Here is a 57671-nt window from a genome sequence, read left to right on the forward strand (position 1 = left end):
ACCCACCCCAGGCCCACGACGCGCCGGGCGTCTCAAGAATTCAACTCGCCGCAATACCGCCACACCGGGCGCCTCAAGAACTCACTCTCGAGCAAAAACGCGGCACTGGTCGCCTCAAGAACTCACTCTCGAGCAATAACGCGGCACTGGTCGTCTCAAGAACTCACCCTGCGGCAATACCCATAAAGCATCATCAAGCCGCCCGAACCCCAATCGCCACCACCCTCGCAGTAAACCCCTTCAACAACTCCTCCCGCATCGCCTCAGCCCGCACCATCGACGCCTCCTTCACGTGCCCATACCCGCGAATCTCCTCGGGTACGCTAGCCAACGCCACCGCCTTATCCAGATTCCCGCGATTCAACTTCCCCAGAATCGCCGTCATCGTCTCCCGATACTCCCGGATCAACTCCCGCTCCGCCCGCCGCTCCTTCGTATACCCGAACGGATCAAACCGAGACCCCCGCAAGAACCGCATCCTTGCCAGCACCCGAAACACCTTCAGCATCCCCGGCCCATAAGACCGCTTCACCAGATGCCCATCCTTATCCCGCCGCGCCAACACCGGCGGCGCCAGATGAAAGCGCAGCTTCCAGTCCCCCTCGAACTGCTCACCCACCCGCTTTAAAAACTCCCCATCCGAATACAACCGAGCCACCTCGTACTCGTCCTTGTAAGCCATCAGCTTGAAGTAATACCGCGCCACCGCCACCGTCAGCCGGTTCGTGCCCGTAGCCTCCCGCTCCGCGTGCGTCACCTTGTCCACCAGATCCGTGTACTGCTTGGCATAGTCAGCGTTCTGATACTGCGTCAGGAACGCCTTGCGCACCGCCACCATCTGCGCCAATTCACCCGCCGGCTTCTTTAGATCCACCACTGGACTCGCCACCCGCGGCCGCGTGATTTCGATGATGTCTTCCGGCTGCGCGGCCGGCACCCCGCCATTGGCCATCAAGCGCGCCACCGCCGCCGGCTCGTGCGCCGCGCGCCGTCCCCACGCAAAGGCCGCAAGATTGTTCGGCACCTGCTGGCCGTTCAGCTCGATCGCCCGCAACAGCGCCGCGCGCGACAGCGGTATCCAGCCCTTTTGAAACGCGTAGCCCATCATCAGCGGATTCGAATAGATCGCATCGCCCAGCAGCACCACCGCCATCGCCGCCGCATCCACCGCGTCCAGGTTGTCCTTGCCGCACGCGCTCTGCAGATCCGCCGTCAGGTTGGCGCCCGGCAATGTCCAGCCCGGGTTCGACACGAACGCCGCGGTCGGCGCCGTGTCGCTGTTCAGCAGCACGTGCGTGCGCCCCGGACTCACGCGAGCCATCGCCTCCGCGCTCGTCGCCACCACCAAGTCGCCCGCCAGCAGCAGATCTGCCTCGCCCATCGCCACCCGCGTGTTCAGCAGATGATCCGGCGTGCCCGCCAGCACCACGTGCGAAAACACCGCGCCGCCCTTTTGCGCCAGGCCCGCCATGTCCAGCACCGAACAGCCCTTGCCCTCCAGATGCGCCGCCATGCCCAGCAACTGCCCGATCGTCACTACGCCCGTGCCGCCCACCCCCGCGATGAAGACACCATAAGGCACATCCAGACTACGCACACGGGGCGCCGGCACATCCTCGTCCGGCGCGCCGCCCGATTGCGCCAGCGCAGGCGGCTTCTTCAGCTTGCCGCCCTCTACCGTCACCAGACTCGGGCAAAAGCCCTTCAGACAGGAGAAGTCCTTGTTGCAGCTCGACTGGTTGATCTTGCGCTTGCGCCCGAACTCCGTTTCCAGCGGTTCGACCGACAGACAGTTCGACTTCGACGAGCAATCGCCGCAGCCCTCGCACACGCGTTCATTGATGACCACGCGACGCGCCGGGTCCGGATAGGCGTTGCGTTTGCGGCGGCGGCGCTTCTCGGTCGCGCAGGTCTGGTCGTAGATCAGCACCGACACGCCGGGATGCTCGCGCAGCTCGCGCATCACGGCGTCCAGCTCGTCGCGATGCCGAACCGGCACGCCCGGCGCCAGGTCGGACACGTCCACGTACTTGCCGGGATCGTCCGTCACCACCACGATCTTCTCGATGCCCTCGGCCGCCACCTGGCGAGTGATCATCGGCACGCTGATGGGGCCGTCCACCGGCTGCCCGCCCGTCATCGCCACCGCGTCGTTGAACAGGATCTTGTACGTGATGGGCGCCTTGGCGGCCACGGCCGCGCGGATCGCCAGCAGCCCCGAATGAAAGTAGGTCCCGTCGCCCAGGTTCGCGAAGACGTGTTTTTCCTCGGTGAACGGCGCCTGCCCCAGCCACGGCACGCCCTCGCCGCCCATCTGCGTGAAGACGTCGGTGCTGCGGTCCATCCAGCGCACCATGTAATGGCAGCCGATGCCCGCCATGCCGCGCGAACCTTCCGGCAGGCGTGTCGACGTATTGTGCGGACAGCCCGAACAGAACCAGGGCTTGCGTTCTTCGATGACGCGCGGGCGCGCCAGCGCCGCTTCGCGCGCGCGGATGAACTCCACCCGCGCCTCGATGCCGGCGCGCACGTCGTCCGGCAACGCGAAACGCAACAGGCGCGCCGCGATGGCCTTGGCGACCATCGCGGGCGAGAACTCGTAGTGCGCCGGCAGCAGCCAGTTGCCTTGCGGCACGGACCACTCGCCGCCGTCCTTGTCGTCGAACTTGCCCACCACGCGCGGAATCTTCTTGCCGCTGCCGATCCAGCTGAACAGCTCCTCCTTCAGCTGATACTCCAGCACCTGGCGCTTTTCCTCCACGACCAGGATCTCGTCCAGCCCTTCGGCGAACCGCTGCGTCCCGGCGGACTCCAGCGGCCACACCAGGCCCACCTTGAATAGGCGCAGGCCGATACGCCGGCACACGTCTTCGGACAGGCCCAGGTCCGACAACGCCTGGCGTGTGTCCAGATACGCCTTGCCGGACGTCATGATGCCGAAGCGCGCATCGCGCTGCGGCACCTCCCAGAGCTCGCGGTTCAGCCCGTTGGCGCGCGCATAGGCCAGCGCGGCGTACAGCTTGTAGTCCAGCAGCCGCGCCTCCTGCTGCAACGGCGTGTCGGGCAGCCGGATGTTCAGGCCGTCCGGCGGCAGTTGGAAATCCTCGGGCAGCACGATGCGCACGCGATGGGGGTCCACGTCGACCGACGCCGACACCTCCACGATGTCGGTGATGCACTTCATGCCCACCCACACGCCCGCGTAGCGGCTCATCGCCCAGCCATGCAGGCCGTAATCCAGCACTTCCTGCACGCTGGCGGGAAACAGCGCCGGAATCATGCAGGCCTTCAGGATGTGATCGCTCTGGTGCGGCAGGGTCGAGGACTTGGCGGGGTGGTCGTCGCCCGCCACCACCAGCACGCCGCCGTGGCGCGCGGTTCCGGCCGCGTTGGCATGCTTGAAGACGTCCCCGCAGCGGTCCACGCCCGGTCCCTTGCCGTACCACATGCCGAACACGCCGTCGTACTTCGCGCCCGGAAAGAGGTTCACCTGCTGCGAGCCCCACACCGCCGTGGCGGCCAGGTCTTCGTTGATGCCGGGTTGGAATTCGACGTGATGCGCCTTCAGATGGGCGACGGCCTTCCACATGTTCTGGTCGACGCCGCCCAGCGGCGAGCCCCGATACCCCGACACGAATCCCGCCGTGTTCAGCCCCGCCTGCGCATCGCGCACGCGCTGCATCACGGGCAGCCTCACCAGCGCATGGATGCCGCTCATCCACGCGCGGCCGGATTGCAGGGTGTATTTGTCGTCGAGCTGGACGGACTCAAGCGCCGCGCGGACGGCGGGCGTAAGGGGGGCATTCATGTCTACTCCAACATCGGATGCCCCCACCAGCTTCGCGCGCCTCTAGCCAGAACGCACGCGGGCCAACAAGGGCCGTGAAAGTGAAGTCCTGATGCGTTCGCGCCTCTGCGGGCGGAATCGCGCTTGCCGCGCCCGCCGCCCGAAAAAACGGGGCCGGCTGGCGTTAGTCCTTTCGGTTGTAACTCCTGGCTCCCAGGCGGGCAATAGGGCGATGCGATAATTGCCGGCATGGACTTCGCCCCTCGCATCGTCGCCTGGCAGCGCCAGCATGGCCGCCACGATCTCCCCTGGCAGAACACCCGGGATCCCTACCGGATCTGGCTTTCTGAAATCATGCTGCAGCAGACGCAGGTGGCGACCGTCATCCCCTATTACGAGCGTTTCCTGCAACGCTTTCCGGACGTCGCGGCACTGGCCGCCGCCTCGCAGGAAGACGTGATGCCGTTCTGGGCCGGCCTGGGCTACTACGCCCGCGCCCGCAACCTGCACCGCTGCGCACAGGAAATCGTGCGCGACTGGGACGGCCGCTTTCCGCCCACCGCCGAGGCCATCGCCACGCTGCCGGGTATCGGCCGGTCGACCGCCGCGGCCATTGCCGCGTTCTCGAACGGCGAGCGCTCGCCGATTCTGGACGGCAACGTCAAGCGCGTATTCACACGCCACTTCGGCATTGCGGGCGACCCCGCCAAGCGTGAAGTCGAGCAGCGTCTCTGGGCGCTGGCGCATGCGCAGGTGGATGCCGCGCCCGGACTGGACATGGCGGCCTACACGCAGGGGTTGATGGACCTGGGCGCCACGCTTTGCACGCGCGGCAAGCCCGCCTGCGACAGATGCCCGGTGGCAGAGACCTGCGTCGCCCGCCGCGAGGGGCGTCAGGCAGAGCTGCCCACGCCCAAGGTGCGCAAGGCGATTCCCGAGCGCGAGACCTGTATGTTGGTGCTACGGCACAAGGGCGCTTTCCTGCTGCAGCAGCGTCCCGAACCGGGCATCTGGGGCGGGCTGTGGAGCCTGCCGGAGTTCGACGTGGCAGGCGACCCCGACAGCGCATCACGCGCTTTGGGGCTGGAGCCGGAGCAGCGCTTCGAACTGGCTGCCTTCGCCCACACATTCACGCATTACCGCCTGCACATCCGCCCGTGGCTGGTGCCGGTACGCGCGGTCGCCCTGCGCGAACCGGCACTCCCGGAGCGCTGGGTGCCGGCGGACAAGCTGGGGACGATGGCGCTGCCTGCGCCGGTCAAGAAGCTGCTGCAAGGGCTGGTGGATGCCGGGATGCAGGACAGCCTGTTCGGCGAGGAAAACGCGGCGTAGCGTTTGGGGCAGGTCTGACCGGTGTCAGACACCCGCCCCGCTCAGCAGCATCACCAGTTTCAGATCCGGGTGCGTCGCCAGGCGGAACGTGATCTGCTGGTACGCCAGCTTGCCGCGTTGCGGGTGCTGGAATTCGCGCAGGCCGCCTTCGCGTTCGACCACCGCGTGCCGCGTCCACCAGTGCGAGAAGACCACGCTTTGCCGGCTAAGGCTGTCGAGCAGTGCCAGCACCGCGGGTTCGTCCAGGTGCGCGCCGGCGTCGGCGCGGAATTCGGCCACCACGCGGCGGGCGCGTTGGTCCCAGTCGACCACCAGCTCGCGCGCGGCGGGGTCCAGGAAGATGTAGCGCAGAAGGTTGGGCTCGGGGTCGCGTTCGGGCCAGTGGTCGAACAGGTCGACAAGCGGCGCGTTACAGGCCAGCACGTTCCAGGCGCGGTCCAGCACATAGGCCGGCGCATTGATCGCGTTCACGCATTCCTGCAGTGGGCCCGGCGTGCCGCCGGCGTCGTCGCGGGCGTGCTGCGGGTCGGCGCAATCGGCAAGGTCGAAGAGGTATGCGCGTTCCGCCCGCGCCAGTTGCAGCACGCCCGCGATGCGCGACCACACCGATGGCGACACCGAGACCTCGCGCCCCTGCTCGATCCACGTGTACCAGGTGACGCTGATGCCGCAAAGCTGCGCCACCTCTTCACGCCGCAGGCCGGGCGTGCGGCGGCGCGATCCCTCGGGCAGGCCAGCCATCTGCGGCGTGATGCGCGACCGCGCGCTGCGCACGAATTCGCCCAACGCGTGGCGGCGTAGATGAGAGCCTTCGTGGCCGGAGGTGACTGGCTGGGGGGAAGTGGTCATACCAGGATGAGTAATGGGCTTGTACGTGTATACGGGCCCGCCTATCTTAGCGCCTGCATCCTTTCGCAATCCCGAAAGGATGCCCGGCAACAAACCCCGCAGCAATTCCGGCCGCATCCAACAGCCTTCCCGACACAAGGACCCCTCATGACCGCCAGCTCTCACGACGCCGCCGTCGACCGCCAATTCAGCCCCCGCGCCGCCGCCTACCTGACCAGCGCCGTCCACGCCCAGGGCGAAGACCTGCTGCAGATGGCCGCCATCGCCAGCCAGCATTCGGACGCGCGCGTGCTGGACCTGGGCTGTGGCGGCGGGCACGTGAGCTTTCACGTGGCGCCGAAGGCCGCGCATGTGACCGCTTACGACCTGTCGCAGCAGATGCTGGACGTGGTCGCCGCCGAAGCCGCCAAGCGCGGGCTCGCCAATCTGGTCACCTGTCAGGGCAAGGCTGAATACCTGCCGTTCGGCGACGGCGAATTCGACCTGGTGATGTCGCGCTATTCCACGCACCACTGGCAAGACGCCGGACGCGGCCTGCGCGAAGCCTTCCGCGTGCTCAAGCCGGGCGGCATCGCCGTGTTCGCCGACGTGGTGTCGCCGGGTGAACCGCTGCTCGACACCTGGTTGCAGACCATCGAAGTGCTCCGCGACACCTCGCACGTGCGCGATTACTCGGTGGCCGAATGGACCCGCATGCTGACCGAGGCCGGCTTCACGCTGCAGGAACTGGCCCCGCGCCGCCTGCCGCTGGAATTCCAGTCGTGGGTCACGCGGATGCGCACGCCCGACACGCTGGTCGCGGCGCTGCGCCATATGTTCGGTATCGCGCCGGACGTCGTGCGCGCGCATTTCGAGGTGCGCGAGGATGCCTCCTTCACGAGCGACACAGCGACGATCGTGGTGAAAAAGCCGGGCTGAATCAGCCCGCCGACGCCCGATACATCGCGGACAAGGCGCCCGCCACACCCAGGCTGCGCAACAGCTGCGCAGCCACGCCCACCACCCGCACGAACCGCGGCTCCTGACCCAGGTCACCGAACACCGGCTCAAACCCCGTCATGACGCCTGCCCACGCCAGCATCGCGGCGGGTCCCTCGCCCGCCTGCCGCGCCGCCTGTTCGGCCTGTTCATACCGATGCGCCAGCGCGTCGGCCATCGGATCCTGAATCTCGTAGACGCGCCCGGCCTCATCCTGACCACGCAGGAAAAGAAGCCACCCAGCCACCGCCAACGCAAGACCTGGGATCGGCGCACCCGCCGCCAGCCGGTCGCGCACGGTGTCCAGCAGCCGCTGCGGCAGCTTCTGCGAGCCATCCATCGCGATCTGCCGCGTCTGGTGCCTGAGCGCCGGATTGGCGAATCGCAGCAATAGCCCCTGCCGGTACTTCTCAACATCCAGGCCCGGCAGCGGCGGCAGCGTCGGTTCGATCTCCTGACGCATCAGCTCGCCCAGGAACCGCCGCATGCCGGACTGCGCCATCGCCTCGTCGACGGTGGACCACCCCGCCAACACCGACAGATACGCCAGCGCGGAATGCGCGCCGTTGACCATGCGCAGCTTCAGCGTCTCGAACGGCGCGGCGTCCGCCACGAAGCGCGCGCCGCCCGCCGTCCAGTCCGGCCGGCCCGCCGCGAACCGGTCATCGACGACCCATTCCAGATAGGGCTCGGCCACCACCGGCCAGGCATCCCGCACGCCCAGCGCCGCAGCGATCTCCTGCCGATCGGCGTCCGTCGTGCGGGGCACGATGCGATCGACCATCGAGCAGGGAAACGTGCACGCCGACGCGATCCAGTCCGCCAGCGCGGGATCGACGCGCGCCGCGAACGTAAGCACCAGCGCCCGCAGCAGGCGGCCATTGGCCGGCAGGTTATCCAGCGACATGACGGTGACTGCCGGCAGGCCCGCCGCGCGGCGGCGCTGCAACCCGTGCACCACGAACCCGATGACGCCGCGCGGCGCCGCCGGGTTTGCAAGGTCATGCACGATATCGGGATGATCCAGATTCAGCCTGCCGCTGGCGGGATCGTGGCAATAGCCCTTCTCGGTGACCGTGATGCTGACGATACGAGTGCCGGGCGTGGCGATACGCGCCAGCACGGCTTGCGGATCCTCGGGCGCTACCCGCGTTTCAAGCAGGCTGCCGATGACCCGCAAGCGTTGCCGCGACGCCCCGCTGCCATCGGCATCGCGCAGGGCCAACGCATACAGGCCGTCCTGCGGCGCCAACGCATCGCGCGTGTCGGCATGGCGCAGCGAGACGCCGCAAATGCCCCAGTCCGGCCCGGCCCCGGCGCGCAACGCCGCGTCGTTCACCGCCGCCAGATGCGCGCGCACGAAGGCGCCCAGGCCCAGATGCACGATGCCGATGCCGAGCGCGTCCCGGTCATAACCCGGACGCGCCACCTGCGCGGGCAGGCCGTCCAGCGAGGCCGCGTTCAGCCGGCCGCCATCGGCTACCAGTTCCATAGCGTGCCGTCGTGCTGCAGCCGGTTCACGGGCAGATAGGCGCGCTGATACGGATATCGCGCCGCCAGTTTCTCGTCGATGTCGACGCCGTGGCCCGGCGCTTCGCCCGGATACAGCATGCCCTGCTCGAACGTATAGGCGTGCGGGAAGACGGCGTCGGTTTCATCGGTGTGCCGCATGTATTCCTGGATGCCGAAATTCGGCACCCATAGGTCAAAGTGCAGCGCAGCGCCCATGCAGACCGGCGACAGGTCCGTGGCGCCATGGCAGCCGGTGCGCACCTGATAGAGCGACGCCATGTCGGCAATGCGCCGCAGGTGCGTGATGCCGCCCGCGTGAACAACCGTGGTGCGGATGTAGTCGATGAGCTGGTTCTGCACCAGGTCTTTGCAGTCCCAGATGGTGTTGAAGACTTCGCCCACCGCCAGCGGCGTGGTGGTGTGCTGGCGGATCAGCCGAAAGGCCTCCTGGTTCTCGGCGGGCGTGGCGTCTTCCATCCAGAAGAGGCTGTAGGGCTCCAGCGACTTGCCCAGCCGCGCGGCCTCGATGGGCGTCAGCCGGTGGTGCACGTCGTGCAGCAGATGGTGTTCGAAGCCCAGCTTGTCGCGGATGCGGTCGAACAATTGCGGCGCGTGGCGCAGGTATTTTTCGGTGGACCAGTCGTGCTCGCTGGGCAGGTCCGCGTCGGCGGGCTCGTAGAACAACGTGCCGCGCCCCACGCCGTACACCTTTTCCAATCCCGGCACGCCGCTTTGCGCGCGGATGGCGCGATAGCCCATGTCGGCGTAGCGCAGCACCTCGTCCACGGTCTGCTCGATGTCCGAGCCGTTGGCGTGGCCGTAGACCATCACGCCGCTGCGGCTCTTGCCGCCAAGCAGCTGGTATAGAGGCAGGCCGGCGGCCTTGGCCTTCAGGTCCCACAGCGCGGTGTCCACGCCGGCGATGGCGGTCATCGTGACCGGCCCGCGCCGCCAGTAAGCGCCCTTGTACAGGTACTGCCAGATATCCTCGATCTGATGCGCATCGCGCCCGATCAGGCAGGGGATGACGTGCTCGGTCAGATAGGCGGCCACCGCCAGCTCGCGCCCGTTCAGCGTCGCATCGCCAATGCCGGTCAGGCCCTGGTCGGTTTCGATCTTCAGGGTCACGAAGTTGCGGCCCGGAGAACAGACAATCACGCGTGCATTCGTAATCTTCATCTTGGACTTCCGGCTACAGGAAAGGGACGGCCGCACGAGGCGGCCGCAGGATCAGAACATCACCATCACTTTCATCGCCTGGTTGCGATCACCCGCCAGCGCAAAGGCGTCGTGCACACGCGCGACGGGCACCGCGGCCGTCAGCAGCGGCGACACGTCCACCAGGCCGCGGGCCAGGCAATCGACGGCCATCGCGTATTCGTCCACGAAGCGGAAGCTGCCGATGCACGACAGGCTCTTGACCATGATCTGGTTGAAGGGGCAGTCCGCGCTGCTGCCGGACAGCGTTCCCACCGTCACGACGACGCCCCGCGGACGCGCCGCGCGCAGGCAGCTCGCCAGTCCCGTATAACTGCCCGACGCCTCGAAGCACACGTCCACCGTGCCCTTGCCCGCGGCCAGCGCGTCCAGCGCGGCCGGATCTGCGGCCGCATTGATGGTTTGCGACGCGCCCACCCGCGCGCACGCCGCCAGCGTCTGGTCCACGATGTCCACCACGATGACCCGGCTGGCGCCCGCCAGGCGCGCCGCCATCAGAATCAGCGCGCCGATGGGGCCCGCCCCCACCACCATGGCCGTCTTGCCCAGCAGCGACCCCGCGCTGCGCACGGCATGCAGGGCGACCGCCAGTGGCTCGCCAAAGGCCGCCAGCTCAAACGACAGCGAATCCGGCACCGGCACGCATTGCCGCTCGTCCACCACCACCTCTTCACGCATCGCGCCCTGCATGTGCGGAAAGCGGCTGGCGCTACCGAAGAAATGCACCGACTCGCAATGATTGGAATCGCCCTGCCGGCAATAGCGGCACACGCCGCAGGTGCGCGCCGGATCCAGCGCGACTCGGTCGCCAGGCTTGACCGCCGTCACGTCCGCGCCCACCTCCAGCACCTGCCCGGACGCCTCGTGGCCCGGCGTCAGCGGTTCACGGATGACAAAATCGCCCACCCGGCCGTGCCGGTAGTAATGCAGGTCCGATCCGCAGATGCCGACAGCCTTGACGCCGACGCGCACCTGCGACGGTCCGAGCGGCTGCGGCGCCGAAGAGTCCAGGCGCAGGTCCTGCGCCCCGTGGATCATGCAGTTCAGCATCAGCGCCACCCCTGTGCAAATTCACCGATCACCCGTTCCAGGTGCTCGCGCATCGCCTGCCGCGCTTCCTGCGTGTCGCGGGCCACCAGCGCGCCGAAGATGCGCTGATGATCGGCCTGCGACGCCAGGCGCAAGGCCTGCGTATGGAAATGCTGCTCCATTTTTTCCCAGATCGGACCCCGGGCCTGATCCCACATCGACGTCACCGTCGCCAGCAGCACGCTGTTGCCGGTGGATTGGGCAATGCACAGGTGAAAGCGGCGGTCGGCCTCGGCGTTGGCGTCCTTGTCCGTCATCCGGTCGCGCATGGCCGTCAGCGCCTCGAAGATGCGGTCCAGGTCTGCGTCGGTGCGGGTGGTGGCCGCCAGCGCGGCGATCTCGGATTCGATCAGGCAGCGCGCGCGCAGCAGCTCAAAGGGGCCGGCGCCCGCCTCCGGCATCGCGGACGGACGGTTCGCGTCCGGTTCGCAGACATAGATGCCCGATCCGCCGCGCACTTCCACCACGCCCTGCAATTCCAGCGCAATGATGGCCTCGCGCACGGACGTGCGGCTGACGTCGAAGCGCTCGGCCAGCGCGCGCTCGGCGGGCAGGCGCTGGCCCGCGGCGAATTCGCCCTGCGCCACCAGCGCGTGGATCTGCGCGGCCAGCCGCAGATAGCCGCGGTCTGGCGCGATGCGGCCGGCGGAGACTTCGGGCTTGGAAAGCGATTGCAACGTCATGGCGCCTCAAATTGGTCTGACCAAATCGTATTTGGTCCACCAATTTGCGCCATCGTGGTTTTCCACTACTCGCGGCGGAACAGGCCCCTCGACAGCCCCCGCACCGCCCCTGTATAGATACGGATCGACCGACAGCCAAGGAAAAGCGACATGCCCAGCACGACCGACCAGCCCTTGCCCGCCGACCTGGCGGACCTGACCGTCACCGAGGCGGCGGCACGCATCCGCGAGGGCCGCCTCACCAGCGTTGCGCTGACCCAGGCCTGCCTGGACCGCATCAGCGCCCGCCAGGACCTGAATGCGTTCATCACCGTCGACCGCGACGGCGCGCTGGCGCAGGCGCGCGCCTACGATGCGGCGCCCGGCCACGGCCCGCTGGGCGGCGTGCCCATCGCAATCAAGGACAACATCCACGTCGCGGGGCTGCCGAACACGGCCGGGACGCCGGCGCTAAAAGACTTCCGCCCCGCCGAAGATGCACCCGTCGTGCAGCGGCTGCGCGAAGCCGGCGCCGTCATCCTGGGCAAGACCAACATGCATGAACTGGCGTTCGGCGTGTCCGGCTTCAACACCGCCTTCCCCGGCCCGGATGGCGATGGCACGCGCAACGCCTACGACGCGCGCCTGATCGCCGGCGGCTCGTCGTCGGGCAGCGGCGCGGCGGTGGGCGCGCGGCTGGCGCCGGCCGCGCTGGGCACCGATACCGGCGCGTCGGTGCGCCTGCCCGCCTCGGTGAACGGATCGGCAGGCTTTCGTCCCACCGTGGGCCGGTACGACGGCGCGGGCATCACCCCCATTTCTCACACGCGCGACACACCAGGCCCCATCGCCAACGGCATGGCCGACATCGTGCTGCTGGATGGGATCCTCACGGGCCAGACCGAGCCGCTGGCGCCCCTGTCGCCGGCCAGCATCCGCCTGGGCGTGGCCACCTATTTCTGGGCCGATCTCGATCACGAGGTGCAGGCGGTTTCCGAAGCCGCCTTGAACAAGCTGCGCACGGCCGGTGTAACGCTGGTGGACCTGGACATGCCCGACCTCCCCGACGCCAACGCGGCAGTCGGCATGCCCCTATGCCTGTTTGAGCAGAAGCCCGACCTGACGGCCTATCTGGCGCGCTATCACGTGGGCGTCAGCTTTGACGAGGTGGTCGCTCAGATCTCCAGCCCCGACGTGAAAGGCATCTTCGACAACCTGATCGTGCCGGGCGTGCTGCCCACGCCGGACGGCCAGATCCTGCCGTTGCAGCCGCTGTACGAACACGCCATCGCAAGCGGCCGGCGCGAACTCATCGAGGTCTATCGCCGCGCCTTCAAGGAACACGCGCTGGACGGCCTGCTATTTCCCACCGTGCCGGTCCCGCCGCCCGCCGCCACGCCCGAGGCCAGCAGTTTCGAGACCTTTGCGCGTCTGGCGCGCAACGTGGATCCCGGCAGCAACGCGGGCCTGCCCGGCCTGAGCGTGCCGGCCGGGCTGTCGAATCAAGGTCTGCCAGTGGGATTGGAGATCGACGGCCTGCCGGGCGAGGACCGCAAGGTGCTCGCGATCGGCGTGGCCATCGAGAAGATACTGGGGCGCATCGCCGCGCCCCAGCGCTAGGCGCGTCAGCCCAGGTTGGGCGCCAGCGTGCGCTTCAGGTCTTCGATGCTGCGGCCGCTGCGGCGGGCGTAGTCCTCAAGCTGGTCCTGGCCGATGACGCCCACGTTGAAGTATTGCGACTGCGGGTGGCTGAAGTAAAAGCCCGACACGCTGGACGCCGGGTACATGGCATAGCTGTCCGTCAGCATCATGCCGATGTCCTCGCCGTCCAGCACGCGGAACATGTCGGTCTTCACGACGTGTTCCGGGCAGGCAGGGTAGCCAGGCGCCGGGCGGATACCCACGTATTTCTCGGCAATCATGTCCTCGTTGGACAGGGCCTCGTCGGGCGCGTAGCCCCACAGGTCCTGGCGCACGCGCGCGTGCAGGCATTCGGCAAAGGCTTCGGCCAGGCGGTCCGCCAGCGACTTGAGCATGATGCTGGAGTAGTCGTCCAGCGCCTTCTCGAATTCCGCTTCCTTCTTCTCGATGCCCAGACCGGCCGTGACGGCGAACATACCGATGTAGTCGAGCTTGCCGCTGGACTTGGGCGCAATGAAGTCGGACAGCGACTTGTTGCTGACGCCTTCGCGCTTGGCGCCCTGCTGGCGCAGGTTGCGGTACGTGAACAGCACCTCGCTGCGCGTCTCGTCCTTGTAGACCTCGATATCTTCATCGTTGACGCTGTTGGCCGGATAGAAGCCCACGACGCCGTTGGCGGTCAGCCAGCGGCCTTCGACGATGCGCTTCATCATGGCCTGGCCGTCGGCAAAGACCTTGCGCGCCTGCTCGCCCACCACCTTGTCCTGCAGGATGGCGGGGTACGGGCCGAACAGGCTCCACGTCTGGAAGAACGGGCCCCAGTCCACGTACTTCGCGATCTCGACCAGGTCGTAGCTCTTGAAGGTGCGCCGGCCGATGAACTTGGGACGCGGCGGCGTGTAGTTGTCCCAGTCGATGGCCGGACGCGAGGCGCGCGCCTCGGCCAGCGGCAGGATCGGCGTCGCCTTGCGGTTGGCGTGGCGGCGGCGCACGTCTTCGTATTCCTCGGCCAACTCCGTCAGATAGGCTTCCGACTGGTCCGACATCAGGTTGGTGGCCACACCCACCGACCGGCTGGCGTCCGGCACATAGATGACCGGGCCTTCGTAGTTCGGGGCGATCTTGACGGCGGTGTGCACGCGGCTGGTGGTGGCGCCGCCGATCATCAGCGGCACCTTGCGGCTGCGGAAATACTCGTCGCGCTGCATCTCGGACGCCACGTACGCCATCTCTTCCAGGCTGGGCGTGATCAGGCCGGACAGCCCGACGATGTCGGCGTTCTCTTCCTTGGCCTTCTCCAGGATCTGCGCGCAGGGCACCATCACGCCCATGTTCACGACTTCAAAGTTGTTGCACTGCAGGACCACCGACACGATGTTCTTGCCGATGTCGTGCACGTCGCCCTTCACGGTGGCGATGACGATCTTGCCCTTGGCGCGCACGTCGCCGCCCGCAGCCGCGATCTGGCGCTTTTCTTCCTCGATGAAGGGAATCAGGTGCGCCACGGCCTGCTTCATGACGCGGGCGGATTTCACCACCTGCGGCAGGAACATCTTGCCTTCGCCGAACAGGTCGCCGACGACGTTCATGCCGTCCATCAGCGGGCCTTCGATCACTTCAATGGGACGGCCGCCGCGCGCTTCGATCTTCTGGCGCACCTCTTCGGTGTCTTCCACGATGAAGGCCGTGATGCCGTGGACGAGCGCGTGCGACAGGCGCTGCTCGACTTCGGCCTGGCGCCAGGCCAGGTCTTCTTCCTTCTTGGCGCCGCTGCCCTTCACGGTGTCGGCAAACTGCACCAGGCGTTCGGTGGGCGTGCGCTCGTCGGCGGGATCCGTCTTGCCGACGGGCTCGGGGCGGTCCAGCACCACGTCTTCCACCAGGTCGCGCAGCGTGGCATCCAGATCGGCATACACGCCCAGCTGGCCGGCGTTGACGATGCCCATCGTCATGCCTTCCTTGACCGCGTAATACAGGAACACGGTGTGGATGGCCTCGCGCATCGGCTCGTTGCCGCGGAACGAGAAGCTGACGTTGGACACGCCGCCGGAGATGCGCGCATGCGGCAGGTTCTCGCGGATCCAGCGCGTGCCTTCGATGAAGTCCACGGCGTAGTGATTGTGCTCGTCGATGCCGGTGGCGACCGCGAAGACGTTCGGGTCGAAGATGATGTCTTCCGGCGGAAAGCCCTCTTCCTCGACCAGGATCTTGTAGGCGCGGCCGCAGATTTCCTTGCGGCGCTCCAGGGTGTCGGCCTGACCCAGTTCGTCGAACGCCATCACCACGACCGCGGCGCCGTAGCGGCGGCACAGACGCGCATGATGGCGGAAAGGCTCGAGCCCTTCCTTCATGGAGATCGAGTTCACGACCGCCTTGCCCTGCACGCACTTCAGGCCGGTCTCGATGACTTCCCACTTCGAGCTGTCGATCATGACCGGCACGCGGGCGATGTCGGGCTCGGACGCGATCAGGTTCAGGAAGCGGTGCATGCAGGCCACCGAATCCAGCATGGCCTCGTCCATGTTGATGTCGATGATCTGCGCGCCGTTTTCGACCTGCTGGCGGGCCACGGCCAGCGCCTCGTCGTATTTCTCTTCGCGGATCAGGCGGGCGAACATCTTGCTGCCCGTCACGTTGGTGCGTTCGCCCACGTTGACGAACAGCGTGTCTTCGTCAATGTTCAGCGGCTCCAGGCCCGACAGGCGGGTCTTGACGGCGATCTCGGGCACGACGCGCGGCGTCAGCACCGTCACTTTCTCGGCGATCGCGCGGATGTGGTCCGGCGTAGTGCCGCAGCAGCCGCCCGACATGTTCACCAGCCCCGCGCGCGCGAATTCCTCGAGCAGGGCCGAGGTGTCGGCCGGCGTCTCGTCAAAGCCGGTTTCGGCCATGGGATTGGGCAGGCCGGCGTTGGGATACACGCAGACGTAGGTGTCGCAGATCTTGGACAGTTCGGCCACGTAGGGGCGCATCAGCGCGGCGCCCAGCGCGCAGTTCAGGCCGACAGTGACGGGACGCGCGTGGCGCACCGAGTTCCAGAAGGCCTCGACCGTCTGGCCCGACAGGATGCGGCCGGACGCGTCGGTCACCGTGCCGGAGATCATCACCGGCAGGCGGATGCCGCGTTCCTCGAACACTTCCTCGGTGGCGAAGATGGCGGCCTTCGCGTTCAGCGTGTCGAAGATGGTTTCGATCAGGACGATGTCGATGCCACCGTCCAAGAGGCCGTTGAGCTGCTCGATGTAAGCGACGCGCAGCTCGTCGAACGTGACGTTGCGGGCGCCCGGGTCGTTCACGTCCGGCGAAATGGAAGCCGTCTTGGGCTGCGGGCCCAGCGCGCCGGCCACGAAGCGCGGCTTGTCGGGCGTGCTGTAGGCGTCACAGGCCTCGCGCGCCAGTTGCGCCGACACCAGGTTCAGCTCGTAGGCCAGTTCGGGCAGGTCGTAGTCGCCCTGCGCAATCGTGGTGGCGCCAAAGGTGTTGGTCTCGATGACGTCGGCGCCCGCGTCCAGATACTGGCGGTGGATCTCCGAGATGACGTCGGGCCGCACCAGCGACAGCAGTTCGTTGTTGCCCTTCACGTCCTTGCCGTGATCGGCAAAGCGCTCGCCGCGGAAGTCCGCTTCGCCCAGCTTGTAGCGCTGGATCATGGTGCCCATGGCGCCGTCCAGGATCAGGATGCGCTTGCCCAGCAGGCGGGCAAAGTCGCCGCCGCGGGTATAGGCTTCGGGAGGGTACGGCAGGCGGGGATACGACACGATCAGGTCCGGATTAGGTTGGCCACGGCAGCGCGGATGTGGCTAAAACGCGAAAAACGCCGAAAAAACAAGCCCTGATCGTAACAAAATGGGCCTTCGCGCGCCTCACGGTGATACAGTTTCGGCCCCGAACCGGTGCTTTCGGCGCATCAGGTTGGGCAAGGACGCAACACTTGCCCGCCGCGAGCGAAAGATAAACGGGAAACAGGAAGACGCCCCACGCGGCGCCGCGCCGCCCAAAAGGCCGCCGCGGCTGCCTGCCAGTCCAGCCTGTGCTGCCCCCGCAACGGTCCCCATGCGCGCTTGGCGCCCATGGCAGCCCGATACCGGCCTGTTCGCTCGTCAGGATGCCTGTTTCCCGCCGCCCGGCCTTTCGGCCCGCCCGGCGCGCCGGCATCCTTCCCATCGTGAATGGCCTGCGGGGTCGCGGGCCGCACCGAGGTCATGTAGATGAAAGCCCGCTCCATCCGGCGCTACGCCGGCGCCCTGCTCTGTTCCGCTCCGGCCATCGCCGCCGCCCAGCAAACCGCTCCAGCCACGTCCGAACTCGACAGCATCACCGTCACCGCCCAGCGTGTGCCCACCGACGGCCGCACGCTGCCGGTGTCGATCTCGGTGATCACCGCCCAGGACATCGCGGCCAGCAGCGCCCGCACCATGCAGGACCTGCTGTCCACGCAGGCCGGCATCAACCTGATCAACACCAGCAGCTCCAGCGACAACGCCATCGTCGACCTGCGCGGCTTCGGCATCACGGGCGCCAGCAACACGCTCATCCTGATCGACGGCGTCAAGCAGAACACCAACGACCTGTCGGCGCCCAGCCTGGGCGTGGTGCCGCTGGACCAGGTCGAACGCATTGAAATCGTGCGCGGCAGCGGCTCCGTGCAATACGGCGGCGGCACCACCGGCGGCGTGATCAACATCATCACCCGCTCCGACTTCACGAAGGAACCCGTGGCCGCCCGCGCCACCGCCACCTTCGGCAGCTACGGCCTGCGCCAGTACGACGCCGCCGTCTCGATGAACAACGAGAAGGTGGGCGTGGACGCCTACATGCAGTCGCTGCACAGCAACGGCTACCGCGACAACAGCGGCGAACGCCGCGAAGGCGGCGGCGGCGGCATCACGTTCCGCCACGACGACGGTTCGATCCGCCTGTACGGCCGCACGACCACGCAGAAGCTGGAACTGCCCGGCCCGCGCACGATCAACCCGTTCACGGGCGTGAACGAATTCCAGGACGACCCGCGCGGCTCGAAGAACGACGTCGACTACGTCAAGACCACGACCACCACGTTCGGCCTGCAGCTCGAGCAAGCCATCGGCGCCGGCGTGCTGTATTCGGACCTGTCGACCCGCGAAAAGAAGCTCAGCGGCCTGACCTATGACGGGTTCGGCGACACGTTGCGCGACCAGAAGCTGGAAGAGAACATCGCCAGCGTGCGCTACCGCCTGCCGATCAACGGCGGCCACAGCGTCGTGTTTGGCGCCGATGCGCAGGAAGCCAAGACCACCGCCGACCAGAACGCCTACTACGACTTCGAACCGTCGAAGTGGCAGTCGCGCCAGCACCAGTACGGCCTGTTCGCCGAAGGCCAGATCCGCGCCACCGACAGCACTTACGTGACGATGGGCGTGCGCCGCCAATACGCGTCCGACGACCTGGAAGTGATTTCGGGCTCCGGCACGCCGTCCGACCGCAGCCACCACCTGACCGCGTGGCAGTTGGGCGTGCGCCAGGACCTGTCCGGCGGCTTCGGCCTGTACGGCAAGGTCGGCCGCAGCTTCCGTCTGCCCAATGCCGACGAACTGCTGTCCGTCCAGTCGCCGCTGGCCCCGCAGACCTCCACCGACAAGGAAATCGGCGTCACGTGGCAGTCGGCCAGCAGCAGCGCGCGCCTGTCGTACTTCCACTATGACCTGACCAACGAGATCCAGTACAACCCGCTGGCCGACGGCCTGTGGGGCCCGGGCACGGGCGCCAACACCAACCTGGATCCGACCCGCCGCCAGGGCATCGAGCTTGAAGGCCACACCGCGCTGTCCAGCAGCGTCAGCGTGGACGCCAACCTGACCTGGATGGAAGCGCAGTTCCGCTCCGGCACCTACGCCGGCGTCGACCTGGCCGGCAAGACCGTGCCACTGGCGCCCAAGTGGCTGGCCAACGCCGGTGTGACCTGGCGCCCCACCGATGCGTTCCTGTGGAACGTGTCGGCGCAATACGTGGGCAAGTCGCGCATGGACAACGACCAGGCCAACCAGTTCGACAAGGAACTGGACGCGTACGTGCTGTTCAACACCAAGGTCGCGTACAAGTTCACCCGCAACATCGAAGGCGCGGTGGGCGTGAACAACATCTTCGATCGCCAGTACGCCACGTACGGCATCCGCGGCGGCAACGCCTCGTTCGAAATGCTGGGTCCCGTCGCGAACTACAGCCTGTACCCCGCCCCCGGCCGCAACTTCTACGCGTCGCTCACGCTACGCTACTGATTGCCGCCTGGCGGACAGGGCCTGCCGGTCTGCGCCTTTGTTGAGGCTCAGGGTCCGCGCAGGCCCTGTTCTACATTTGTGCCTACCCGACGGAGCCGCCGCATGACCTTTGAACGCGTCCTGACGACTGCCGGCGTTGCGCTGACGCTGGCGCTATCTCCGCTGCTGACCCACGGCGCACCCGTCATCCAGGTCCAGGACGACCGCGGCCGCACCGTCACGCTGGACGCCCCCGCCCGGCGCGCCGTCACGCTGGCGCCCCATGCCACCGAACTCATCTACGCCGCCGGCGCCGGCGGCCACATAGTCGGCACCGTGCTCGGCAGCGACTACCCGGCCGCGGCGCGCGCGCTGCCCGTCATCGGCGACGGCACGCAGCCGGACGCCGAGCGCGTGGCTGCCGCCCGTCCCGACCTGCTGATCGCCTGGCAGCCGTCCGCCGCCGAACCCCTGGCGCGCGTGATGGACAAGCTGGGCGTTCCCGTCTTCTACAGCGATCCGCTGACGCTCGCCGCCATCCCCGGCGCGGTCGAACGCATGGGCCAGCTGTTCGACACCGAGCCCGTGGCGCAGGCCGCCGCGCAGGACATGCGCGCCCGGCTGGATGCCCTGAAGGCGCGCTATGCCGGCCGGCGCCCGGTGCGCGTCTTCGTGCAGGCAGGCCTGGACCCCATCTACACCCTGAACGACACCAGCATCGTCAGCGATGCACTGCGGCTGTGCGGCGGCATCAACGTCTTCGGCCAGGCGCCCATCGTGGCCCCGCAGGTCACGCTGGAAGGCGTGCTGGCGGCCCGGCCCGAGGCCGTGCTGGCCGGCGTCTCGCGCCCGGAGGACACGGCCAGGAACCTGGCTGCCTGGCAGGCGATGGGCCTGCCGGCGGCGCGCCAGGGCCACGTCTACGGCGTCGACGCCGACGCGCTCTACCGGCCCGGCCCCCGGCTGATCGACGCGGCCGAGACCCTCTGCGCCGACCTGGACCGGGTGCGCTGACGCGCGCGATCCGCAAATAGTGGAACGCGCCGGACCGGTGCCCGGCCCTGCCGTCCTGCGGACTGCTTTATCATTCGGCATCAGTCAGCCAGTCCCCCGCGGGCCTCGCATCGTGCGCGCCCGCCCTTTGAAGCACCGCCATGACCACACAAGACACTCTCACCATCGCCGGCCGCGCCTATTCGTCGCGCCTGCTCGTCGGAACCGGCAAGTACAAGGACTTCGAACAGACCCGCGCGGCCCTGGATGCCAGCGGCACGGAAATCGTCACCGTCGCCATCCGCCGCACCAACATCGGCCAGAACGCCGGTGAGCCGAACCTGCTGGACTACGTTCCCACCTCCAAATTCACGCTGCTGCCCAATACCGCCGGCTGCTACTCCGCCGACGACGCCGTGCGCACGCTGCGCCTGGCCCGCGAACTGCTGGACGGCCACGACCTCGTGAAGCTCGAAGTGCTGGGCGACCCGCACACCCTGTTCCCCAACATGCCCGAAACCCTCAAGGCCACCAAGACGCTGGTCGATGAAGGCTTCAAGGTCATGGTCTATTGCACCGACGATCCCATCCAGTGCCGCATGCTGGAAGACATGGGCGCCGTGGCCGTCATGCCGCTGGCCTCGCTGATCGGCTCGGGCATGGGCATCCTGAACCCCTGGAACCTGCGCCTCATCATCGACCAGGCCCGCGTGCCGGTCGTGGTCGACGCCGGCGTGGGCACCGCGTCCGACGCCGCCATCGCCATGGAACTGGGCTGCGACGCCGTCCTGATGAACACCGCCATCGCCGGCGCGCGCGACCCCATCCTGATGGCCAGCGCCATGAAGAAGGGCGTCGAAAGCGGCCGTGAGGCCTTCCTGGCCGGCCGCATGCCCAAGAAGCTGTACAGCGGCGCGCCCAGCTCGCCCACCGAAGGCTTGATCACCGGCGGTCCCGCGAAATGAATTCCCGCCAGCCGGCCGCCAGCGGCCGTCCCATCCCCAACGCGCTGACCATCGCGGGCGTCGACCCGTCCGGCGGCGCCGGCATCCTGGCCGACGTCAAGGCCATGAGCGCGCTGGGCGCCTACGGCTGCGCCATCATCGCCGCGCTCACCGCGCAGAACACGCAGGGCGTGACCGGCATTTCGCCAGTGCCGCCCGCCTTTGTCGGCCTGCAGATCGACACGCTGTTCACCGACGTGCGCATCGACGCGGTGAAGGTCGGCATGCTGGGCCAGCGGCCCATCATCGAGGTCGTGGCCGAAAAACTTGCCAAATGGACGCCCGCGCACGTCGTGCTCGACCCCGTCATGGTCGCCAAGAGCGGCGACCTGCTGCTTGAGAACGACGCCGTCGGCGCCATGCGCGAAGCCATGCTGCCCCTGACCACCCTGCTCACGCCCAACCTGCCCGAGGCCGGCGTGCTGCTCGAAGAGCGCCCCGTCGAGACCGTCAAGGAAATGCGGCGCGTCGCCGAGCGACTGCGCAACAAGCTGGCGCATTCCGGCGAACGCTGGGTGCTGGTCAAGGGCGGACACCTGCCCGGCAGCGAAACCATCGACCTGCTGCACGACGGCGACCGCATGATCGAACTGCCCGGCCACCGCATCGACACCGCCAACACGCACGGCACCGGCTGCACGCTGTCGGCCGCGCTGGCGGCGCTGCTGCCGCAAATCGGGGACGTACCAGAATCCGCCAAGCGCGCCAAGGCCTATCTGACTGAAGCCATCCGCCACGCGGAGCGCCTCTCGGTCGGATCGGGCCACGGTCCGGTCCACCATTTCCACGGCTGGTGGTAAGCGTCAGCCGGCCTGAAACATCTGCCGCACGGGCGCGCCGTCACAGGACGCTACGAATCGGTACAATGGCTCGTTGATTCCTCTGTTTTTTCTGACCGTCATGAACGCTTCGACCCTGCCCGACGTAGAACAAGCCCGCTTCAATATGGTGGAACAGCAGATCCGCCCGTGGGACGTCCTGGACGCCAACGTGCTGCAAGCGCTGTTCGATGTGCGCCGCGAACAATTCGTTCCGCCGGCCCTGCGCGGCCTCGCGTTTTCCGACCTGGAGCTGCCGCTCGAGATCAACGCGGTCAACACGCGCCAGACCATGCTCGCCCCCAAGGTCGAAGCCCGTCTCGCGCAGGAACTGCTGCTGACCAAGTCCGACTGTGTGCTCGAAATCGGCACCGGTTCGGGCTACCAGGCCGCCCTCCTGGGCTACCTGGCGCAACAGGTCACCTCCGTCGAAATCGACAGCCGTCTGGTGACCTTCGCGCAGCAGAACCTGCAAATGAACAACGTCACCAACGTCAAGGTCGAAACCGGCGACGCCCGCAACGGCTGGGGCTCCACCGAATACGACGCCATCCTGGTCACCGGTTCCGTGCCGGTCGTGCCGGACGCGCTGAAGTACCAGTTGCGCGTGGGCGGCCGCCTTGTCGTGGTGGTCGGCCAGAACCCCATCATGACGGCCTGTCGCATCACCCGCACCACCGCCGCCAGCTTCGAAACCGTCAAGCTCTTCGAAACGGTCATCAAGCCGTTGCGCGGCGTCACGGTGTCGCAGTTCAAGTTCTAACTCCGCGACCTCGCCGCCTTCCGCCCGGCCCCCATGGGGCCGGCGTCACGTCCGGCGGCCCGGCGTATCGTTGAAAGATCATGCGCGTCCGATCACTTACGGCTTTACTGGTTTTCACCTGCGCCGCAAGTGCCGGCCCGCTGACTGCGTCCGCCCAGAACCTGGTCCAGGTCTGGCAGGCCGCGCTGGGCAATGACCCCACCTACGCCGCCGCGCGCGCCAACTACCGCGCCGGCCTTGAAAAAGAACCCCAGGCCCGCGCGCTGCTGCTGCCCCTGATCACCGCCGAAGCCGGCGGCGCCTACCAGGAAACCCGCAGCACCCGCGGCCTGTCCTACGCCTACAGCGGCGGCCGCGGCGTGTGGGACCTGGCGCTCACCCAGCCTCTCTTCGACTGGGGCCGCTGGCAAAACTTCGAGCAATCCAAGCTCATCGTCGCGGACGTCGAAGTCCAGCTCCAGCAGGCCTACCAGGACCTCTTGCTACGCGTCGCCGACGCCTACTTCAACGTCCTGTACGCCCAAGACACCCTGACCGCCACCGAAGCCGAAAGGGCCGCCGTCGCCGGTCAGTTGGAATCCGCCAAGCGCAACTTCGAACTCGGCAACGCCACCATCACCGACACGTACGAGGCGCAGTCCCGCTACGACCTCGTCGTGGCCCAGGAACTGCGCCTGCAGAACGACCTGGAAGTGCGCCGCGACGAACTCGCCAAGATCATCGGCACGCAGCCCGGCGCACTGGCCGAACTGCCCTACGGCGTACAACTGCCCGCCCCCCAGCCCGCCCGCATCGCCGACTGGAGCAACCAGGCCGAAACCTCCAGCCTCGAAGTCCTGCGCGCGCAACTGCTCACCCGCATCGCCGGCCGCGAAATCCAGATCGCCAAGAGCGGCCACTACCCCACCCTGAACCTGCGCGCCACCAGCGGCAGCGCCAGCGACGCCGTCATGCGCAACGCCGCCCCCGGCAAGCCCATCGACAACACCATCGGCGTGGTCCTCTCCATCCCCCTCTACTCCGGCGGCGGCGTGTCCTCGCAAGTCACGGAAAAGGTCGAACTGGAACAAAAGGCCCGCTACGACTTCGAAACCGCCCGCCGCCAGGCCGTCCAGGCCACGCGCCAGTACTACACCGGCGTCACCAGCGGCCTGGCCCGCATCCAGGCCCTGGAAGCCGGCGAAAAATCCAGCCGCGCCGCCGTAGAAGCCAACCGCACCGGCTACGAAGTCGGCGTGCGCATCAACCTGGACGTCCTGAACGCCCAGCAACAGCTCTACGCCACCCAGCGCGACCTGGCCCTGGCCCGCTACAGCACGGTGCTCTCCGGCCTGCGCTTGAAGGCCACTAGCGGCATCCTGGCGGAATCGGATCTGGACGCCATCAACCGGCTGCTGCGCGCACCGCGCTGAGCGAGCCAGGGGGCAGCACGGGTGACACCCGCGCCCCGGTGTCGCGCCACCGGTGCCTGACACCCTGCCACCGGTGCCTAACACCCCGCCACCGGTGCCTAACACCCCGCCACCGGTGTCTGACACCCTTGAAGCACTGTCTCGAACCCAAGATCATCTCCGCGGGTGTCAGACACCTAATCACCAGCCCCCGCCAGCGCGCGAGCGCACACCGCCACGACGTCCCACCGACCCGATGCCGATTGCCGCCGCCCGGGCGGCAGCAATTCGGCGGCCCCGCAAATCCCCTTCCCCGACCACAGGTCTTACAGCGCCCCAAACCAAAGACCCTCGTAGCACGGCGTCGCGGTCACCGTGGGCGCGAGCGCCGTCGATGCGCCCCGAGGGAATCTGAAGGGAGCCGAAGGCGGACGAAGATGACGAAGGGGGGGCCGCCTAGGCAAGTCCGGAGCGAAGGCTCCGGACCGCAATCGTGGGCGATCGTGCCCACGGTGACTGCGGCGCCGGGCGACCTAAGAAGATCTGCGGCACCGACCTACGAAGACCGGCAGCACCGATCCACGAACACCGGCAGCACCGACCCACGAAGCCCTAAAGCCCCCACCTGCAAAGCCCAAAGCACAAAAAGAAAAGGCGGCCACCCAGGCCGCCTCACACTCATCCAACACCTCAAATTCAAAGCCTTCATCCGCCTTGAATCTTCTTCACCAACGCCGTAGTAGACCGCTCAAACTCAAAAGGAATCGCCACGGCACGCCCCCCCCAGCTCTTCACCAGCGCAGTCTCCGGCAACGTCTCCATGTCGTAATCGCCACCCTTGACGATCAAATCAGGCCGAAGCTCCCCGATCAACGCCTCGGGCGTGTCCTCGTGAAACGACGTCACCACCGACACAAACCCCAACGCCGCCAGCAACGCCGCCCGATCTTCCATCCGATTCAGAGGACGCTCCGAACCCTTCCCCAGCCGCCGCACCGATTCATCGGTATTCACGGCGACAATCAACGTCGCCCCCAACTGCGCCGCCTGATCCAGATACGTCGCATGCCCGCGATGCAGGATGTCGAACACCCCATTCGTGAACACCAGCGGCCGCGGAAAGCGGCCAGCGGCGACGGCAGCGACGAGTTCGTCGCGGGACAGGACCTTGGATTCGAAACGGGCGGCAGGCATGCGGGGATTATAGGAGGGATCAGGCGCCGCCCAGGATGATCTCTTTGTCCTTCGGAACGATCAGCGCCGACACTTCCTTCCGGTAACGGTTCAGATCCTTCACCGTCTCGAAGCTGCGGTCCATCAGCTTCGACAGGATGTGCAGAATCCGCGTCGCCACCTTCTGCTCCCACACCCCGTCGAAACGGATCTGCGTGTCCAGCCAGTGCTCCAGCCAGCCCGGCTCCGGCAGGCGCGATTGCACCGTGTCGTTCGGGAACAGATCCTTGTTCACGTGCAGATTGGTCGGATGCAGCGCCTGCTGCGTGCGGCCCGCCGATGCCATCAGCACGCCGATCTTCGAGAACGCCAGACGCGCCTGCGCGCTCGTGTCCTGCCCGCGGTCATGCAGCGCGCGGCGCATGTATTGCAGGTACGCGCCCGCATGGCGCGCCTCGTCCTGCGCCACCGTCTTGTAGATCGCCTTGATCACCGGCTCCGTGTGCCATTCGGCCGCGCGGCGGTACCAGTGGTTCAGGCGAACCTCGCCGCAGAAGTGCAGCATCAGCGTTTCAAGTTCAGGCGCCTTGTCGAACTCAAAGCGCACGTTGTGCAGCTCTTCCTCGGTCGGCACCAGATCCGGGCAGAAGCGGCGCAGATACTCGATCAGCACCAGCGAATGCTTTTGCTCTTCAAAGAACCAGACCGACATGAACGCGCAGAAATCGCTGTCGCCGCGGTTGTCGCGCAAGAACATCTCGGTGGCCGGCAGCGCCGCCCACTCGGTGATGGCGTTCATCTTGATCGTGTGAGCCTGTTCGTCCGAGAGCTTGCTGCGGTCGAAATCACCCCAAGGGATGTCGTGCGCCATGTTCCAGCGCACCGCTTCCATGGTTTTGAAGAGTTCAGGATAAAGCATTGTCTGCCCTTGTATTCGTCCCGCTAGTGGGGCTATGAAAATTGATGAATGGCGCGCGCGTTCTTATAGGCTCGGGCGCTGCATGCCACTTTGCGCAGCGCTATTTTTCGCCGTCTCCCGCGAAGCTATGATGACCGTTTCATGAATGAAACATGACAGTAAGGTCTAGATCATCGCGCCGCCTATCGGGTCAACGCCCATATCGCGACCCCGACCGCCAGCGCCAGCACGCCAACCAGCGCTGCAACCAGCCGGTTGTTCTGCTCTTGTGCGCGGCGTAACTGCATCATCTCGGCCAGCATCGCGGGCGAGACATTGGGTCGGCTCAGATGGTCATGGACCAGCCTGGGCAGAGCGGGCAGCATTTGCGACCACTGCACGGCCTCTTTTTCCAGGCTTTGCCGCAGGCCCTTGAATCCGACACGCTGACGCATCCAGCGTTCCAGATAGGGCTTGGCGGTCTTCCAGAGATCGAGGTTGGGATCGAGCTGACGGCCCAGTCCCTCGACGTTCAGCAGGGTCTTCTGCAACAGGACCAGCTGCGGCTGGATCTCGACGTTGAAACGGCGCGAGGTCTGGAAAAGCCGCAGCAGCACCTGCCCCAGCGAAATCTCCGACAGCGGCCGGTCAAAATACGGTTCGCAGACGGCGCGCACCGCGCCCTCAAGCTCTTCCTCGCGCGTATCCGGCGGCACCCAGCCCGATTCGATATGCAGTTGCGCCACGCGGCGATAGTCGCGGTGGAAGAAGGCCAGGAAATTCTGCGCCAGGTAATTCTTGTCGAACTCCGACAGCGAACCCACGATGCCGAAGTCCAGCGCGATGTAGCTGCCCAGCGTGCCAGGGCGGTCCGACACGTAGATGTTGCCCGGGTGCATGTCGGCGTGGAAGAAGCCGTCGGTGAACACCTGCGTGAAGAAGATCTCGACGCCGGTGCGCGCCAGCGTCGGAATGTCGATGCCGGCCTCGCGCATGCGCTCCACCTGGCCCACCGGCATGCCGTACATGCGCTGCATCGTGAACACGGTGGAGGCCGTGTATTCCCAGATGACCTCGGGCACGATCAGCATGTCGCCGCGGCCGGATTCCGGACCGAAATTGCGGCGCAGCTGGCTGCAATTGGAGGCCTCGCGCACCAGGTCCAGTTCATCGTGCAGGTACTTGTCGAATTCCGCGACAACCTCGCGCGGCTTCAGGCGGCGGCCGTCGGCGCCCAGGCGCTCGATGATGCGCGCCACGATCTTCAGCAGCGACAGATCCTTTTCGATGATGCTGAGCATGCCTGGCCGCAGCACCTTCACGGCGACTTCTCGGCCATCGTGCAGCACCGCGAAGTGAACCTGCGCGATCGAGGCCGACGCCACCGGGTCCACCTCGAATTGCGCGAACAGCTTTTCCGGCGGCGCGCCCAGCGCCGCCTCGATGCAGGCCGCCGCCCGCGCGGACGGGAACGGCGGCACACGATCCTGCAGCAACGCCAGTTCGTTGGCGATGTCGGCGGGGATCAGGTCGCGGCGGGTGGACAGCACCTGCCCGAACTTCACGAAGATGGGGCCCAGCGATTCCAGCGCCAGACGCAGCCGCTGGCCGCGCGGCGAGCGCGGACGCGTGCCCAGACGCATGACGCGCAGCAGGCACGTGGCCAGCGGGTGATTCAGGCTGGACAGGACAAGCTCGTCCAGGCCGTAGCGCAGCGAGACGACGATGATGCGGAAGAGGCGCAGCAAGGGGAACATGGATCAGGCGCCCCGCTTTGCGCCGGCCGAGGCCAGGCGGGTTTGCAGCGCGGCGGCCGACCGCGCCAGCGCATCGGCGCGCGCGTTCAGATCGGCCAGGTCCAGGCGCCATTGCTCCAGCGCCGGGCGGCCCGCCAGCACGCCGCTTTCTTCGGAGAGGTATTCAGAGATATTTTCGGCCAGCCGCTGACCCGCATTGCGGGCCCCGCCGGCCACCGCGCGCGCGCCGCCCACGATGCGCAGCGCGGCAATATCGCCGACCACGCGCGCAAGCGCATCTTCCGGATCCCATCGCAACTGCTTGGACAGGTCCGCCACCACCTGCGCCAGCGCCGCGTCGCCAGAGATGTGCGTGGCCTCGGCGAAATCGGGCTTTTCGTGCCCCGCGCCCAGGCGCGGCAACGGCAGCCTGTCTGGCGACACGGTCAGCGTGACGTCCGGCACCACGGCCGGGTCCGCCTGATCGGCCAGCCCGTCGCTGTCAATGGACAAGCCCAGCGTGAAGCCGCCCATGACGAAGCGCACCGTCTTGCCGGCATGCCGCGCCAGGCGTTCGCGCGCCCAGTCCTCACGCCGCAACAGGGCGTTCAGAGCGCTGACGGCCAGGCGCTTGGGGGTGGGCAGGAACGAAAAAGGCAGCATGGCGGTTGCAAAGTCCCCAGGGGGCTTGCCGTAGTTGATGGGTAAATCGGGAGTGTAACGGGTTAGATGGGAGCCTGTTTTGCGGAAGGCACATGAAAAACCGGCCCTTTGGGGGCCGGTTCATGCGGACGCCGTGACGGCGTCCGCGGCAGAGGGCCGGTCGAGCCGGACCGCCAGGGATTAGCTGGCGTTTTCCACCGGGATCTGCTGGATGCCGGCCAGCAACCAGCCGCCATTGGCCGGCTTGAACAGGTTCCAGACTTCTTCGAAGCGGAAAGCCTCGGCGCCCGGGGCCTCGCGCAGCATGCCCGAGAAGCGCACGCTGGCCAGGTGACCGTCGGAGACGGTTTCGATGCCCAGCATCTCGGCGTTCAGCAGGACCACTTCGGTCTTGTTGGGCGCCGCGCCGCGCTCGGCCAGTTGCGGCTTGAGTTCGGTGATCAGGTCGTCGGTCAGGAATTCACGCAGACCGTCGGTGCTGCCGCTGTCCCAGACGGCCTGGATGCGGACGAACTGTTCCTTGGCTTGCTTCAGGAAGGCCGGCGTGTCGAAATCGCCCGGCACGAACCAGTTGTTGTCATCGCCCGCCTTGGGCAGGACGGCCGGCGGCTCGATGGGAGCGGCGGCCACCGGTGCGGCGGCTGCGGGCGCGGCGGCGCCCGGCTTCAGCGCTTCACGCCACATCGGCTGCTGTTGCTGGCCCGAGGCGTTGTTGTTGCCGCCAAATGCGCCCTGGGGGGCAGTGCGCGGACCGGCGCCACGCAGGCGGCGGATGATGAACATGACGGCAAAGACCACGGCGGCGATCAGCAGCGCGGACGACAGGAATTCCAGGAACGCGCCCGACAGGCCCATGCTGGAGAGCAGCGCGGCGATGCCCAGACCGGCGGCGATGCCGGCGATGGGACCCAGCCAACGCGAAGCGCCGCTCTTGGCGGCGGCGCCCGCTGCGCCGGCCGTGGCGGCACCGGCGGCTGCCGGCGCGGCGGTGGCGCCCGCGGTGTTGCTGTTGGCAGCCGGCGGCGTCGTGGCCTGACGCTGCGTCGTGACGTTGGAGGATTGACGGCCCACGCTGGAACCGCCGCCGGCGCGGCGGGCTTCAGCGTCAAACGACGCCGTCACCAGCGCAGCGCCCGAAACGGCGATGAGCGCTGCCGCGACAAAGCGCGAAAGACAGAATTTGGACATAGGTTTGCTCCCTCGTACTCGCGCCCCCGCTGCCCCGAGCAACGGGAGGGCCTCGCAATACGCGAGACCATCTGCGCGACTTTTCTTACAGTAATCTGAATGGCGTAAGAATAACGGACAAGCCGCCGCCCCACAAGTTCCCCGCGGGATGGCGAAACACGCCGTGGACGCCGGGCGTCAGCCCAGGCGCACGCCTTCGTGCAGCGCGGCGATGCCGGCTGTCAGGTTGAAATATTGCACCCGCTCCAGGCCGGCGGTGCGCAGCATGTCGGCCAGGGTCTCTTGGTCGGGGTGCATGCGGATGGATTCGGCCAGGTAACGATAGCTGGCCTCGTCCTTGGCGATCTTCTTGCCCAACCACGGCAGCACGTTGAAGGAATACCAGTCGTACGCGGGGGACAGCGGCTTGGCGATGCGCGAGAACTCCAGGACGAGCAGCTTGCCGCCCGGCTTGAGCACCCGGGTCATTTCGGCCAGGGCACGGTCCTTGTGGGTCATGTTGCGCAGGCCGAAGGCCACGCTGACGCGGTCGAAATAACCGGTGGGGAACGGCAGGCGCTCGGCGTCGCACACGGCGGTGGGCACCAGCAGGCCAGCGTCGGTCAGGCGGTCACGGCCGACGCGCAGCATGGAATCGTTGATGTCGGTCAGCCAGACCTCGCCCGTGGGGCCGGCGCGCTTGGCGAACGCGCGCGCCAGATCGCCCGTGCCGCCGGCGATGTCCAGCACCTTCATGCCGGGACGGATGGCGGCGCGGCCGATGGTGAAGGCCTTCCAGACGCGATGCAGGCCCGCCGACATGAAATCGTTCATGACGTCGTAGCGCTGGGCGACTGAATGGAAGACTTCGGCGACCTTGCGGGCCTTTTCGCCTTCGGGGACCGACTGGAAGCCGAAGTGCGTGGAGGTCGAGCCGGAACCGGCGGATTGTTGCGATTCGGAGGGGTTTTGCATGGTGAATTCCCGATATATCGGTCAATGGTAGCCTATCGGGCGCGCGCCTGCGGCGTGCCGGACCCGCCGAATGACGCGCTGCGGTCACATACCTGAAATATTGCGGCCATACTATCGCAATGTTCGCGCCGCGCCGGCGCTCAGAAGTGTGCCCAATTCGATATGTCCAGCACCATCCTCGTCGTCGAAGACGAACCCGCCATCCAGGAACTGATCGCCGTCAACCTGTCCTTCGCTGGCCACAAGGTGCTGCGCGCCTTCGACGCCGACCAGGCCCAGACGCTGATCCGCGCCGAGCTTCCCGATCTGATCCTGCTGGATTGGATGCTCCCGGGAACGTCCGGCCTGGCCATGGCGCGCAAGCTGCGCAACGACGAGCGCACCCGCGCCGTCCCGGTCATCATGCTGACCGCCAAGGGCTCCGAGCAGGACAAGGTGGACGGCCTGGAGGCCGGCGCCGATGACTACATCACCAAGCCCTTCTCGCCCAAGGAGCTGATGGCCCGCATCAAGGCCGTGCTGCGCCGCCGCGCGCCGCAGCTGACTGACGACGTCATCGACGTCGGCGGCCTCAAACTCGATCCGGTGACGCATCGCCTGTCGGGCAACAGCCAGTCCTTGCAAATCGGGCCCACCGAATTCCGCCTGCTCCACTTCTTCATGACGCACCCCGAGCGCGTGTTCTCGCGCTCGCAGTTGCTGGACCAGGTCTGGGGCGACCACGTCTTCGTGGAAGAACGCACGGTCGACGTGCACATCCGCCGCCTGCGCAAGGCCCTGGAACCCAGCGGCCATGACGCACACGTGGAAACGGTCCGTGGCAGCGGCTATCGGTTTACGGCACAGCTCCCGACGCGGTAAAACTGGCGCACGATGATCTGGCTGCGCACTCTTATATTTGTCGCCCTGTGGGCGGTGGTTGCGTTATTGGCGCAATGGCTCATTGGAGATCCCGCGGGCTGGGTCGTTTTTTCGGCCTCGCTGACCGCCATGCTGCTATGGCGCAGCTGGCGGCTGACGCTGGTCTCCCGCTGGGCCAATCAGCCCGACTCCGCCCCGCCCGCGTCCGTCGGCCCCTGGGACGACATTCTTGCTCCGCTCTATCGGTACACCCGCGCCCGCGCGCGTGAACTGACCGAAACCCGCGACACCATGCAAGGGATGCTGGCTGCTGCCCAGGCCCTGCCCGACGGCGCCGTCACGCTGAACGAGGATTTCCAGATCGACTGGTGCAACCGCATGGCGCGCCAGCATCTGGGCTTGCGACTGCCGGCCGACCGCGGACATAACCTCCTGAACCTGCTGCGCGCGCCGGAATTCGTGGAGTACGCGCATCGCCCGTCGTGGCCGGAACCCATCCTGGTGCGGCTGGGGCAGCAGGGCCAGGAACGGCTGATGATGATGCAACTGACGGCCTACGCCAGCAACCAGCGCCTGCTCATCACCCGCGACGTCACGCAGATCGAGCGCCTGGAAACCACGCGCCGCGACTTCGTGGCCAACGTCTCGCACGAACTGCGCACGCCGCTGACGGTGCTGGCGGGCTTTCTGGAAACGCTGCGCGACATGCCCGACGACGCGCTGCCCAAAGAACAGCGCGAGCAGTACATCGACATGATGCACGAGCAGGCGCACCGCATGCAGGCCATCGTGGAAGACCTGCTGACGCTGTCCACATTGGAATCGTCGCCGGGCAGCGATCCGCGCGCCGTCAACATGGGCGCGCTGCTGCAAAAGGCGCGCCAGCAGATCGAGGCGTTGTCGGGCGGCCGTCATCAACTGGTCTGGCACATCGATGAAACCCTGGACGTGCTGGGTGCCGAAAACGAACTGACCTCGGCGCTTTCCAACCTGCTGACCAACGCCGTGCGCTACACGCCGGACGGCGGCACCATCACCGTGCGCTGGGAGCGCGACCCCGAAGGCGGCGCATGCTACAGCGTCAAGGACACCGGCATCGGCATTCCGGCGCGCCATCTGCCGCGCCTGACCGAACGCTTTTACCGCGTGGACCGGGGCCGGTCGCGCGCCGTCGGCGGCACCGGCCTGGGCCTGGCGATCACCAAGCACATCGCCATGCGGCACGACGCCGAACTGCTCATCACCAGCGAACCCGGCAAGGGCAGCGTCTTCTCGCTGCGCTTTCCCGCCGACCGCATCGCCATCGCCGAAACGGCGTGATCCCGCCCGCCTGCCTGCCTGACGGCGGCGCGCGGGTGGTAAATTTTTGGCCATGCGCATCCTGGTCATCGAAGACGAACCCAAATTGGCCGACTACCTGAAGAAGGGACTGTCGGAGCAAAGCCACGTCGTAGACGTGGCGCGCGACGGCGTGGACGGCCGCCACCTCGCGCTCGAAGGCGCGTACGACCTCATCGTGCTGGACGTGATGCTGCCCGGCGTGGACGGCTTCGAGATCCTGGCCTCGGTGCGCGCGCACAAGGACACCCCCATCCTGATGCTGACGGCCCGCGACGCGGTGGAAGACCGGGTCCGCGGCCTGGAGGGCGGCGCCGACGACTACCTGGTGAAACCCTTCGCGTTCTCGGAGCTCTTGGCGCGGGTGCATGCGCTGCTGCGCCGCGGCCGCTCGCAGGAGCCCACGCTGCTGCGGCTGGCGGACCTGGAGCTGGATCTGGCGCGCCGGCGCGCCCAGCGCGGCGGCCAGCGGCTGGACCTGACCGCCAAGGAATTCAGCCTGCTGGCGCTACTGTTGCGCCGCCAGGGGCAGGTGCTGTCGCGCACCACCCTGGCCGAACAAGTCTGGGACATGAACTTCGACAGCGACACCAACGTCATCGACGTCGCGGTGCGGCGCCTGCGCGGCAAGCTGGACGATCCCTACGCCACGAAGCTGCTGCACACCGTGCGCGGCATGGGATACGTGCTGGAATCGCGCCCCGCGGGGGATCGCCCCGCTGACGGCCACGCCGGATGAGCCGCCCCCGCGTGCGCTCCATGCAAGCGCGGCTGACGCTGCTGCTGGGCGCCATCGCGCTATTTGTTTCCAGCGTGGCGGGCGCCACCCTTTTCTGGGCGCTCAAGCGCGAAGTCGAGCGCCAGGAGATCACCGAAGTCAGCGGCAAGCTCGAGCTCATCGATCACTTGATCGACATGCAGAACAGCGCGAGCGGCCTGCACGACCTGGCGGCCACCTTCGACGAGATGCGCGCGGGCCAGGGGCAACTGGGCATCTGGATCGTGGACGCGCAGGGCCAGGCTGTCTACGGCGGCGCCGCGCCCGAAACGCTGGAAACCACGGATGGCCGGCAGGTCCTCTTGCAGACGCCGGATGGCGGGCGCATGCGCGGCCTGCGCGTTGCCATGAACGATCGCATCCTGCCCGGCGCGCAGTTGACCGTGGCGGTCAGCACGCGCACCAGCGCGCAATTCCTCTATGCCTACGGCACGGCGCTGGCGCTGATCTGCGCGTTGTGGGTGGGCGCGACGGTCGTCCTGGCCGCCTGGGCCGTGCGGCGCAGCATGGCGCCCGCGCGGCGGCTGTCCGGGCAGGCCGCGGCCATTCAGCCCGACAACCTGGCGCGCCGCCTGCCGCTGCAAGACACCGACCGCGAACTGCATGAACTGGTGCGGTCCTTCAACCGCACGCTGGACCGGCTGCAGGCCGCCTACCAGCAGATGGAGGGCTTTAACGCCGATGTCGCGCACGAACTGCGCACGCCGCTGGCGACCCTCATCAATGGCACGCAGGTCATGCTGTCGTCGCCGCGCGATGCGGCCGAGCTGCGAGACGCGCTGGAATCCAATCTGGAAGAACTGGAAGACCTGAAGACGCTGGTGAACGACATGCTGTTCCTGGCGCGCGCCGACCGCGGCGAGCGCGCCGCCGACCTGGCGCCCGTGTCGCTGGCCGCCGAAGCCCGGCGCGTCGCCGAATACTACGAGGCCACGCTGGAAGAGCACGCCGTGCGCCTGCGCTGCGTGGGCGACGCCACCGTGGCCGCCAACCGGGGGCTGGCGCGCCGCGCGCTGGCCAACCTGATCTCCAACGCCATCAAGGCGACGCCGCCAGGCGGCGAGATCGTGCTGACGTGCACCCCCACCGCGCGCGGGGCGCGGGTCACGGTCCACAACCCCGGCACGCCTATCCCGCCCGCGGACCTGCCCCGGATCTTCGACCGCTTTTTCCGCTCCGGCCAGACGCGCGCGCCACGCAGCGAAGGTCACGGCCTGGGCCTGGCCATCGTTCGCGCCATTGCCCGCATGCACGGCGGCGACGTGGATGCGGCGTCCGGCGCCGCCGGCACCGTGGTCGGCATCACCTTCAACAACCCGGGGCCGGCCGCGAACATTACAAAAACGTAATCTGCGTGACAGGATCGGGTCACCCTGGTCTTCCTACAGTGTCATCACGCCCATTTCCATTGCAAGGATTCCCGTGAAAGGCACCCTGTTACGCACTTGCGCCGCCGCATTGGCGCTGATGATGTCCGGCGCCGCGTTCGCTGCAGGCGACCATGCGCACGGCGGCCACGCCCCGTCCGCGGCGGCCGCGCCCATCGGCGCGCCGGGCGATCCCGCCCGCGTCACGCGCACCATTGACGTCGACATGACCGACGCCATGCGCTTCTCGCCCGCCAGCATCGACGTCAAGGCCGGCGAAACCGTGCGGCTGAACGTGCGCAATTCCGGGAAGATCCGGCACGAACTCGTGCTGGGCACCGACGCCGACCTGAAGGCGCATTACGCCATGATGATGAAGGACCCCGGCATGCGCCACGAGGAACCCAACGCGGTGTCGCTGGACGCCGGCAAAAGCGGCCAGATTGTCTGGCGCTTCGGCAAGGCCGGCACGGTGTCCTTCGGCTGCCTGGAGCCAGGCCATTATGGCGCTGGCATGAAGGGCGCCGTCTCGGTGCTGTGACATGACGGCGCACATGCTCACGACCCGCCGCCGCTTCGTGCAGGGCCTGGCCGCCGGCGGCGCGCTCGCCGCCCTGGGCGGCTGGCGCCATGCATCGGCCCAGTCCGGCGCAGCGGCGGCCGCCGAACTGCGCGGCACCGAGTTTCACCTGGAGATCGGCGAGACGCCCGTGAACTTCACGGGCGCCGCGCGCGTGGCCACCACGGTCAACGGCCGCCTGCCCGCGCCGCAGCTACGCTGGCGCGAGGGCGATACGGTGACGCTGCACGTCACCAACCGGCTGCGCGAGCAGACCTCCATCCATTGGCACGGCATCCTGCTGCCCACCGGCATGGATGGCGTGCCCGGCCTGAGCTTTGCCGGCATCGACCCCGGCCAGACGTTCACGTACCGCTTTGACGTGCGCCAAAGCGGCACCTACTGGTATCACAGCCACTCGGGATTCCAGGAACAGACGGGCCTGTATGGCGCTATCGTCATCGACCCACGCCACCGCGATCCCATCGCCTCCGACCGCGACTACACGGTGCTGCTGTCGGACTGGACGGACGAAGACCCGATGCGCGTGTTCGACAAGCTGAAGGTGATGCCGGATTACTACAACCGCATCCAGCCCAGCATGCAAAGCCTGGCGGACAACGCCGGGGACAGGGGATGGCGCGCGGCGCTTGCCGATCGGCTGATGTGGGAACGCATGCGCATGAATCCGACGGATCTGGCTGACGTGTCCGGCGCCACCTACACCTACCTCACCAACGGCGCCACGCCCGCGGCCAACTGGACTGGCCTTTTCAAGCCGGGCGAGCGGGTGCGGCTGCGGTTCATCAACGGCTCGGCCATGACGTACTTCGACGTCCGGATCCCGGGCCTGACGATGACGGTCGTGGCCGCCGACGGCCAGGATGTCCGGCCCGTGGATGTCGAGGAATTTCGCATTGGCGTAGCTGAAACGTATGACGTGATCGTCACGCCCGCGCAGGACCGCGCCTACACGATCTTCTCGCAGGCCATGGATAGATCGGGCTATGCGCGCGCCACGCTCGCGCCCCGCGCCGGCATGCAGGCAAGCGTGCCCGAGATGGACCGTGTGCAGGTGCTGGGCATGATGGACATGGGCATGGCCCACGACATGAGCGGGTCGCAGCCGATGCCGGCCGGGCACGCCGGGCACGGCTTGGACGCGGGCCAGGGCGGCATGGTCGAGGTCAGGCACCCCTATCCCGCCGAGCGCGGCGTGGGCAATTCCATGCTGCCTGACGTGGTGTCGACGCGCCTGGACGATCCCGGCCCCGGACTGCGCGACAACGGCCGCCGCGTGCTGACGTATGCGGACTTGCGGTCGGTGCGGGAGCCCGACGACAACCGCGCACCCTCGCGCGAGATCGAGCTGCACCTGACGGGCAACATGGAGCGCTACATGTGGTCGCTCAACGGCGTGAAGTTCTCGGACGCGCGGCCCATCGTGCTGCGCCACGGCGAGCGCGTGCGCTTCGTGCTCGTCAACGACACGATGATGACGCATCCCATCCATCTGCACGGCCTGTGGAGCGATCTGGAGTCCCCGGACGGCGCGTTCCAGGTCCGCAAGCACACGATCTCGCTGAACCCGGCGCAGCGCATCAGCTATCGCGTCAGCGCCGACACGCGTGGGAACTGGGCCTACCACTGCCATCTGCTGTATCACATGGAGGCCGGCATGTTCAGGGCGGTCGTGGTGGAGTAAACGATGAAGCCGATCAGTTTCCAGAAACACGCGCCGGCCCTTTGCGCCATCGCCCTCGCGCTGGCGTCCCCCTTGGCTGCGGCTCAAGCGGCGCAAATGGATCATGCCGGCATGACCGGGATGGACCATGGCTCAATGGACCACGGCCAAGCGCCGTCACCGGACAGCCCGGAAAGCCACCAGGGAATGGACCATGCAGAAGTGAACCATGACGCGCCAGCCGCAGGCGCCCCGCCCGTCGGCAGTCTGCCCGCAAGCGATGGCGAAGGCCCGCGCGGCTACGACAGCTACGGCATCCATCCGCACATGATGGACAACGCGCCCACGTGGCAGGTGCTGTTCGACAAATTCGGCGCATCGCGCAATCGCGACGGGCAGAACGCGCTCGAGTGGGATGGCCGCTTCTGGTTCGGCACCGCCACGGACCGCCTGCTCGTCAAGAGCGAGGGCGAGCGCGAAAGCGGCGGCGGATCGGACGGCAAGGTCGAGGCCTTCTGGAGCCACGCCATCTCGCCTTTCTGGGATCTGCAACTGGGTGCGCGCCGGGACATCGGCGCAGGCCCCAAGCGCAACTGGGCCGCGGTCGGCGTCGAGGGCTTACTGCCCTACAACATTGAATTGACGGCCACCGCCTATGCAGGCCCGTCAGGCCGCAGCGCCCTGGCGCTGAAGGCCGAGTACGATCTGCTGCTGACCCAGCGCCTGATATTCACGCCCGAACTGCAAGCCAGCGTCTACGGCAAGAACGACCCGCAACGCGGCATTGGCTCCGGTCTGTCCCAAGGATCCCTGTCCCTGCGCCTGCGTTACGAGGTCACGCGCGAATTCGCTCCCTACGTTGGCGTATCCTTTGAACGGAAGTTCGGCCAGACGGCGAGCTATGCCTCGGACGCCGGCGAGAGCCGATCGCAGGCAGCCGTCATCGCGGGCGTGCGGTTCTGGTTCTGACCGGCCCGCGCCTGAACACCCCCCTTTATTCCCCCGGAGCATCATGAACGTTTCCCGTCTTACGCGCCGCCTCGTCCTTGCCGCGGCCCTCAGCATTCCCGCGATTGCCGCCGCGCAGGCGCCCGTGAAAGTCGAGGTCTGGAAGACGCCCACCTGCGGCTGCTGCGAGGATTGGGTCAAGCACATGCGCGACAACGGCTTTGCCGTGACCACGCATGACGTCGAGGACACCGGGCCCATCCGCCGCAACGCGGGCATGGCCGACCACGGTTCCTGCCACACCGCGATGGTGGACGGCTACGCGGTCGAAGGCCACGTGCCGGCCAGCGACGTGCGCCGGCTGCTGCTCGAAAAGCCCGATGCGGCGGGTCTTTCCGCCCCCGGCATGCCGCTGGGATCCCCGGGCATGGACGGCCCGGAATACGGCGGACGCAAGACGCCGCACGACGTGGTGCTGGTCGACAAGCGCGGCGGCGCCAAGGTTTTTCAGGCCTACCGCTAAGCCTGGCCTGAAACAATTCATCCACAACGCCTCAATGGCTACTCCTTGCACCGCAGCAAAAATGGTCCACAATAAATAATTACGTTTCTTACCCACCCCTTGGCAGTCATGGCACAAATCGTCCTGTTCGAGAACATCCACCCGAGCGCTCGCGCCGTCTTCGAGGCCGCCGGTTACACCGATATCGTCACGCATGCCGCGGCCCTGCCGCCGGCGCAATTGCACGACGCCCTGCGCGGCGTGCAAGTGGCGGGGATCCGTTCTCGCACGCACCTGGACGCTGCCCTGCTGTCCGGCAACCCGGACCTGCGCGTCGTCGGGTGCTTCTGCATCGGCACGAACCAGGTCGACCTGGACACCGCCATGCAGCGCGGCATTCCGGTCTTCAATGCGCCGTTCTCCAACACACGCTCGGTCGCCGAACTGGTGCTGGGCGAGGCGATCCTGCTGCTGCGCCGGATTCCTGAAAAGAACGCCCGGGTCCATCAGGGCCACTGGGACAAGAGCGCCGCGGGCGCTTTTGAGACGCGCGGCAAGACGCTGGGCATCGTCGGGTACGGCAACATCGGCTCGCAGATCAGCACCCTGGCCGAAAGCCTGGGCATGCGGGTCATCTATCACGACGTCGAGGCCAAGCTGCCGCTGGGCAACGCCCGCCCCGCCGGCACGCTGAACGACCTGCTGGAACAGGCCGATGTCGTGACGCTGCACGTGCCCGGCGGCAAGTCCACCGAAAACATCATGAACGCCGAAACCATCGGACGCATGCGCCGCGGCGCCATCCTGATCAACGCCTCGCGCGGCGCGGTCGTGGACATCAACGCGCTGCACGCGGCGCTGAAATCCGGCCACCTGGCGGGCGCGGCGCTGGACGTGTTCCCCACCGAGCCCAAGAGCGCCGACGAACCGCTGGCCAGCCCGCTGATCGGCATGCCCAACGTCATCCTGACCCCGCACATCGGCGGCAGCACGCAGGAATCCCAAGAGAACATCGGCCGCGAAGTCGCCGAAAAGCTCGTGCGCTTCCTGCAAGCCGGCACCACCAAGGGCGCGGTCAACTTCCCCGAACTGCCGTATCTGGAACAGGCCGGCGGCACGCGCATTTTGCACGTGCACCGCAATGCCCCCGGAGCGCTGGGCGCGCTGGACAACCTGATGGCGCAACACGGCCTGAACATCGTCAGCCAGACCCTGCAGACACGCGGCCAGATCGGCTACGTGATCACCGACGTGGAGGGCCAGGTGGACGACATCGTGATGACGGCCTTGCGCGATCACCCGATCACGGTCCGCTGCGACCGGCTGTAAAGACAAGAGCCCCTTCGGGGGCTATTTTGTTGGCTGATCAGATGGCTTGGGACGGTGTCAGACACCCGGCGGTTACCGTCGCGGGCTCGTCGCGGCGTCTCAATGGGTGTCAGACACCTGCGTCGAGATAACTTGGGCCGGTGCCAGACACCCCAGGTGTCCAACACCCCAGGTGTCCAACACCCCAGGTGTCAGACACCCCTACGAGACGCCGGTCAATCCATCCATGCGCTCCCCGGGGTGTCTGACACCGGCCCAATCCAGATGCCGTCGCACAAGGGCCCAATCCAAAGCAGTCAGCCCCCTCCCGAATCACCCGCCGCCCGGTGCAGGCATTGCGCGATCTTCTCGCGGACGCTGCCGGGGTCGAACGGCAGGCGGCCGATGATGCCGATTTCGCGGTGAAACGCGTGTTCGTCCAGCGGCAGAAGCCGCAGCCCGGTCATATCCAAACGCCGCAGCCGGGGCAGCAGCGCCACGCCCAGCCCGTGCCGGACCATTCCCGCGATGGCCTCGATCTCGTCCAGCTCCACGGCTTCATGCACAGTGATCCGGTGCTTCTTCAGAAATACATCCACCACCCGGCCGCCGAACGACGCGCGGTCGTAGCGGATGAAGGGCTGGGTTGCCAGCAGCTCCCGCCAAGGCGCGACCGGCATGGATTCGGGCATGGCCAGCATCACCGGCTCGCTCATCAGCGGCTGCCATCCCAGCTCGGGCGGCAAGGCGAAAGGCGGGCGGATCAGCACGGCCAGGTCCACTTCGCCAGCATCCACCTGCCCCAGCAGCGACAGCGACACACCGGGCACGATCCGTACGCGCACGTCGGGATACTCCGCGCGGAACTCGCCCACGGCATGGACCAGCAGATCCTGCTGCACCGAGGCAATCGCCCCGATGCGCAGCAGTCCGCTGACATGGGCGGCGCCGGCCGGCGCGGCCATGCGCTCGGCCATGGCGACCAGTTCCTCGGCCTGGGGCAGCATCTCGCGGCCGTGCGCGTTCAGCAGGGCCGCGCGCGGACTGCGGTCAAACAGCGTGACACCCAGATATTCCTCCAGCCGCCGGATCTGGGCGCTGACCGCGGACTGCGTCAGCCCCAACTGCGCCCCCGCGCCAGTAAAGGTGCCATCCCGCGCCACGGCGATGAAGGTCTTGAATTCCTTGATCACAATCAATTTTTTCGATGCTAAGACTCGAAAAATATCGTTTTGCTATAAAAAAAACAATACCTAAACTACGTCCTGGCGCTAACGCCGACGCAATTGCAGCGGTCGCCCACCCCGAACGATCATCTTTCCTTTGCCTGACCCGGAGCCTTGCATGTCCGCTCAAACCAACCTGCCGCCGTTCCACCTGGCCTTCCCCGTGCGGGATCTGGCCGAAGCCCGCGCCTTCTACGGCGAAAAGCTGGGCTGTCCGGAGGGCCGCAGCTCGCCCGAATGGATCGACTTCAATTTCTACGGCCACCAGATCGTGGCTCACCTGGCGCCCAGCGAGTGTGGCCACAAAGCCACCAGTGCGGTTGATTCGCACAATGTGCCCGTGCGCCATTTCGGCGCCGTGCTTTCCATGGAACAATGGGAAGCCATGGCCAAGCGCCTGAACGACGCCGGTACCGAGTTCGTCATCGAACCCTACATCCGCTTCAAGGGCGAAGTGGGCGAACAGGCCACCATGTTCTTCCTGGATCCGTCGGGCAACGCGCTGGAATTCAAGGCGTTCAAGAATATGGACTCGTTGTTCGCCAAGTAACCCGTCACTACAGGTTTCGTGCCGTTGAACGTAAATTCAGACCCACTTTCTCCGGCCGAAACCCGCTGGCGCATCCTGCCCCAGGGTGACCGCTGCCTGATCATTTCCTTCGGCGAACACATCGACGCCGCCATCGGCCGCACGTGCCTGGCGGCCGCCCGCATGCTGCGTGACGCTCAGCTGCCGGGCGTCACCGATGTCGTCCCCTCCTTCGTCGCCGTGGCCGTGCATTACCGGCCCGGCGGTCAGGGCGAAGGCCCCACCTACGCCTCGCTTTCTGAGCACATCCAGGCCTTGCTGGCCGGCGGCATTCCTGCGGGCGACGCGGGCGGACGCGAGGTCGACATTCCCGTCTGCTATGGCGGCGAACACGGCCCCGACCTGGCCGAGGTCGCCCGCGCGGCGCGCATCTCGCCCGACGCCGTCATCCAGTTGCACACCGAGCCGCCCAGCATGGTGTTTATGCTGGGATTCGCCCCCGGGCATGCCTATCTGGGCGTGCACGACGAAAAACTGAACATTCCCCGCCGTCCCTCGCCCCGCACGGCCGTGCCGCCGGGCGCGGTGGCCATCGCCAACCGCCAGACCGTGATCTACCCGAACCGGCTGCCTGGCGGCTGGAACATCATCGGCGCCACGCCGCTCGTCATGTTCGACCCGGCCCGTGAACCCGCAGCACTCTTGCAGCCGGGCGATACGGTGCGCTTCGTGCCGATTTCGCCGGACGAATTCGACCGCATCCTGGGGAGCCAAGCATGAGCATGACGGTGATCAAGCCGGGCATGCTGTCCAGTTTCCAGGACCGCGGGCGCGAAGGCTACCAGCATCAGGGCATTCCGGCGGCCGGCGCCATGGACGAACGCGCCCACCGGCTTGCCAATGCCCTGGCGGGCAACGAGGGCGACCCGGCCACGCTGGAAATCACGCTGACCGGCCCGACGCTGCGTTTCGACGCACCGGCCTGTTTTGCGCTGGCCGGCGCCGACCTGGGCGCCACGCTGAACGGCCAGGACATTCCCCTGCTGCGTCCGCTGATCGCGCGGACGGGCGACGTGCTGGCCTTCGGCGCGCGGCCGGCTGCTGGCGTGCGCGCCTATCTTGCCGTGCACGGCGGATTTGCGCTGACGCCGGTCATGGGCAGCGAAACCACGTACCTGCGCAGCGGCTTCGGCGGCTTTGAAGGACGCGCCCTGGCCAAGGGCGACGTCGTCCCCCTGCGCCGCCCGCTGGCGCCGGAACGCGATGCCGCCGACTTGCAGAAGGCCCTATCGAACGTGCGCGTGTACCTGCCCGCGGCGCTGGGCAACAAGCAGCGCGAATTCGTCCGCTTTCTGCCTGGCGTGCACTGGCCGGAGTTCTCGCAAAGCAGCCGCCGCGCGTTTTCGGAATCGGACTTCCGCATCAGTCCGCAGTCGGACCGCATGGGCTACCGCCTGCTCGGCCGGCCGCTCGCCATGAACCAGCCACGTCAGATGCTGTCGGAAGCGGCCTGTTTCGGTACCGTGCAGGTGCCTTCGGGCGGCGAGGCCATCATCCTCATGGCCGACCGGCAGACCACCGGCGGCTATCCCAAGATTGCGCAGATCGCCACCGTGGATCTGCCGGCGCTGGCGCAATCCGCGCCCGGCCAGACGCTGCGTTTTCAGCGGATCGAGCTGGAAGAAGCGCAGCGCCTGGACGGCGAGCGCGAGCGCGCGTTTGCCCAACTGCACGGCGCGCTGGAACCGCTGCGCGCGCTGCTGGCCTAGAAAGGAACCCGTTATGACCACCCGCATCGACCTGAACTGCGACATGGGCGAAAGCTATGGCGCCTGGACCATGGGCAACGACGCCGCAGTGCTGCAATTCGTCAGCTCCGCCAACATTGCCTGTGGCTTTCACGGCGGCGACCCGGCCACCATGCGCAAGACCGTGGCCGCGGCATTGGCGCGAGGGGTCGCGCTGGGCGCCCACCCCAGCCTGCAGGACCTGGCGGGTTTTGGCCGCCGCGTCATCCAGATCAGTCCGGACGAGGCCTACGACATCGTCGTGTACCAGATCGGCGCGCTGGCCGGCGTCGCGGCCTCGCAAGGCGCGCGGCTGCATCACGTGAAGGCGCATGGCGCCCTCTACAACATGGCGGCCAAGGACGAGCCGCTGGCAAAGGCCATCTGCCAGGCGGTCAAGGACGTGGACGCCTCGCTGATCCTGTACGGCCTGGCGGGCAGCAAACTGATCGACGCGGCGCGCGCCATCGGCCTGGCCAGCGCCAACGAAGTCTTCGCCGACCGCTCGTACCAAAACGACGGCTCGCTGACGCCGCGCACGCGTGCGGGCGCCATGATCGAAGACGTGGAAATTGCGGTGGCGCAGGTCGTGCGCATGGTGCGTGAAGGCCTGGTGCGGTCGGTGGACGGCAAGGACGTGCCGGTGCAGGCCGACACGCTGTGCATCCATGGCGACCAGCCCAATGCGCTGGTCTTCGCCGATGGCATCCGAAGCGCCCTGCAGCAGGCTGGCATCGAGGTGCGCACGCCGCCCCGCGGCTAACGGCCGCTGTCCGGGTTCCGGGGCAGATGCCCCAGCGAATCCCGGGCCATATCCCTACACCGAATCCAGCGACGCCTCGCGATAAGCGCTCAGGATCTCGGGCAGCACTTCCACCACATACCGTCGGGTCAGTTCCGCCGCGCGGTCGAAATCCCGACTGCCGAGCGCCTGGATGATGCCGTCCGTGTAGGCCGGAATCTTATTGGCCTCGAGCGACTGCCGGGCCAGCATGTAGCCCAGCGGTTCAATCTGTTCGTACAGCTTGCTGAGCATGCTGGTCAGCGGGGCGTTGCCGGTGTAGCGGGCGGCCGCCAGGTAGAACTCGCGCGATGCCGCAATGAAGCCGCGCGCGTCCAACCGGTCCATGGCCGCGACGATGGCCTCGTGCAACGTGTCCAGCTCGGCCACCAGCGCGCCCACATCGGGCATCTCCGCGACCTGCCGGATGCAATACGCTTCCAGCTCCGCGCGCAGCATGTACAGATGGCGGATCTGGGTCTCGGTATAGAGCGTGACCCGGAAGCCCTTGCGCTGGATGTGCGTCACCAGACCGCTCAGCTCCAGCAGTCGCATCGCTTCCCGGATGGGGCTGCGGCTGGTGCCGAAACGCTGTTCCAGTTCCTGTTCCCGTAACGGCTGCCCGGGCCGGATAGTGCCGTTCACTATCAACTCACGAATCTGTTCCTGTAGGAAATACGGAATCGTGGCGGGCGCTTTGACGTCCAATCGGCTCCCCTTCTACTGCGTATGCAAGCTATGAGACCGTGACAAGATACTAGAAATCTATTGAAACAGAAATAGAATTAATGTTTCACACGATGGACACAGCGTCTGGCGGCCGGCGCCGGGTAGTGGCGGAAGGTCAAATTCGACCGATGGGCACGGTCAGTCCCAATCGTCGCGGTAGACGAACTTGGGCATCTGCCAGTTGAAGCGCAGCGCCATGAGGCGCATGGTCAGGCCCGCCGCCAGCGCGATGGGCACCGAGGCGTTGGCCGACAGGCCGAGCGACATCGAGCCCAGGTACAGCGCGCCCGTCACCAGGGACACGCTGGCGTAGAGTTCCTTGCGGAACAGCAGCGGCACCTCGTTGCAAAGGACGTCGCGCAGCACGCCGCCAGCGCACCCGGTGATCATGCCGCTGATCAGCACCACGGTGATCGGCAGCTGCATCATCTGCGCCACCTGGCAGCCGATGACCGTGAACGCGACCAGCCCCAGCGCGTCAGCCAGCAGGAACACGCTGCGCAAGCGGCGCATGACCGGGGCGATCAGCGCGGTCAGGATGGCCGCGCCGCCCGTCATCCACAGGTACTCGGGATGCACGACCCACGTCAGCGGATAGTGGCCCAGCAGCACGTCGCGCAGCGACCCGCCGCCCAGCGCCGTCACGCACGCGATGATGCAGACGCCCATCCAGTCCATGTCGCGCCGGCCCGCCGACAGTGCGGCCGTCATGGCTTCGGCAACGATGGCGACCAGGTACAGCGTGTGCAGCAGGGCGGGCGACAGATCGGTAAACATAGTAGGGGGGGTAGCTTGGGCAGGCCCCATTGTATTGAGCCTTGCCGGCGGACGCGCCATTGCCTGCGCGCGCTTCATCCCGTACCCTCAAACCTGCGTTGACAATGATCAACTCCGGTCTCGTTTCGCGGCGAGACAATGGAGACGTGCCCGACCGGGCGCTACTGGGCCAGGCAGCGCGGACGCGGGAGCCGCCCCTCTGGCCGTAACCGGGAGATTAGGTATGACCCAGCAAATTGGCCCCATCCTTCTGGCCACCGACCTGAGTGCGCGCGGCGACAGAGCCCTCGACCGCGCGCTGCAGTTGACCAAGGAACTGAACACCAAGCTGATCATGCTGCATGTCATGGAATCCCATGCCACGCCGCTCACCACCCCCGTCTGGCGCCGTCTGTCGCCGGATCACAAGGCCCTCGTCGAACGCGAACTCGCCGAAGACGTCGCCGCCGCCAACGTGCCGGCTGAAGTCGTGGTCACCAAGGGCGACCCCGTCGCCAGCATCATGGAAACCGCCGACGCGTATGGCTGCTCACTGATCGTGGCCGGCATCGCCCGCCAGGAAACGCTGGGCCGCCTGCTGCTTGGCACCACCGTCGAAAAGCTGGCCCGCCAGGCGCGCCAGCCCGTGCTGGTCGTCAAGAACCGCCCCCGCAGGCCTTATCGAGACGTGCTCGTCGCCACCGACTTCTCGGATGGCTCGCGCCAGGCGCTGCGCGCCGCGCTGCAACTGGTGCCCAACGCCGACATCACCTTGTTCAATGCCTACGAAGTCCCGTTCCAGAGCGTGACCAAGCCCGACGACGCCGTCGTCGACAATCTGTACCGAACTGCCGAACAGTGCGCCGAGCGCTTCATCGCCGAAACGCCCGAACTGCCCAAGGGCCGCCCGACCAAGGTCGTACTCGAAGCCGGCCAGCCCGAAACCGTGCTGTCGGATTACTCGTTCAACCACCGGTCCGATCTGGTCGTCACCGGCACCCATGGCCGCACGGGCATCCTGCGCACCGCCATCGGCAGCGTGGCCGAGCGGCTGCTGGAATCCCTGCCCAGCGATGTGCTGATCGTCCGGCTGAGCGGCGAAGAGTAAGTTTTTCGCCAGCAAAAAGGCGGCGCTTGTGCGCCGCCTTTTTTTGATTGACCTGTCTTCGCTTCGCAAGGTGTCAGACACCCATGCGGCGCCCTAGCAACTTGGTGGTCTTTTCTGCGGTGTCAGACACCTTGAGGCTGACGGGTGTCATGCACCTTGAGGCTTTGGGTTACGCGTCGCCCTGCTTTTCCATGGTTTCGATCGTTCCGCGCAGCATCCGCAGCAGCACCAGCCCCGGCACGGCGATGACCACCGTCACCAGGAAGAATCCCGGCCATCCCAGATGCTCAACCAGGGGCGGCGTCAGCGGGCCGGCCAGATAGGTGCGGCCCACGGCCGACAGCGCCGACAGCAGCGCGAATTGCGTGGCCGAGAACCGTTGGCGGCACAGCGCCATCAACAGGCCCACGAACGACGCCGTGCCCAGGCCGCCGCACAGGTTTTCGATACCCACGCCGGTTGCCATCAGCCACAGGTTCTTCGGGCTGACCGCGATCAGCCAGTACGCCAGGTTGGACACCGCCTGCAGCAGGCCGAAGGCCATCAGCGACCGGTACAGCCCCCAGCGCGACATCAGCGATCCGCCGGCCAGCGCGCCGATGATGGTGGCCGCCAGCCCCAGCACCTTGTTCACGGTGCCGACTTCTGTCGGCGTGAACCCCGCGCCGCGGATGAGAAACGTGGTGGACAAGGCGCCGGCGAACGCGTCGCCCAGCTTGTACAGCACGATCAGCAGCAGCACCGCCAACGCGCCGCGGCGCGTGAAGAACTCATGCAGTGGCTCGACCACGGCCTCGCGCAGGGTGCGCGGCGCGCGCGCGACGTGTTCCGGTTCGGGCGCCCACAGGGTGGCCAGCGCGGACAGCAGCATCAGTCCGCCCATCACCATATAGGTGTTGCCCCACCCTATCCACTGATCCGCCATGATGAGCGCCAGGCCGCCCGACACGATCATGGCCAGCCGGTAACCCATGACCTTGACGGCCGCGCCCGCCCCGCGCTCGTCCTTGCGCAGTACGTCGGTGCAATAGGCGTCGAAGGCGATGTCCTGCGTGGCGGACAGAAATACGACCAGCACGGCCAGAAAGGCCAACGGCATCAGAGTGGACGACGGCGAGAGCGTGCCCATCGCCAGGATGCTCAACGCCAGCAGCAGCTGCGTCACAAGCATCCAGCCACGGCGCCGGCCAAGCACGGGCGGGGCAAACCGATCAATGAACGGCGCCCAGAGGAATTTGATGGTGTAGGCGGCGCCGACAAGGGTGAGGAAACCGATTTCCTGCAGCGGGACGCCTTCGACGGTGGCCCAGGCCTGCAAGGTGCCGCCGGTCAGGGCCAGCGGCAGTCCGCTGGCAAAGCCCAGCACCAGCAGGGGGGCAACGCGCGGGCTGGTGTAGACGTTGGATACAGCGGTGATGACGGTCTCCTGAAACTTGGCCGGCGGCGTCACAGGCGCTGGCCGCGGGCTTGCGGCATTTTAGGGCCTGTTCGCCCGCGCCGTCAGGAGGATGCGTGTCGGAATGTCAGGCAGTGAATGTCAGGGCGAAGCAAAGCGATACACCGCCAGCGTGCTGCGCCAGCTTGGGAACAGCCGCACTTCCTTGCCTTCGTTGAATGTGGCGCGCTCCAGGATGCGCACGTCCACTTCCCCGGCAAGCTGTTCGAAGTCGCGCAGCGTGCACAGGTGGATGTTGGGCGTGTTGTACCACTGGTACGGCATCTGCCCCGTCACTGGCATGCGGCCGCGCAGGATGGCCCAGCCGTGCGGCCAGTAGCCGAAGTTGGGAAACGACACCACGCCGTAACGCGCCACGCGGGCCATTTCGCGCAGGATGTGTTCGGTGCGGTGCATGGACTGCAGCGTCTGCGATAGCACAACGGTATCGAACTGCTTGTCGTCAAAGAGCGCCAGGCCGTCTTCCAGGTTCTGCTGGATGACCTCGACGCCGCGGCGCACGCAGGCGATCACGCAGGTGTCGTCGAGCTCGACGCCGGCTCCCTTGACCTGGCGATGGTCGCGCAGGTGCGCCAGCAGCGCGCCGTCGCCGCAACCCAGGTCCAGGACGCGGCTGCCCGGTTCGATCCAGCCGGCGATGCGCGCCAGGTCGGGCCGCAGCGCGCTGTGGGCATAGCGGGGAGTCACGGCAGTCATTCTGAGCATCCTTCATTCGGGGCGGTGGCTTGCAGACCCAGCTCGCGCGCGATGCGTTCGTAGTAGCCGCGGACGACCGCGTGGTAACGGGCGTCTTCCAGCAGGAAGGCGTCGTGACCGTGCGGCGCGTCGATTTCGGCGTACGTGACGGGGCTGCCGTTCTTGAGCAGCGCGCGCACGATCTCGCGCGAACGCTCCGGCGGGAAGCGCCAGTCGGTCGAAAACGACACCAGCAGGAAATTGGACTTGGCGGGCGCCAGCGCGCGGGCCAGGTCGCCGCCCGTGGTGCGCGCCGGATCGAAGTAGTCCAGCGCCCGCGTGATCAGCAGATAGGTGTTGGCGTCGAAATAGCGGGTGAACTTTTCGCCCTGATAGCGCAGGTAGGACTCGACCTCGAACTCGACGTCGTAGCCGTAGCGGTACGCGCCGTTTTCGGCCGGTGCGCGCTGGGCGCGTCCGAATTTTTCGGCCATGTCGTCATCGGACAGGTACGTGATGTGGCCGATCATGCGCGCGACCGACAGGCCACGGCGTGGCACGGTGTCCTGCGCGTAGTAGTCGCCGCCGTGGAAGTCCGGGTCGGTGATGATGGCGCGGCGGGCCACTTCGTTAAAGCCGATGTTCTGCGCGGACAGGCGCGGCGTGCTGGCGATGACGATGCAGTTGGCCACGCGCTCGGGCAAGGTGATGGACCAGCTGAGCGCCTGCATGCCGCCCAGCGATCCGCCCATCACCGCCGCGAAGCGTTCGATGCCGAAGTGGTCCGCCACCCGCGCCTGCGCCCGCACCCAGTCTTCCACCGTCAGCACCGGGAACGCGGCGCCCCAGGGCTTGCCGGTCTCGGGATTGAGGCTGGCCGGCCCGGTCGAACCGAAGCACGAGCCCAGGTTGTTCACGCCGATCACGAAGAAGAGATTGGTGTCCACCGGCTTGCCGGGGCCCACCATGTTGTCCCACCAGCCCAGGTCGGTGGGGTTGTCCGCCGCTTGGCCCGCCACGTGATGCGAGGCATTGAGCGCGTGGCAGATCAGCACGGCATTCGTGCGCTGCGCATTGAGCGTGCCGTAAGTTTCGACAGCCAGTTCGTAAGCCGCAAGCGATTGGCCGCTAAGCAGGGGCAGCGGTTCGTCGAAACGAATGAACGTGGGGGAGACGAGGCCGACCGAACCGGGATCAACGGTATCGGAAGTTGTGACGGTTGCGGGGACGAACCCGCTGGCCGAATCACCGGCCAAATGTTGGGCAGGAGTGGTCATACGGACCTCTTTAGCTGGATTTATTGGAAGGCGCCCGCAAGCGGATCAGGCAAATCGGCGCCGAAAATTGGGTAGTGCGGCAGGAATTCTAGCACTGCTACGCGCCGGCTTCCCAGGGCTCCTGTCCCAGATACTCGTAGCGCTCGGTGTTCACGCGCGACACGCGCCACTCCACCGGCTGGCGGTTGTACGAAAACGCGATGCGGCGGATCTCCAGCAGCGGGCTACCCTCGGCCACCCCAAGGCAACGCGCCTGCGTGCGTTCGGCCAGGCAGGTCCGCAGCCGCTCGTCGGTGGCGATGACGTTGACGCCGAACAGGTCCTGGTACAGCGCGTAGAGCGTGCTGGTGCGCTCGCGCAAATGCGCCTCCAGCAGCCCCGGAAAGCGCGATTCGGGCAGGCACACGTCGTCGGCCATGACCACGTCGCCGTTGAGCGACAGCACATTCAGGAACTCGAACACGTGAGCGCCCGCGGGCAATTCCAGCTTTTCGCGCACGACCGCCGACGCCTTCACGCGCCGGAAACGCAACAGCTCGGTCGTCGGATAGGACTTGCTGCCGTCCTGCCCGACGATGCGGAAGAACTTGAAGAAATGATGGTTGCGCGTGTGCACCGCGACGTAGGTGCCGCGCCCCTGATGGCGCACCAGGATGTTTTCGGCGGCCAGCTCGTCGATGGCCTTGCGCAAGGTGCCGATCGACACGCCGAAGCGCTCGGCCAGATTTTTTTCCGGGGGGATCGCATCGCCCTGCTTCCACTCGCCTTGCGCCAGCGCGGCAAGCACGGCCTGCTTGACCTGTTCGTACAAGGGACTGCCCAGGGGCACAGTCGGTGACAGGCTGGTGTTCATGGGTGCATCGCAAAAATCGAGGACCTCCAGTGTAGCGGCGCGCCGATCATTCGCTCAAGTCATGTAAGTCATCTATATGATTTAGTTGACTTTGAAAAAACCCGGGCCTAAGATTTCCTGGCCGTTGTGATCCGCGCCGCGTGCAGCACCCGGGCGGCGCCCCTGACTCAGAGAGGAAGACAATGATTCACGCCGTATTGCACGATGCGAAGGACACGGTGGCGGTCGCCGTGGTGGAAGGCCTGACCGCCGGAACGGAGCTGAACGCCTGGATCATGGATGAAGACAAGATCATCCATGTGCGCGCGTCGCAGGACATTCCCATCGGCCACAAGGTCGCGATGAAGGACATGGCCGTGGGCGACACCGTCTTCAAGTACGGCGTCGACATCGGCCGCGTGGTGGCGCCCATCCAGGCCGGCCAGCACGCCCACGTGCACAACATCAAGACCAAGCGCTGGTAAGCGCCCGTCCATCGCACAGGAACCCACCATGTCCATCATCACTGCCCAGACCACCTTCCAAGGCTATCGCCGCGACAATGGCCGCGTCGGCGTGCGCAACCACGTGATCGTCCTGCCCGTGGACGACATCTCCAACGCCGCGGCCGAGGCCGTTGCCAACAATATCAAGGGCACCCTGGCCCTGCCTCATCCTTACGGCCGCCTGCAATTCGGTGAGGATCTGGAACTGCACTTTCGCACGCTGATCGGCACCGGCTGTAACCCCAACGTCGCCGCCGTGGTCGTGATCGGCATCGAGGAAGGCTGGACCAAGCGCGTCGTCGACGGCATTGCCGCCACGGGCAAGCCTGTCATGGGCTTTTCCATCGAACTGCACGGCGACCACGACACCATCATGCGCGCGTCGCGCTGCGCCAAGGAATTCGTGCATTACGCCACCGCGCTCACGCGCAGCGAATGCCCCATCGCCGACCTGTGGGTCTCCACCAAATGCGGCGAATCCGACACCACCTCCGGCTGCGGCGCCAATCCCACGGTGGGTAACGCCTTCGACAAGCTCTATGCGCTGGGCTCCACCCTGGTGTTCGGCGAAACGTCGGAGCTGACCGGCGGCGAACACATCGTGGCCGAGCGCTGCGCCAACGACGCCGTGCGCGAACGCTTCATGTTCATGTTCGACCGCTACCAGGCCATGATCGACCGCTGGAAGACCAGCGATCTGTCCGAATCCCAGCCCACAAAGGGCAACATCGCCGGCGGCCTGACCACCATCGAGGAAAAGGCGATGGGCAACATCCAGAAGATCGGCAAGCAATGCCGGGTGGACGGCGTCATCGACAAGGCCGAGATCCCCGACGGCCCCGGACTGTGGTTCATGGACTCGTCCTCGGCCGCGGCGGAAATGGTCACGCTGTGCGCCGCCTCGGGCTACGCCGTGCACTTTTTCCCCACCGGCCAGGGCAACGTCATCGGCAACCCGATCCTGCCGGTCATCAAGATCTGCGCCAATCCGCGCACCGTGCGCACAATGTCTGAGCACATCGACGTGGACACCAGCGCCCTCCTGCAGCGGGAGATCGACCTGAACCAGGCCGGCGACAAGCTGCTGGAATGCATGCTGGCCACCGCCAACGGCCGGTGGACCGCGGCCGAGGCCCTGGGCCACCGCGAGTTCGTGCTCACGCGGATCTTCGAAAGCGCCTGACAGGCCTTTCCGGCGCCGGCGCGATCAGGAGAACGCGCCGGCTGCCTTCGCGGCTTCATCGCAGCATCAACGACAAGAACCTGCAGACCCGGGCGCAGTCCGCGGCAGCAAAGGCGTACGCATTCCTACCCGGGCGTTATCCCCAAGGAGGAAGACTGATGAGTAGCGAACCGCATTACCCCCCGCAAGATGCGCAGCGCCGTCGCCTGCTGGGCGCCCTGGGCGCCGCCGGCCTCTGTGCGCTGGCCCCATGGGAACGCGCGCTGGCGCAGAAAGGCGCGTGGCCCGAGCGTCCCATCAATTACGTGGTGCCATTTCCGCCGGGCGGCCTGACCGACGTGGCCGCGCGCCAGGTGGGCAAGGCGCTGGCAGACGCCGAACGCTGGAATGTGGTGGTCGAAAACAAGCCCGGCGGCAGCGCCAACATCGGCGCCGCGCACGTGTCGAACGCCGCGCCCGACGGCTACACCTGGCTGGCCATCACCCTGTCGCACGCGGCCAACGCCACATTGTTCGCGGGCAAGGCCGGGTATGACCTGACCCGCGACCTGACGCCCATCGCGGGGTTGGCGTCCTCGCCCATCATGGTGGTCGTGAACGCCAAGAGCAACATCAAGTCCATGGATGACCTGGCGCGCGCGGCCAAGGCGAAGGCGCTATCGGCCGGCTCCAGCGGCAACGGCACGCCGCCGCACCTGACGCTGGCGCTGTATCAGAAGCTGACGGGCGTGCCGCTGATGCACGTGCCGTACAAGGGCGGCGCGCCGTCGCTCACGGATCTGATCGGCGGGCATCTGGACGTGGTGTTTTCCAACTACCCGGAATCGCTGGCGCACGTGAAGAACGGGTCGCTGCGTGCGCTGGCCATCACCACGCGCGAGCGCAGCAAGGATCTGCCCGATCTGCCCACCACGGCCGAAGCCGGCCTGCCGGACCTGATCGTCGAAAACTTCACCGGCGTGCTCGCGCCCGCCGGCACGCCACCTGAACTGGTCCAGCGCATCGGCGACGCCATCGTCAAGCAGATCTCGCAGCCCGCCATGCAGCAATCGTTGCTGCAACTAGGCTTCGTGCCACAGCCGCGCGGGCCGAAGGAGTTCGGCGCGTACCTGAAGTCCGAGGTCGACCGCTGGGCCAAGATCATCCGCGACGCCAACATCCAGGTCGCCTGACGCGGCCAACCTGCCACCACGAAAAGGAGCCCGGCAGATGCGAATTTTGATATCGGAGTTCATGGACGCGCCTGCCGTCCAGGCCCTGCAGCAGCGGTTCGACGTGCAGTACGCGCCCGAGCTGGTCGAGCAGCGCGGCGCGTTGCTCGAGGCCGTCGCGGATGCCGACGCCCTCATCGTGCGCAATCGCACCCAAGTGGACGCGGCGCTGCTGGCCGCGGCGCCGCGCCTGATTGCGGTGGGCCGGCTGGGCGTCGGGCTGGACAACATCGACCTGGCGGGATGCGAGACCCGCGGCATCAAGGTCATTCCCGCCACCGGCGCCAACGCCCGCGCCGTGGCCGAGTACGTCATCGGCACGATGCTGTCGCTGTTGCGCGGCGCCTACGGGTCCACCGCGGACGTGGCCGCCGGCGTGTGGCCGCGCAACGCGCTGTCGCAGGGGCTGGAGGCGCACGGACGCACGTTGGGCGTGGTGGGATTCGGCGGCATCGGCCGACTGGCCGCGCAGCTTGCGCGCGGGTTGGGCATGCGCATCGTGGGCAGCGATGCCGCCCTGCCGCCTGACCATCCCGCGTGGCAGGAAGCGGGCGCCGAGGCGCTGGCGCTGGATGAACTGCTTGCCCAGGCGGACGTCGTAACGCTGCACCTGCCGCTCACGCCCCAGACCCGCCATCTGCTGGACGCCGCGCGCATCGAACGCATGCGCGCCGGCGCCATCCTCATCAACACCTCGCGCGGCGGCATCGTGGACGAAGCCGCGCTGGCGACCGCGTTGCGTGCCGGACGCCTGCGCGGCGCGGCGCTGGACGTCTTCGAGCGGGAGCCGCTGCCCGCCGGCAGCGCGCTGGCCGACGCGCCCAACCTGATCCTCACGCCGCACATCGCGGGGCTCACGCAAGAGGCCAACACGCGCGTTTCCGACATGGTGGCCGCCGGTGTGACAATGGCGCTTGACGCCCGCGCACGCTGACGAGGCGCGGCGCGCCTCACACGACAGGAAGGATATGGCTCACATCTATCTGGACGAACTTCAACACCTGGCCGCGGCCGGTCTTGCCGCCGCCGGCGCCAACCCGGTCATGGCCGACAGCACCGCCCGCGCGCTGGTCTTCGCGGAAAGCCAGGGACTCAGCTCTCATGGCCTGTCGCGCGTGCCGTTCTACGCCGGCCATCTGCGCGCCGGCCGCGCCATCGGTTCGGCCGTGCCGCGCCTCGTGAACGAACGCGGCGGCGCGGCGTTGATCGACGCCGGCTCGGGCCTGGCGTTTCCCGCGTGCGCCATGGCGGTCGAACAGGCCACCGCCCGCGCCCGCGAGCATGGCGTTGCATTCGTCGGCGTGGCCAACAGCCATCACTTCGGCGAGGCGGCCTACCACCTGGAGGTCCTGGCCGACGCCGGCATGGTGGGACTGGCACTGAGCAACTCGCCCGCCGCCATGCCCGCCTGGGGCGGCAAGCGCCCGCTGTTCGGCACCAACCCCATCGCGGCGATCTTCCCTCGCCGCGGCGGCGCCCGTCTGGTCATCGACCTGTCGCTGTCGCAGGTGGCGCGGGGCAAGCTCATGATCGCGGCGCGTGACAACCAGCCCATTCCGCTGGGCTGGGCGCTGGATGCCGAGGGCCAGCCCACGACCGACCCCAAGGCGGGACTGGCCGGCAGCATGCTGCCCGCGGGCGGCGTCAAGGGCGCCATGCTGGCCCTAATCGTCGAACTCATGGCCTGCGCGCTGACCGGCGCGCGCTTCGGCTACGAGAACGAGTCATTCTTTGTGGACGAGGGCGGACCGGCGCGGTTGGGGCAGGCCTTCATGGCGATCGATCCGAACGCGCTGGCAGGCAACGACGTCTACCTGGAACGCGTGGAAACGCTGGTCGACGCCATGCTCGAAGACGAGGGCGTGCGTCTGCCGGGCGACCGCCGCCGCAAGCTGCGCGACGAGGCCGTCAAGCACGGCCTGGACCTGCCCGATGCGCTGATGACGCAGTTGCGCACGCTGGCCGGCGCGGGCTGAACCTCGGGCTGAACCTCTGTATGAACCGCGGCTTGGCGCCCTAGTGTCCGTGGGAGAACCACAACATCAGCGGCGCCAGCAGCAGGAACACCACGGTGGACACCAGCACGGCGCCCGCCGCGGTGTCGCCCAGCGGCGTGTAACGCCGCGCGTACATGTAGCTGACGACCGCGCACGGCATGGCCATCTGCAACGTCAGCGCGCCGGCCAGCACCGGTTCCAGATCCATCGCCCACACCACGGCCAGCCCGGTCACCAGGCCTACCACCAGCCGGATCGCGCCGACCTTGGCGCCATCGCGCACGCCGTTCGACGGGATGAGCGCCAGCGCGTGGCCCAGGCTCAGCAGCATCAGCGGCACCGTCACGGCGCCCAGCATGCGCGCCGTCTCGATGATCCACGCCGGCACCGGCACGTTCAGCAGACGCAGCGCCACCGCCACCACGGACGCCAGCAGGATCGGGCTCTTCCAGCTTCCCTTGGTGTTCACGCCGGGCAGCATGCGCACCGCGATGGTGTGCATCACGAAGGAGTTCACCGCAAAGAATGCCACGGCCACCGACAGGCCCGCGTCGCCGAACGCCAGTTGCGAAATCGGCAGCCCCAGGTTGCCGGCGTTGGGCAGGAACGCGGTGGGCAGCAGGCTCAGCACGGGCAGCTTCCAGGCCTTGAGCAGCGCCGCGCAGATCAGCGCGCACAACAGCAGGGCAATCAGGGTCGCCGCGGCCACGTCGGCTAGCGCGCGGTCGTCCAGATGGGTGGTGACGAAGGTGTGGAACACCAGCGCGGGCGTGGTGACGGACGTCACCAGCGTGGTGATGAAGTTGCCGCCAAAGGGAAGATCGCGCTTGCCCCAGTAAAGCCCGATTCCCACGCAGGAAAGCAGGGGCAGCATCAGCACAATGGCTGACAGGTAGAACTGCGCGATGGCCAACATGGACTATTCCGTCAGAGATAAAAAGATTGATGCGTCACGGCATCATTGCTTGCCCCAGCCGGGGCGGTCGCCGCAGCATGGGGCCATTGTTCACAAAAGGACCATCCCGTCCTCGCCGCCATGTCCGCCACACCGATGCGCATTCCTGCCCACTCATCGCGTTGCGCCGTCCTCAACGCCATCCAGCCCGCCGGCCTGCAGTTGTCCGACAGGCAATCACCTTGCCTGCAGCTATCGGACCGGCAGGCCGCATGCCTGCGGTGGTCCGCCGCGGGCAAGACCAGTTGGGAAACCGCCCGCATCTTGGGCGTCAGCGAAAGCACCGTGAATTTCCACCTGCGCAACGCCTGCACCCGGCTTGGCGTGCGGGGCCGGCGCGCGGCAGTGGTGGCGGCGCTGCGGCTGGGTCTGCTCGAATTCAAGGCTTGATGACGATGGACCGCAGGAATTCGCGCGCGCGCTCGGCGGGCAGGCT

The 57671-nt window shown here is 67.1% G+C and carries 51 protein-coding genes and 1 riboswitch (1 of these 52 running past the window's edge); of the genes, 29 read left to right on the top strand and 22 right to left on the bottom strand.

Annotation, left to right across the window (positions count from 1 at the left end; genetic code table 11):
• Positions 1-193: 193 nt before the first annotated feature.
• Positions 194-3808, bottom strand: coding sequence for an indolepyruvate ferredoxin oxidoreductase family protein (locus tag AC6LJW_RS16835; protein ID WP_498087813.1), 3615 nt, complete (start codon positions 3806-3808; stop codon positions 194-196).
• Between the two features lie 228 nt (positions 3809-4036).
• Between AC6LJW_RS16835 and mutY the strand changes: the two genes are divergently transcribed.
• On the top strand, positions 4037-5119 hold the full coding sequence (mutY, locus tag AC6LJW_RS16840) for an A/G-specific adenine glycosylase (protein WP_498087814.1): 1083 nt from the start codon (positions 4037-4039) through the stop codon (positions 5117-5119).
• A 24-nt stretch (positions 5120-5143) separates the two neighbouring features.
• Here the strand turns inward: mutY and AC6LJW_RS16845 are convergent, their stop codons facing one another.
• Entirely contained in the window at positions 5144-5968 is an 825-nt protein-coding gene (locus AC6LJW_RS16845; RefSeq protein WP_498087815.1) for a helix-turn-helix transcriptional regulator, read from the bottom strand.
• Positions 5969-6115: 147 nt separating this feature from the next.
• On the opposite strand from AC6LJW_RS16845, the gene AC6LJW_RS16850 reads away from it, so the two are divergent.
• Positions 6116-6886 (top strand): class I SAM-dependent methyltransferase, encoded by a 771-nt coding sequence (locus tag AC6LJW_RS16850; protein ID WP_498087816.1) that lies wholly within the window; start codon positions 6116-6118, stop codon positions 6884-6886.
• 1 nt (position 6887) lies between these two features.
• Here the strand turns inward: AC6LJW_RS16850 and AC6LJW_RS16855 are convergent, their stop codons facing one another.
• From AC6LJW_RS16855 to AC6LJW_RS16870, 4 genes are read right to left on the bottom strand one after another with little or no spacing between them, the layout of a single operon-like run.
• On the bottom strand, positions 6888-8438 hold the full coding sequence (locus AC6LJW_RS16855; protein WP_498087817.1) for a mannitol dehydrogenase family protein: 1551 nt from the start codon (positions 8436-8438) through the stop codon (positions 6888-6890).
• Positions 8426-9637, bottom strand: a complete 1212-nt coding sequence (manD, locus tag AC6LJW_RS16860) for a D-mannonate dehydratase ManD (protein ID WP_498087818.1) — start codon at positions 9635-9637, stop codon at positions 8426-8428. Before manD ends, AC6LJW_RS16855 begins: the two co-directional genes overlap by 13 nt.
• A 51-nt stretch (positions 9638-9688) precedes the next feature.
• Positions 9689-10726 (bottom strand): L-idonate 5-dehydrogenase, encoded by a 1038-nt coding sequence (locus tag AC6LJW_RS16865; protein WP_056566891.1) that lies wholly within the window; start codon positions 10724-10726, stop codon positions 9689-9691.
• Entirely contained in the window at positions 10726-11448 is a 723-nt protein-coding gene (locus tag AC6LJW_RS16870) for a FadR/GntR family transcriptional regulator (protein WP_056564688.1), read from the bottom strand. The genes AC6LJW_RS16865 and AC6LJW_RS16870 overlap by 1 nt, the downstream gene beginning before the upstream one ends.
• A gap of 150 nt (positions 11449-11598) precedes the next feature.
• Between AC6LJW_RS16870 and iaaH the strand changes: the two genes are divergently transcribed.
• The gene (gene iaaH, locus AC6LJW_RS16875) at positions 11599-13047 is read left to right on the top strand and encodes an indoleacetamide hydrolase (RefSeq protein ID WP_498087819.1); all 1449 of its coding nucleotides are present in this window, start codon (positions 11599-11601) and stop codon (positions 13045-13047) included.
• 5 nt (positions 13048-13052) lie between these two features.
• Here iaaH and metH read toward each other — a convergent pair whose 3' ends face one another.
• A complete protein-coding gene (metH, locus tag AC6LJW_RS16880; protein ID WP_498087820.1) occupies positions 13053-16826 on the bottom strand; it encodes a methionine synthase in 3774 nt (1257 codons plus the stop codon).
• Between the two features lie 450 nt (positions 16827-17276).
• Here metH and AC6LJW_RS16885 point away from each other — a divergent pair, with 450 nt between their 5' ends.
• The 6 genes from AC6LJW_RS16885 (at position 17277) to AC6LJW_RS16910 (ending at position 24291) form a co-directional block, all read left to right on the top strand.
• The gene (locus AC6LJW_RS16885) at positions 17277-19322 is read left to right on the top strand and encodes a TonB-dependent receptor (protein WP_056564697.1); all 2046 of its coding nucleotides are present in this window, start codon (positions 17277-17279) and stop codon (positions 19320-19322) included.
• Positions 19323-19424: 102 nt separating this feature from the next.
• On the top strand, positions 19425-20315 hold the full coding sequence (locus tag AC6LJW_RS16890; protein ID WP_498087821.1) for a cobalamin-binding protein: 891 nt from the start codon (positions 19425-19427) through the stop codon (positions 20313-20315).
• Between the two features lie 140 nt (positions 20316-20455).
• Positions 20456-21259, top strand: coding sequence for a thiazole synthase (locus tag AC6LJW_RS16895; RefSeq protein ID WP_056564704.1), 804 nt, complete (start codon positions 20456-20458; stop codon positions 21257-21259).
• Positions 21256-22098, top strand: coding sequence for a bifunctional hydroxymethylpyrimidine kinase/phosphomethylpyrimidine kinase (gene thiD / locus AC6LJW_RS16900; protein ID WP_498087822.1), 843 nt, complete (start codon positions 21256-21258; stop codon positions 22096-22098). The genes AC6LJW_RS16895 and thiD overlap by 4 nt, the downstream gene beginning before the upstream one ends.
• A gap of 100 nt (positions 22099-22198) precedes the next feature.
• Complete coding sequence (locus tag AC6LJW_RS16905; protein WP_056566894.1) at positions 22199-22879, top strand: protein-L-isoaspartate O-methyltransferase family protein; 681 nt, start codon at positions 22199-22201, stop codon at positions 22877-22879.
• An 80-nt stretch (positions 22880-22959) separates the two neighbouring features.
• A complete protein-coding gene (locus AC6LJW_RS16910; protein WP_056564712.1) occupies positions 22960-24291 on the top strand; it encodes a TolC family outer membrane protein in 1332 nt (443 codons plus the stop codon).
• Between the two features lie 684 nt (positions 24292-24975).
• Here AC6LJW_RS16910 and rfaE2 read toward each other — a convergent pair.
• From rfaE2 to ubiE, 6 genes are all read right to left on the bottom strand, one after another.
• Positions 24976-25464, bottom strand: coding sequence for a D-glycero-beta-D-manno-heptose 1-phosphate adenylyltransferase (rfaE2, locus tag AC6LJW_RS16915; RefSeq protein ID WP_056564714.1), 489 nt, complete (start codon positions 25462-25464; stop codon positions 24976-24978).
• A 19-nt stretch (positions 25465-25483) separates the two neighbouring features.
• A complete protein-coding gene (locus tag AC6LJW_RS16920; protein WP_056564718.1) occupies positions 25484-26362 on the bottom strand; it encodes a ferritin family protein in 879 nt (292 codons plus the stop codon).
• A 182-nt stretch (positions 26363-26544) separates the two neighbouring features.
• Entirely contained in the window at positions 26545-28098 is a 1554-nt protein-coding gene (gene ubiB, locus AC6LJW_RS16925; RefSeq protein WP_056564720.1) for a ubiquinone biosynthesis regulatory protein kinase UbiB, read from the bottom strand.
• A gap of 3 nt (positions 28099-28101) precedes the next feature.
• Positions 28102-28740, bottom strand: a complete 639-nt coding sequence (locus tag AC6LJW_RS16930; RefSeq protein WP_056564724.1) for a ubiquinone biosynthesis accessory factor UbiJ — start codon at positions 28738-28740, stop codon at positions 28102-28104.
• A 180-nt stretch (positions 28741-28920) separates the two neighbouring features.
• Positions 28921-29928, bottom strand: coding sequence for a Tim44 domain-containing protein (locus AC6LJW_RS16935; RefSeq protein WP_056564729.1), 1008 nt, complete (start codon positions 29926-29928; stop codon positions 28921-28923).
• A 177-nt stretch (positions 29929-30105) separates the two neighbouring features.
• Entirely contained in the window at positions 30106-30882 is a 777-nt protein-coding gene (gene ubiE, locus AC6LJW_RS16940) for a bifunctional demethylmenaquinone methyltransferase/2-methoxy-6-polyprenyl-1,4-benzoquinol methylase UbiE (protein ID WP_056564732.1), read from the bottom strand.
• A gap of 162 nt (positions 30883-31044) precedes the next feature.
• On the opposite strand from ubiE, the gene phoB reads away from it, so the two are divergent.
• The 9 genes from phoB (at position 31045) to serA (ending at position 40248) form a co-directional block, all read left to right on the top strand.
• On the top strand, positions 31045-31743 hold the full coding sequence (gene phoB, locus AC6LJW_RS16945) for a phosphate regulon transcriptional regulator PhoB (RefSeq protein ID WP_006227196.1): 699 nt from the start codon (positions 31045-31047) through the stop codon (positions 31741-31743).
• 12 nt (positions 31744-31755) lie between these two features.
• Entirely contained in the window at positions 31756-33063 is a 1308-nt protein-coding gene (gene phoR / locus AC6LJW_RS16950) for a phosphate regulon sensor histidine kinase PhoR (RefSeq protein ID WP_056564735.1), read from the top strand.
• A gap of 52 nt (positions 33064-33115) precedes the next feature.
• Entirely contained in the window at positions 33116-33820 is a 705-nt protein-coding gene (locus AC6LJW_RS16955) for a heavy metal response regulator transcription factor (protein ID WP_427987206.1), read from the top strand.
• Entirely contained in the window at positions 33817-35208 is a 1392-nt protein-coding gene (locus AC6LJW_RS16960; protein ID WP_062840249.1) for a heavy metal sensor histidine kinase, read from the top strand. The genes AC6LJW_RS16955 and AC6LJW_RS16960 overlap by 4 nt, the downstream gene beginning before the upstream one ends.
• A 73-nt stretch (positions 35209-35281) precedes the next feature.
• Entirely contained in the window at positions 35282-35767 is a 486-nt protein-coding gene (locus tag AC6LJW_RS16965) for a cupredoxin domain-containing protein (RefSeq protein WP_056564743.1), read from the top strand.
• A gap of 1 nt (position 35768) precedes the next feature.
• Positions 35769-37490 (top strand): copper resistance system multicopper oxidase, encoded by a 1722-nt coding sequence (locus AC6LJW_RS16970; RefSeq protein WP_498087823.1) that lies wholly within the window; start codon positions 35769-35771, stop codon positions 37488-37490.
• A gap of 3 nt (positions 37491-37493) precedes the next feature.
• Positions 37494-38438 carry a copper resistance protein B gene (locus AC6LJW_RS16975; RefSeq protein WP_056564749.1) on the top strand — a complete coding sequence of 315 codons (945 nt, stop codon included), beginning with the start codon at positions 37494-37496 and terminating at the stop codon, positions 38436-38438.
• Positions 38439-38481: 43 nt separating this feature from the next.
• Positions 38482-38940, top strand: a complete 459-nt coding sequence (locus tag AC6LJW_RS16980) for a DUF411 domain-containing protein (RefSeq protein WP_082578889.1) — start codon at positions 38482-38484, stop codon at positions 38938-38940.
• Positions 38941-39048: 108 nt separating this feature from the next.
• A complete protein-coding gene (serA, locus tag AC6LJW_RS16985) occupies positions 39049-40248 on the top strand; it encodes a phosphoglycerate dehydrogenase (protein WP_056564751.1) in 1200 nt (399 codons plus the stop codon).
• 296 nt (positions 40249-40544) lie between these two features.
• On the opposite strand, the gene AC6LJW_RS16990 is transcribed toward serA, so the two are convergent.
• Complete coding sequence (locus tag AC6LJW_RS16990; protein WP_498087834.1) at positions 40545-41420, bottom strand: LysR family transcriptional regulator; 876 nt, start codon at positions 41418-41420, stop codon at positions 40545-40547.
• Between the two features lie 151 nt (positions 41421-41571).
• Here AC6LJW_RS16990 and AC6LJW_RS16995 point away from each other — a divergent pair, with 151 nt between their 5' ends.
• From AC6LJW_RS16995 to AC6LJW_RS17010, 4 genes are read left to right on the top strand one after another with little or no spacing between them, the layout of a single operon-like run.
• Entirely contained in the window at positions 41572-42003 is a 432-nt protein-coding gene (locus AC6LJW_RS16995) for a VOC family protein (RefSeq protein ID WP_056564754.1), read from the top strand.
• Between the two features lie 24 nt (positions 42004-42027).
• Entirely contained in the window at positions 42028-42762 is a 735-nt protein-coding gene (gene pxpB / locus AC6LJW_RS17000) for a 5-oxoprolinase subunit PxpB (protein ID WP_498087824.1), read from the top strand.
• Entirely contained in the window at positions 42759-43751 is a 993-nt protein-coding gene (locus AC6LJW_RS17005; protein ID WP_056564759.1) for a 5-oxoprolinase subunit C family protein, read from the top strand. Before pxpB ends, AC6LJW_RS17005 begins: the two co-directional genes overlap by 4 nt.
• A 13-nt stretch (positions 43752-43764) precedes the next feature.
• On the top strand, positions 43765-44532 hold the full coding sequence (locus AC6LJW_RS17010; RefSeq protein WP_105237168.1) for a LamB/YcsF family protein: 768 nt from the start codon (positions 43765-43767) through the stop codon (positions 44530-44532).
• A gap of 54 nt (positions 44533-44586) precedes the next feature.
• On the opposite strand, the gene AC6LJW_RS17015 is transcribed toward AC6LJW_RS17010, so the two are convergent.
• Together AC6LJW_RS17015 and AC6LJW_RS17020 are read right to left on the bottom strand one after the other, a co-directional pair.
• Positions 44587-45258 carry a GntR family transcriptional regulator gene (locus tag AC6LJW_RS17015; RefSeq protein WP_056564764.1) on the bottom strand — a complete coding sequence of 224 codons (672 nt, stop codon included), beginning with the start codon at positions 45256-45258 and terminating at the stop codon, positions 44587-44589.
• 159 nt (positions 45259-45417) lie between these two features.
• Positions 45418-46056, bottom strand: coding sequence for a trimeric intracellular cation channel family protein (locus tag AC6LJW_RS17020; RefSeq protein WP_056564767.1), 639 nt, complete (start codon positions 46054-46056; stop codon positions 45418-45420).
• Positions 46057-46279: 223 nt separating this feature from the next.
• Here AC6LJW_RS17020 and AC6LJW_RS17025 point away from each other — a divergent pair, with 223 nt between their 5' ends.
• The gene (locus AC6LJW_RS17025; protein WP_056564769.1) at positions 46280-47143 is read left to right on the top strand and encodes a universal stress protein; all 864 of its coding nucleotides are present in this window, start codon (positions 46280-46282) and stop codon (positions 47141-47143) included.
• A 169-nt stretch (positions 47144-47312) separates the two neighbouring features.
• Here the strand turns inward: AC6LJW_RS17025 and AC6LJW_RS17030 are convergent, their stop codons facing one another.
• The 4 genes from AC6LJW_RS17030 to AC6LJW_RS17045 form a co-directional block, all read right to left on the bottom strand.
• Entirely contained in the window at positions 47313-48560 is a 1248-nt protein-coding gene (locus tag AC6LJW_RS17030) for a muropeptide transporter (RefSeq protein WP_056566905.1), read from the bottom strand.
• A gap of 120 nt (positions 48561-48680) precedes the next feature.
• Positions 48681-49295, bottom strand: a complete 615-nt coding sequence (metW, locus tag AC6LJW_RS17035) for a methionine biosynthesis protein MetW (protein ID WP_056564773.1) — start codon at positions 49293-49295, stop codon at positions 48681-48683.
• A complete protein-coding gene (metX, locus tag AC6LJW_RS17040) occupies positions 49292-50551 on the bottom strand; it encodes a homoserine O-succinyltransferase MetX (protein WP_200949397.1) in 1260 nt (419 codons plus the stop codon). The genes metW and metX overlap by 4 nt, the downstream gene beginning before the upstream one ends.
• Positions 50541-50622, bottom strand: a riboswitch (SAM riboswitch). It overlaps the preceding gene by 11 nt.
• A 26-nt stretch (positions 50623-50648) precedes the next feature.
• On the bottom strand, positions 50649-51404 hold the full coding sequence (locus AC6LJW_RS17045) for a GntR family transcriptional regulator (RefSeq protein WP_498087825.1): 756 nt from the start codon (positions 51402-51404) through the stop codon (positions 50649-50651).
• Positions 51405-51586: 182 nt separating this feature from the next.
• Here AC6LJW_RS17045 and AC6LJW_RS17050 point away from each other — a divergent pair, with 182 nt between their 5' ends.
• The 5 genes from AC6LJW_RS17050 (at position 51587) to AC6LJW_RS17070 (ending at position 56259) form a co-directional block, all read left to right on the top strand.
• Positions 51587-51868: a UxaA family hydrolase gene (locus tag AC6LJW_RS17050; RefSeq protein WP_056564777.1), complete on the top strand. Its 282-nt coding sequence runs from the start codon at positions 51587-51589 to the stop codon at positions 51866-51868.
• Between the two features lie 28 nt (positions 51869-51896).
• Positions 51897-53072 carry a UxaA family hydrolase gene (locus tag AC6LJW_RS17055; RefSeq protein WP_056564780.1) on the top strand — a complete coding sequence of 392 codons (1176 nt, stop codon included), beginning with the start codon at positions 51897-51899 and terminating at the stop codon, positions 53070-53072.
• Positions 53073-53230: 158 nt separating this feature from the next.
• Positions 53231-54244 (top strand): Bug family tripartite tricarboxylate transporter substrate binding protein, encoded by a 1014-nt coding sequence (locus AC6LJW_RS17060; protein WP_056564783.1) that lies wholly within the window; start codon positions 53231-53233, stop codon positions 54242-54244.
• Positions 54245-54281: 37 nt separating this feature from the next.
• Positions 54282-55217, top strand: coding sequence for a hydroxyacid dehydrogenase (locus AC6LJW_RS17065; protein ID WP_498087826.1), 936 nt, complete (start codon positions 54282-54284; stop codon positions 55215-55217).
• Between the two features lie 34 nt (positions 55218-55251).
• Positions 55252-56259 carry an Ldh family oxidoreductase gene (locus AC6LJW_RS17070; RefSeq protein ID WP_498087828.1) on the top strand — a complete coding sequence of 336 codons (1008 nt, stop codon included), beginning with the start codon at positions 55252-55254 and terminating at the stop codon, positions 56257-56259.
• Positions 56260-56299: 40 nt separating this feature from the next.
• On the opposite strand, the gene AC6LJW_RS17075 is transcribed toward AC6LJW_RS17070, so the two are convergent.
• Positions 56300-57196 (bottom strand): AEC family transporter, encoded by an 897-nt coding sequence (locus AC6LJW_RS17075; RefSeq protein ID WP_056564791.1) that lies wholly within the window; start codon positions 57194-57196, stop codon positions 56300-56302.
• 225 nt (positions 57197-57421) lie between these two features.
• On the opposite strand from AC6LJW_RS17075, the gene AC6LJW_RS17080 reads away from it, so the two are divergent.
• Positions 57422-57625 carry a helix-turn-helix domain-containing protein gene (locus AC6LJW_RS17080; RefSeq protein ID WP_056566911.1) on the top strand — a complete coding sequence of 68 codons (204 nt, stop codon included), beginning with the start codon at positions 57422-57424 and terminating at the stop codon, positions 57623-57625.
• Here AC6LJW_RS17080 and AC6LJW_RS17085 read toward each other — a convergent pair.
• On the bottom strand, positions 57615-57671 hold the final stretch of the coding sequence (locus AC6LJW_RS17085; protein WP_056564793.1) for a hypothetical protein. The gene runs 483 nt beyond the window's last position; 57 of the gene's 540 nt are visible here — the last part of the coding sequence; the start codon falls outside the window, past its right edge — the gene reads right to left on this strand; it ends in the stop codon at positions 57615-57617. The two genes, AC6LJW_RS17080 and AC6LJW_RS17085, sit on opposite strands and share 11 nt — an antisense overlap.

The sequence above is a fragment of the Achromobacter sp. 1012554356 genome, from assembly GCF_059760815.1.

What these genes read in the sequence shown, in the direction of transcription:
- AC6LJW_RS16835 (WP_498087813.1), bottom strand. Translation starts at nt 3,808, where the DNA reads ATGAATGCCCCCCTTACGCCCGCCGTCCGCGCGGCGCTTGAGTCCGTC.
- mutY (WP_498087814.1), top strand. Translation starts at nt 4,037, where the DNA reads ATGGACTTCGCCCCTCGCATCGTCGCCTGGCAGCGCCAGCATGGCCGC.
- AC6LJW_RS16845 (WP_498087815.1), bottom strand. Translation starts at nt 5,968, where the DNA reads ATGACCACTTCCCCCCAGCCAGTCACCTCCGGCCACGAAGGCTCTCAT.
- AC6LJW_RS16850 (WP_498087816.1), top strand. Translation starts at nt 6,116, where the DNA reads ATGACCGCCAGCTCTCACGACGCCGCCGTCGACCGCCAATTCAGCCCC.
- AC6LJW_RS16855 (WP_498087817.1), bottom strand. Translation starts at nt 8,438, where the DNA reads ATGGAACTGGTAGCCGATGGCGGCCGGCTGAACGCGGCCTCGCTGGAC.
- manD (WP_498087818.1), bottom strand. Translation starts at nt 9,637, where the DNA reads ATGAAGATTACGAATGCACGCGTGATTGTCTGTTCTCCGGGCCGCAAC.
- AC6LJW_RS16865 (WP_056566891.1), bottom strand. Translation starts at nt 10,726, where the DNA reads ATGCTGAACTGCATGATCCACGGGGCGCAGGACCTGCGCCTGGACTCT.
- AC6LJW_RS16870 (WP_056564688.1), bottom strand. Translation starts at nt 11,448, where the DNA reads ATGACGTTGCAATCGCTTTCCAAGCCCGAAGTCTCCGCCGGCCGCATC.
- iaaH (WP_498087819.1), top strand. Translation starts at nt 11,599, where the DNA reads ATGCCCAGCACGACCGACCAGCCCTTGCCCGCCGACCTGGCGGACCTG.
- AC6LJW_RS16885 (WP_056564697.1), top strand. Translation starts at nt 17,277, where the DNA reads ATGAAAGCCCGCTCCATCCGGCGCTACGCCGGCGCCCTGCTCTGTTCC.
- AC6LJW_RS16890 (WP_498087821.1), top strand. Translation starts at nt 19,425, where the DNA reads ATGACCTTTGAACGCGTCCTGACGACTGCCGGCGTTGCGCTGACGCTG.
- AC6LJW_RS16895 (WP_056564704.1), top strand. Translation starts at nt 20,456, where the DNA reads ATGACCACACAAGACACTCTCACCATCGCCGGCCGCGCCTATTCGTCG.
- thiD (WP_498087822.1), top strand. Translation starts at nt 21,256, where the DNA reads ATGAATTCCCGCCAGCCGGCCGCCAGCGGCCGTCCCATCCCCAACGCG.
- AC6LJW_RS16905 (WP_056566894.1), top strand. Translation starts at nt 22,199, where the DNA reads ATGAACGCTTCGACCCTGCCCGACGTAGAACAAGCCCGCTTCAATATG.
- AC6LJW_RS16910 (WP_056564712.1), top strand. Translation starts at nt 22,960, where the DNA reads ATGCGCGTCCGATCACTTACGGCTTTACTGGTTTTCACCTGCGCCGCA.
- rfaE2 (WP_056564714.1), bottom strand. Translation starts at nt 25,464, where the DNA reads ATGCCTGCCGCCCGTTTCGAATCCAAGGTCCTGTCCCGCGACGAACTC.
- AC6LJW_RS16920 (WP_056564718.1), bottom strand. Translation starts at nt 26,362, where the DNA reads ATGCTTTATCCTGAACTCTTCAAAACCATGGAAGCGGTGCGCTGGAAC.
- ubiB (WP_056564720.1), bottom strand. Translation starts at nt 28,098, where the DNA reads ATGTTCCCCTTGCTGCGCCTCTTCCGCATCATCGTCGTCTCGCTGCGC.
- AC6LJW_RS16930 (WP_056564724.1), bottom strand. Translation starts at nt 28,740, where the DNA reads ATGCTGCCTTTTTCGTTCCTGCCCACCCCCAAGCGCCTGGCCGTCAGC.
- AC6LJW_RS16935 (WP_056564729.1), bottom strand. Translation starts at nt 29,928, where the DNA reads ATGTCCAAATTCTGTCTTTCGCGCTTTGTCGCGGCAGCGCTCATCGCC.
- ubiE (WP_056564732.1), bottom strand. Translation starts at nt 30,882, where the DNA reads ATGCAAAACCCCTCCGAATCGCAACAATCCGCCGGTTCCGGCTCGACC.
- phoB (WP_006227196.1), top strand. Translation starts at nt 31,045, where the DNA reads ATGTCCAGCACCATCCTCGTCGTCGAAGACGAACCCGCCATCCAGGAA.
- phoR (WP_056564735.1), top strand. Translation starts at nt 31,756, where the DNA reads ATGATCTGGCTGCGCACTCTTATATTTGTCGCCCTGTGGGCGGTGGTT.
- AC6LJW_RS16955 (WP_427987206.1), top strand. Translation starts at nt 33,116, where the DNA reads ATGCGCATCCTGGTCATCGAAGACGAACCCAAATTGGCCGACTACCTG.
- AC6LJW_RS16960 (WP_062840249.1), top strand. Translation starts at nt 33,817, where the DNA reads ATGAGCCGCCCCCGCGTGCGCTCCATGCAAGCGCGGCTGACGCTGCTG.
- AC6LJW_RS16970 (WP_498087823.1), top strand. Translation starts at nt 35,769, where the DNA reads ATGACGGCGCACATGCTCACGACCCGCCGCCGCTTCGTGCAGGGCCTG.
- AC6LJW_RS16975 (WP_056564749.1), top strand. Translation starts at nt 37,494, where the DNA reads ATGAAGCCGATCAGTTTCCAGAAACACGCGCCGGCCCTTTGCGCCATC.
- AC6LJW_RS16980 (WP_082578889.1), top strand. Translation starts at nt 38,482, where the DNA reads ATGAACGTTTCCCGTCTTACGCGCCGCCTCGTCCTTGCCGCGGCCCTC.
- serA (WP_056564751.1), top strand. Translation starts at nt 39,049, where the DNA reads ATGGCACAAATCGTCCTGTTCGAGAACATCCACCCGAGCGCTCGCGCC.
- AC6LJW_RS16995 (WP_056564754.1), top strand. Translation starts at nt 41,572, where the DNA reads ATGTCCGCTCAAACCAACCTGCCGCCGTTCCACCTGGCCTTCCCCGTG.
- AC6LJW_RS17005 (WP_056564759.1), top strand. Translation starts at nt 42,759, where the DNA reads ATGAGCATGACGGTGATCAAGCCGGGCATGCTGTCCAGTTTCCAGGAC.
- AC6LJW_RS17010 (WP_105237168.1), top strand. Translation starts at nt 43,765, where the DNA reads ATGACCACCCGCATCGACCTGAACTGCGACATGGGCGAAAGCTATGGC.
- AC6LJW_RS17020 (WP_056564767.1), bottom strand. Translation starts at nt 46,056, where the DNA reads ATGTTTACCGATCTGTCGCCCGCCCTGCTGCACACGCTGTACCTGGTC.
- AC6LJW_RS17025 (WP_056564769.1), top strand. Translation starts at nt 46,280, where the DNA reads ATGACCCAGCAAATTGGCCCCATCCTTCTGGCCACCGACCTGAGTGCG.
- metW (WP_056564773.1), bottom strand. Translation starts at nt 49,295, where the DNA reads ATGACTGCCGTGACTCCCCGCTATGCCCACAGCGCGCTGCGGCCCGAC.
- metX (WP_200949397.1), bottom strand. Translation starts at nt 50,551, where the DNA reads ATGACCACTCCTGCCCAACATTTGGCCGGTGATTCGGCCAGCGGGTTC.
- AC6LJW_RS17045 (WP_498087825.1), bottom strand. Translation starts at nt 51,404, where the DNA reads ATGAACACCAGCCTGTCACCGACTGTGCCCCTGGGCAGTCCCTTGTAC.
- AC6LJW_RS17050 (WP_056564777.1), top strand. Translation starts at nt 51,587, where the DNA reads ATGATTCACGCCGTATTGCACGATGCGAAGGACACGGTGGCGGTCGCC.
- AC6LJW_RS17055 (WP_056564780.1), top strand. Translation starts at nt 51,897, where the DNA reads ATGTCCATCATCACTGCCCAGACCACCTTCCAAGGCTATCGCCGCGAC.
- AC6LJW_RS17060 (WP_056564783.1), top strand. Translation starts at nt 53,231, where the DNA reads ATGAGTAGCGAACCGCATTACCCCCCGCAAGATGCGCAGCGCCGTCGC.
- AC6LJW_RS17065 (WP_498087826.1), top strand. Translation starts at nt 54,282, where the DNA reads ATGCGAATTTTGATATCGGAGTTCATGGACGCGCCTGCCGTCCAGGCC.
- AC6LJW_RS17070 (WP_498087828.1), top strand. Translation starts at nt 55,252, where the DNA reads ATGGCTCACATCTATCTGGACGAACTTCAACACCTGGCCGCGGCCGGT.
- AC6LJW_RS17075 (WP_056564791.1), bottom strand. Translation starts at nt 57,196, where the DNA reads ATGTTGGCCATCGCGCAGTTCTACCTGTCAGCCATTGTGCTGATGCTG.